At 73.3% G+C, this 56,159-nt stretch carries 51 protein-coding genes, 1 tRNA gene and 1 pseudogene; 39 read left to right on the plus strand and 14 right to left on the minus strand.

The features are described from left to right. Window positions 1-209: 209 nt before the first annotated feature. Window positions 210-1,397: an amino acid deaminase/aldolase gene (locus tag RM609_RS11780; protein WP_438828421.1), complete on the minus strand. Its 1,188-nt coding sequence runs from the start codon at window positions 1,395-1,397 to the stop codon at window positions 210-212. 179 nt (window positions 1,398-1,576) lie between these two features. On the opposite strand from RM609_RS11780, the gene RM609_RS11785 reads away from it, so the two are divergent. The 4 genes from RM609_RS11785 (at window position 1,577) to RM609_RS11800 (ending at window position 5,420) form a co-directional block, all read left to right on the plus strand. Further along, on the plus strand, window positions 1,577-2,440 hold the full coding sequence (locus tag RM609_RS11785; RefSeq protein ID WP_311610263.1) for a hypothetical protein: 864 nt from the start codon (window positions 1,577-1,579) through the stop codon (window positions 2,438-2,440). Next, complete coding sequence (gene mycP / locus RM609_RS11790) at window positions 2,437-3,612, plus strand: type VII secretion-associated serine protease mycosin (RefSeq protein WP_311610264.1); 1,176 nt, start codon at window positions 2,437-2,439, stop codon at window positions 3,610-3,612. The genes RM609_RS11785 and mycP overlap by 4 nt, the downstream gene beginning before the upstream one ends. Window positions 3,613-3,731: 119 nt before the next feature. Next, window positions 3,732-4,472 (plus strand): SseB family protein, encoded by a 741-nt coding sequence (locus tag RM609_RS11795; protein WP_311610266.1) that lies wholly within the window; start codon window positions 3,732-3,734, stop codon window positions 4,470-4,472. 123 nt (window positions 4,473-4,595) lie between these two features. Next, window positions 4,596-5,420 carry an MIP family channel protein gene (locus tag RM609_RS11800; RefSeq protein ID WP_438828422.1) on the plus strand — a complete coding sequence of 275 codons (825 nt, stop codon included), beginning with the start codon at window positions 4,596-4,598 and terminating at the stop codon, window positions 5,418-5,420. Window positions 5,421-5,447: 27 nt separating this feature from the next. On the opposite strand, the gene RM609_RS11805 is transcribed toward RM609_RS11800, so the two are convergent. Beyond that, window positions 5,448-5,819 (minus strand): DUF1844 domain-containing protein, encoded by a 372-nt coding sequence (locus tag RM609_RS11805; protein WP_126913404.1) that lies wholly within the window; start codon window positions 5,817-5,819, stop codon window positions 5,448-5,450. A 327-nt stretch (window positions 5,820-6,146) separates the two neighbouring features. Between RM609_RS11805 and infC the strand changes: the two genes are divergently transcribed. The 10 genes from infC to RM609_RS11855 all read left to right on the plus strand — a co-directional run bounded on the left by infC (window position 6,147) and on the right by RM609_RS11855 (window position 17,361). Continuing rightward, on the plus strand, window positions 6,147-6,815 hold the full coding sequence (infC, locus tag RM609_RS11810; protein WP_311610269.1) for a translation initiation factor IF-3: 669 nt from the start codon (window positions 6,147-6,149) through the stop codon (window positions 6,813-6,815). Window positions 6,816-6,942: 127 nt separating this feature from the next. Next, window positions 6,943-7,137 carry a 50S ribosomal protein L35 gene (gene rpmI / locus RM609_RS11815; protein WP_126913401.1) on the plus strand — a complete coding sequence of 65 codons (195 nt, stop codon included), beginning with the start codon at window positions 6,943-6,945 and terminating at the stop codon, window positions 7,135-7,137. Window positions 7,138-7,229: 92 nt separating this feature from the next. Beyond that, a complete protein-coding gene (gene rplT / locus RM609_RS11820) occupies window positions 7,230-7,616 on the plus strand; it encodes a 50S ribosomal protein L20 (protein ID WP_126913400.1) in 387 nt (128 codons plus the stop codon). A 134-nt stretch (window positions 7,617-7,750) separates the two neighbouring features. Then, window positions 7,751-8,584: a TrmH family RNA methyltransferase gene (locus tag RM609_RS11825; protein ID WP_311610271.1), complete on the plus strand. Its 834-nt coding sequence runs from the start codon at window positions 7,751-7,753 to the stop codon at window positions 8,582-8,584. Window positions 8,585-8,678: 94 nt separating this feature from the next. Next, window positions 8,679-9,755, plus strand: a complete 1,077-nt coding sequence (locus RM609_RS11830; RefSeq protein ID WP_311610676.1) for a sensor histidine kinase — start codon at window positions 8,679-8,681, stop codon at window positions 9,753-9,755. A gap of 138 nt (window positions 9,756-9,893) precedes the next feature. Further along, the gene (gene pheS / locus RM609_RS11835; RefSeq protein WP_311610272.1) at window positions 9,894-11,015 is read left to right on the plus strand and encodes a phenylalanine--tRNA ligase subunit alpha; all 1,122 of its coding nucleotides are present in this window, start codon (window positions 9,894-9,896) and stop codon (window positions 11,013-11,015) included. Next, on the plus strand, window positions 11,015-13,528 hold the full coding sequence (pheT, locus tag RM609_RS11840; RefSeq protein ID WP_311610273.1) for a phenylalanine--tRNA ligase subunit beta: 2,514 nt from the start codon (window positions 11,015-11,017) through the stop codon (window positions 13,526-13,528). Before pheS ends, pheT begins: the two co-directional genes overlap by 1 nt. A 645-nt stretch (window positions 13,529-14,173) precedes the next feature. Further along, entirely contained in the window at window positions 14,174-15,349 is a 1,176-nt protein-coding gene (locus tag RM609_RS11845; protein WP_311610275.1) for a PP2C family protein-serine/threonine phosphatase, read from the plus strand. 85 nt (window positions 15,350-15,434) lie between these two features. Next, on the plus strand, window positions 15,435-16,772 hold the full coding sequence (locus RM609_RS11850) for a tetratricopeptide repeat protein (RefSeq protein ID WP_311610276.1): 1,338 nt from the start codon (window positions 15,435-15,437) through the stop codon (window positions 16,770-16,772). A 58-nt stretch (window positions 16,773-16,830) separates the two neighbouring features. After that, window positions 16,831-17,361 (plus strand): NUDIX domain-containing protein, encoded by a 531-nt coding sequence (locus tag RM609_RS11855; RefSeq protein WP_311610278.1) that lies wholly within the window; start codon window positions 16,831-16,833, stop codon window positions 17,359-17,361. A 125-nt stretch (window positions 17,362-17,486) separates the two neighbouring features. Here the strand turns inward: RM609_RS11855 and RM609_RS11860 are convergent, their stop codons facing one another. Together RM609_RS11860 and RM609_RS11865 are read right to left on the minus strand one after the other, a co-directional pair. Further along, the gene (locus RM609_RS11860; protein WP_311610280.1) at window positions 17,487-17,750 is read right to left on the minus strand and encodes a hypothetical protein; all 264 of its coding nucleotides are present in this window, start codon (window positions 17,748-17,750) and stop codon (window positions 17,487-17,489) included. A gap of 148 nt (window positions 17,751-17,898) precedes the next feature. Beyond that, window positions 17,899-18,756 carry a 3-hydroxybutyryl-CoA dehydrogenase gene (locus RM609_RS11865; RefSeq protein ID WP_311610282.1) on the minus strand — a complete coding sequence of 286 codons (858 nt, stop codon included), beginning with the start codon at window positions 18,754-18,756 and terminating at the stop codon, window positions 17,899-17,901. 175 nt (window positions 18,757-18,931) lie between these two features. Here RM609_RS11865 and RM609_RS11870 point away from each other — a divergent pair, with 175 nt between their 5' ends. Next, complete coding sequence (locus tag RM609_RS11870) at window positions 18,932-20,188, plus strand: glycoside hydrolase family 10-like protein (protein ID WP_311610284.1); 1,257 nt, start codon at window positions 18,932-18,934, stop codon at window positions 20,186-20,188. Here the strand turns inward: RM609_RS11870 and RM609_RS11875 are convergent. The 4 genes from RM609_RS11875 to RM609_RS11890 form a co-directional block, all read right to left on the minus strand. Then, complete coding sequence (locus tag RM609_RS11875; RefSeq protein ID WP_311610285.1) at window positions 20,185-20,385, minus strand: DUF1918 domain-containing protein; 201 nt, start codon at window positions 20,383-20,385, stop codon at window positions 20,185-20,187. The two genes, RM609_RS11870 and RM609_RS11875, sit on opposite strands and share 4 nt — an antisense overlap. Before the next feature lie 81 nt (window positions 20,386-20,466). Continuing rightward, on the minus strand, window positions 20,467-21,390 hold the full coding sequence (locus RM609_RS11880) for a LysR family transcriptional regulator (RefSeq protein WP_311610287.1): 924 nt from the start codon (window positions 21,388-21,390) through the stop codon (window positions 20,467-20,469). A gap of 55 nt (window positions 21,391-21,445) precedes the next feature. After that, window positions 21,446-22,669: a beta-ketoacyl-[acyl-carrier-protein] synthase family protein gene (locus tag RM609_RS11885; RefSeq protein WP_311610288.1), complete on the minus strand. Its 1,224-nt coding sequence runs from the start codon at window positions 22,667-22,669 to the stop codon at window positions 21,446-21,448. A 152-nt stretch (window positions 22,670-22,821) separates the two neighbouring features. Further along, window positions 22,822-23,400 (minus strand): GNAT family N-acetyltransferase, encoded by a 579-nt coding sequence (locus RM609_RS11890; protein WP_311610677.1) that lies wholly within the window; start codon window positions 23,398-23,400, stop codon window positions 22,822-22,824. A 48-nt stretch (window positions 23,401-23,448) separates the two neighbouring features. On the opposite strand from RM609_RS11890, the gene RM609_RS11895 reads away from it, so the two are divergent. The 8 genes and pseudogenes from RM609_RS11895 (at window position 23,449) to RM609_RS11930 (ending at window position 31,427) form a co-directional block, all read left to right on the plus strand. Further along, window positions 23,449-24,030, plus strand: coding sequence for a TetR/AcrR family transcriptional regulator (locus tag RM609_RS11895; protein WP_311610290.1), 582 nt, complete (start codon window positions 23,449-23,451; stop codon window positions 24,028-24,030). A gap of 109 nt (window positions 24,031-24,139) precedes the next feature. Continuing rightward, window positions 24,140-25,171, plus strand: coding sequence for an N-acetyl-gamma-glutamyl-phosphate reductase (gene argC, locus RM609_RS11900; RefSeq protein ID WP_311610292.1), 1,032 nt, complete (start codon window positions 24,140-24,142; stop codon window positions 25,169-25,171). Next, window positions 25,168-25,353: a hypothetical protein gene (locus RM609_RS11905; protein ID WP_311610294.1), complete on the plus strand. Its 186-nt coding sequence runs from the start codon at window positions 25,168-25,170 to the stop codon at window positions 25,351-25,353. Before argC ends, RM609_RS11905 begins: the two co-directional genes overlap by 4 nt. Further along, on the plus strand, window positions 25,350-26,522 hold the full coding sequence (argJ, locus tag RM609_RS11910; protein ID WP_311610295.1) for a bifunctional glutamate N-acetyltransferase/amino-acid acetyltransferase ArgJ: 1,173 nt from the start codon (window positions 25,350-25,352) through the stop codon (window positions 26,520-26,522). Before RM609_RS11905 ends, argJ begins: the two co-directional genes overlap by 4 nt. Beyond that, window positions 26,519-27,508 carry an acetylglutamate kinase gene (argB, locus tag RM609_RS11915; protein ID WP_311610296.1) on the plus strand — a complete coding sequence of 330 codons (990 nt, stop codon included), beginning with the start codon at window positions 26,519-26,521 and terminating at the stop codon, window positions 27,506-27,508. The genes argJ and argB overlap by 4 nt, the downstream gene beginning before the upstream one ends. Next, complete coding sequence (locus tag RM609_RS11920; protein ID WP_311610298.1) at window positions 27,505-28,713, plus strand: acetylornithine transaminase; 1,209 nt, start codon at window positions 27,505-27,507, stop codon at window positions 28,711-28,713. Before argB ends, RM609_RS11920 begins: the two co-directional genes overlap by 4 nt. Window positions 28,714-28,721: 8 nt before the next feature. Continuing rightward, on the plus strand, window positions 28,722-29,264 hold the full coding sequence (locus RM609_RS11925) for an arginine repressor (RefSeq protein ID WP_311610300.1): 543 nt from the start codon (window positions 28,722-28,724) through the stop codon (window positions 29,262-29,264). A gap of 192 nt (window positions 29,265-29,456) precedes the next feature. Beyond that, window positions 29,457-31,427, plus strand: a pseudogene (locus tag RM609_RS11930) (FAD/NAD(P)-binding protein). On the opposite strand, the gene RM609_RS11935 reads toward RM609_RS11930, so the two are convergent. Continuing rightward, window positions 31,393-31,466: transfer RNA gene (locus tag RM609_RS11935), tRNA-Pro, on the minus strand. The pseudogene RM609_RS11930 and the gene RM609_RS11935 overlap by 35 nt on opposite strands. 86 nt (window positions 31,467-31,552) lie before the next feature. Beyond that, a complete protein-coding gene (locus RM609_RS11940; RefSeq protein ID WP_311610302.1) occupies window positions 31,553-32,098 on the minus strand; it encodes a Uma2 family endonuclease in 546 nt (181 codons plus the stop codon). A 155-nt stretch (window positions 32,099-32,253) separates the two neighbouring features. On the opposite strand from RM609_RS11940, the gene RM609_RS11945 reads away from it, so the two are divergent. The 5 genes from RM609_RS11945 (at window position 32,254) to RM609_RS11965 (ending at window position 38,235) form a co-directional block, all read left to right on the plus strand. Beyond that, window positions 32,254-33,450 (plus strand): argininosuccinate synthase, encoded by a 1,197-nt coding sequence (locus tag RM609_RS11945; protein WP_311610304.1) that lies wholly within the window; start codon window positions 32,254-32,256, stop codon window positions 33,448-33,450. Between the two features lie 119 nt (window positions 33,451-33,569). Continuing rightward, window positions 33,570-35,036 (plus strand): argininosuccinate lyase, encoded by a 1,467-nt coding sequence (gene argH, locus RM609_RS11950; protein ID WP_311610305.1) that lies wholly within the window; start codon window positions 33,570-33,572, stop codon window positions 35,034-35,036. A gap of 63 nt (window positions 35,037-35,099) precedes the next feature. Then, the gene (locus RM609_RS11955) at window positions 35,100-35,651 is read left to right on the plus strand and encodes a TetR/AcrR family transcriptional regulator (RefSeq protein ID WP_311610307.1); all 552 of its coding nucleotides are present in this window, start codon (window positions 35,100-35,102) and stop codon (window positions 35,649-35,651) included. After that, the gene (locus tag RM609_RS11960) at window positions 35,648-37,201 is read left to right on the plus strand and encodes an MFS transporter (RefSeq protein ID WP_311610308.1); all 1,554 of its coding nucleotides are present in this window, start codon (window positions 35,648-35,650) and stop codon (window positions 37,199-37,201) included. The genes RM609_RS11955 and RM609_RS11960 overlap by 4 nt, the downstream gene beginning before the upstream one ends. A 209-nt stretch (window positions 37,202-37,410) precedes the next feature. Further along, complete coding sequence (locus RM609_RS11965; RefSeq protein WP_311610310.1) at window positions 37,411-38,235, plus strand: alpha/beta fold hydrolase; 825 nt, start codon at window positions 37,411-37,413, stop codon at window positions 38,233-38,235. 31 nt (window positions 38,236-38,266) lie between these two features. On the opposite strand, the gene RM609_RS11970 is transcribed toward RM609_RS11965, so the two are convergent. Next, window positions 38,267-38,935 (minus strand): lysophospholipid acyltransferase family protein, encoded by a 669-nt coding sequence (locus RM609_RS11970; RefSeq protein ID WP_311610311.1) that lies wholly within the window; start codon window positions 38,933-38,935, stop codon window positions 38,267-38,269. Between the two features lie 244 nt (window positions 38,936-39,179). On the opposite strand from RM609_RS11970, the gene RM609_RS11975 reads away from it, so the two are divergent. From RM609_RS11975 to RM609_RS11985, 3 genes are all read left to right on the plus strand, one after another. Further along, window positions 39,180-40,355, plus strand: coding sequence for a glycerophosphodiester phosphodiesterase (locus tag RM609_RS11975; protein WP_311610313.1), 1,176 nt, complete (start codon window positions 39,180-39,182; stop codon window positions 40,353-40,355). Window positions 40,356-40,431: 76 nt separating this feature from the next. Further along, window positions 40,432-40,938 carry a sigma-70 family RNA polymerase sigma factor gene (locus RM609_RS11980; protein ID WP_311610316.1) on the plus strand — a complete coding sequence of 169 codons (507 nt, stop codon included), beginning with the start codon at window positions 40,432-40,434 and terminating at the stop codon, window positions 40,936-40,938. Window positions 40,939-40,986: 48 nt separating this feature from the next. Continuing rightward, entirely contained in the window at window positions 40,987-41,499 is a 513-nt protein-coding gene (locus RM609_RS11985) for a GNAT family N-acetyltransferase (protein WP_311610317.1), read from the plus strand. Window positions 41,500-41,518: 19 nt separating this feature from the next. On the opposite strand, the gene RM609_RS11990 is transcribed toward RM609_RS11985, so the two are convergent. Together RM609_RS11990 and RM609_RS11995 are read right to left on the minus strand one after the other, a co-directional pair. Further along, complete coding sequence (locus tag RM609_RS11990) at window positions 41,519-41,938, minus strand: hypothetical protein (protein WP_311610318.1); 420 nt, start codon at window positions 41,936-41,938, stop codon at window positions 41,519-41,521. A gap of 1 nt (window position 41,939) precedes the next feature. Then, complete coding sequence (locus RM609_RS11995; protein ID WP_311610319.1) at window positions 41,940-42,299, minus strand: hypothetical protein; 360 nt, start codon at window positions 42,297-42,299, stop codon at window positions 41,940-41,942. A gap of 483 nt (window positions 42,300-42,782) precedes the next feature. On the opposite strand from RM609_RS11995, the gene RM609_RS12000 reads away from it, so the two are divergent. The 8 genes from RM609_RS12000 to RM609_RS12035 all read left to right on the plus strand — a co-directional run bounded on the left by RM609_RS12000 (window position 42,783) and on the right by RM609_RS12035 (window position 54,510). Then, complete coding sequence (locus RM609_RS12000; protein WP_311610321.1) at window positions 42,783-43,832, plus strand: methionine ABC transporter ATP-binding protein; 1,050 nt, start codon at window positions 42,783-42,785, stop codon at window positions 43,830-43,832. After that, the gene (locus RM609_RS12005) at window positions 43,829-44,614 is read left to right on the plus strand and encodes a methionine ABC transporter permease (RefSeq protein WP_311610323.1); all 786 of its coding nucleotides are present in this window, start codon (window positions 43,829-43,831) and stop codon (window positions 44,612-44,614) included. The genes RM609_RS12000 and RM609_RS12005 overlap by 4 nt, the downstream gene beginning before the upstream one ends. Window positions 44,615-44,710: 96 nt before the next feature. Next, on the plus strand, window positions 44,711-45,583 hold the full coding sequence (locus tag RM609_RS12010) for a MetQ/NlpA family ABC transporter substrate-binding protein (protein WP_311610325.1): 873 nt from the start codon (window positions 44,711-44,713) through the stop codon (window positions 45,581-45,583). 164 nt (window positions 45,584-45,747) lie between these two features. Continuing rightward, entirely contained in the window at window positions 45,748-46,413 is a 666-nt protein-coding gene (locus RM609_RS12015; RefSeq protein WP_311610326.1) for a GNAT family N-acetyltransferase, read from the plus strand. Window positions 46,414-46,530: 117 nt separating this feature from the next. Next, window positions 46,531-47,802, plus strand: coding sequence for a precorrin-6y C5,15-methyltransferase (decarboxylating) subunit CbiE (cbiE, locus tag RM609_RS12020; protein WP_311610327.1), 1,272 nt, complete (start codon window positions 46,531-46,533; stop codon window positions 47,800-47,802). Between the two features lie 237 nt (window positions 47,803-48,039). Beyond that, window positions 48,040-52,239, plus strand: coding sequence for a nicotinate-nucleotide--dimethylbenzimidazole phosphoribosyltransferase (gene cobT / locus RM609_RS12025; RefSeq protein WP_311610329.1), 4,200 nt, complete (start codon window positions 48,040-48,042; stop codon window positions 52,237-52,239). A 157-nt stretch (window positions 52,240-52,396) separates the two neighbouring features. Then, a complete protein-coding gene (gene cobA / locus RM609_RS12030) occupies window positions 52,397-53,632 on the plus strand; it encodes a uroporphyrinogen-III C-methyltransferase (protein ID WP_311610330.1) in 1,236 nt (411 codons plus the stop codon). A gap of 59 nt (window positions 53,633-53,691) precedes the next feature. Beyond that, window positions 53,692-54,510: a TrmH family RNA methyltransferase gene (locus RM609_RS12035; protein WP_311610331.1), complete on the plus strand. Its 819-nt coding sequence runs from the start codon at window positions 53,692-53,694 to the stop codon at window positions 54,508-54,510. On the opposite strand, the gene RM609_RS12040 is transcribed toward RM609_RS12035, so the two are convergent. Continuing rightward, complete coding sequence (locus tag RM609_RS12040) at window positions 54,485-55,759, minus strand: serine/threonine-protein kinase (protein ID WP_311610332.1); 1,275 nt, start codon at window positions 55,757-55,759, stop codon at window positions 54,485-54,487. The two genes, RM609_RS12035 and RM609_RS12040, sit on opposite strands and share 26 nt — an antisense overlap. Between the last annotated feature and the right edge of the window lie 400 nt (window positions 55,760-56,159).

Below are 56,159 nucleotides of genomic sequence, written 5' to 3' on the forward strand. Positions count from 1 at the left end.
GCTCTTTACGCCCCTACCAGGGCCCATCCACCCCACCCCGCCCCCTCGCGTCACTACCCGGGGGGCCGGGGCCGCCCCTCAACGCCCGCCCCCTACCCGGGCAATCCGTGCCGGGCGGGCGGGTGGGCGAAACCCGCGCCGAAGGCGCGGGAAACCCCCCACCGGCGGGCGCCGGAAAGTCGGCGGAACCCCGCGCCGGAGGCGCCCCGTCACAGGAACGTCCGGCCCTCCCCCCGGTACGTAGGGACCGTGTCCACCACCCTGTCGCCCTCCACAAGGTGAAGCTCCGCGAAGCGCTCGCACAGTTCGCCCGCCTTGGCGTGCCGGAACCACACCCGGTCGCCGATCAGCAGGTCGTCCGCCGGGTGTCCCAGGAGGGGGGTCTGCACCTCGCCGACGCCCTCCTGGGCCGCCAGCCGTAGCCCCGCCGGGAGATACGGGACGGGCAGCCGGTCCCGTCCGGCCGCGCCCGACGCGGGGTAGCCCCCGCCCAGGACCGTCACCACGCCCACCCCGGGCCGGCGCACCACGGGCAGTGCGAACAGCGCGGCGGGACGGGCGGTGAAGGACGAGTAGCCGTCGAACAGGCGAGGCGCGTACAGCCCCGACCCGGCGGCGATCTCCGTCACCGCGTCCTCGGCCGCCGTGTGCTGCACACTGCCCGTCCCGCCGCCGTTGACGAACTCCAGCTCCACCACGTCCCGTACCGCCCGCACGGCCTCCGCACGCAGGGCCGCCAGCCGTTCCCGGGCGACGGACTGCATCAGCCGGATCGCCCGGGACCGCAGCGGTCGTCCGGCCACCGTGTCACCCACGCCCGCCACATGCGCCTCATAGGCCATCAGGCCCACCAGCCGGAACCCCGCACGGCGGTCGACGGCCCGGGCCAGCTCCGCCAGTTCGCCCGGATCGCTCACCGGCGACCGCAATGCCCCGATCCGTAAGCGGTCATTCAGTAGCCTCAGCGAGACGTCCAACTCCAGGCAGACCCGCACCTCCTCACGGCCCGTCCGCGCCGCGTCCACGACCGTCAGCTGCGCCGGGTCGTCCACCATCACCGTCACGGCAGCGGCCAGCTTGGGGTCCGAGGTCAGTTCCGCCAAGCCCGCACGGTCCGCTGACGGATAGGCGACCAGGACGTCGACCACCCCCGAACGCGCCAGCCACAGCGCCTCCGGGAGGGTGTAGGCCAGGACGCCCTCGAAGCCCTCTCGCGCCAGCACCCGTTCCAGCAGCGCCCGGCAGCGTACGGACTTGCTCGCCACCCGTACCGGTTTGCCCCGTGCCCGCCGCACCAGATCGGCGGCATTGGCATCGAACGCCCCGGTATCGACCACCGCGAGGGGAGCGTCCAGATGGGCGGTGGCCCGGTCGTAACGCGCTCTTTCGGACGACATGGCGGGCAGCCTGCCAGAGCCGGAATCCGCTGACCAGGGTTCGTGCCCGGGCGAATGGCACCCGTCGCGTCGCGCACCGTAAAGTGGCGCGCACACCACGGCCTTCGGGCCGGCGGCGGATGTGGCGGAAGTCCGACATACGGCGGTACGACCGGCCGGCTCGCGAGGGGGAGCGCAGGTTGAGCACCGAAGCGGAACCCATGCCGCCGCCTCCCGCCCCCCACTGGGCACCCCCGCCACCCCCGCTCCCGCCCTCCGTTCCCGTACCGGGCCCGCCCGCGCGCGGCGCCGGACGCGCCGCCGCGGCCGCCGTCAGCCTGGTCCTCGGGCTCGGTCTCATAGCCGGGGCCGTTACCGGGAGTTGCCTGGCCGCTGGCCCGGGCGACGGCTCGGCCGCCGAGGCCGCCTACACGCGCGGCGCCACGCTCTGGCGCGGCCTCCCCGTCGACCGGATCTTCCCGGACGCCGTCCACCGGGACGCCGCCGGACCCGGCGGCGCCCCGCGCGACTGGATCCGGCTGGGCGTCGCCCCCGACAGCGGCTGCGCCGACGCCTTCGACCCCCTCCTCGCCACCGCCCTGGCCCCCGTCGGCTGCGCCCGGCTGCTGCGCGCCACCTACGCGGACGTCACGTCCTCGCACGTGACGACCGTCGGACTGCTCGTCACGGACGCGGACGCCGCCGGCATGCGCGCCCTGCGCCGCCGGTTCGCCGACGAACACCTCGACGAGCGCGCCGACCTGATGCCCCGCCCCCTCGCGCTCCGGGACACACCCGCCGCGCGCTTCGGCGACGCGCAGCGCGCCAGCTGGCACATCACCGTCATGACGGACGTGCCCGTCGTCGTCTACGCCGTCACCGGCTTCGCCGACGGCCGTACGGGCACCCCGCCGCTGCCCGCCGCCCGGGCGGTCGTCCCTGGCGCCACCGAGGCACCGGCGGAGGCGGGCCTCGGCCATGACGCGACGACCCTCGCGGAGGAAGTGGAACGCGCCTACCGCGACGCCGCGCACCGGCCGGCGGGCCGGGAGGCCGGCCGATGAGCCGTCCGCGCCGGGCCCTGGCCGCGCTGGCCGCCGGGACCGCCCTCGCCGTGCTCGTCGCCGCCCCGGCCCGGGCGGACGCCATAAGGGCGCAGGAGTGGGCGCTCGACGCCCTCCACGTCCAGGACGTCTGGCGGACGACCAAGGGCGCCGGGATCACCGTCGCCGTGCTCGACACCGGCGTCGACGACGGCCACCCGGACCTGCGGGGACGGGTGCTGCCGGGCAAGGACCTGATCGGCTTCGGCGCCGGGCCGGGCGACCGCTCCTGGGCCCGGCACGGCACCGCCATGGCCGGGATCATCGCCGGCCGGGGGCACGGCGACGACGACGCCGACGGGATCACCGGCGTCGCCCCCGAGGCGAGGATCCTTCCGGTGCGGGTGATCCTCGAGGACAGCGACCCCGCCCGCGCCAAGGCCCGGGGAGCGCGCGGCAGCGCCCTCGCGGACGGCATCCGCTGGGCCGCCGACCACGGCGCCGACGTGATCAACCTGTCCCTGGGCGACGACAGCGACACCGCCCACCCCGAGTCGCGCGAGGACGCCGCCGTGCAGTACGCGCTCGACAAGGGAGCCGTCGTCGTCGCCTCCGCCGGCAACGGCGGCGAGCACGGCGACCACGTCTCCTACCCGGCTGCCTACCCGGGCGTGATCGCCGTGACGGCCGTCGACCGCTACGGCGGCCGCGCTCCCTTCTCCACCCGCCGCTGGTACGCCACCGTCAGCGCGCCCGGCGTCGACGTGGTCATCGCCGACCCCGACCGGCGCTACTACGAGGGCTGGGGGACGAGCGCGGCCTCCGCCTTCGTCTCCGGCGCCGTGGCGCTCCTGCGCGCCGCCCGGCCGGGCCTGAGCCCGGCGCGGGTCCGTGAGCTGCTGACCGAGACCGCGCGGGACCGGCCGGAGGGCGGGCGCGACGACGAGGTCGGCGCGGGGATGGTGGACCCGGCGGCGGCGATCGAGAAGGCGGGACGGGAGACGCTGGGGCGGCGGGTGGCACCGGCGGTGCCGCGCTATTTCGGCGGCGGGCCGGGGTCCGCGCCGGGGGACGCCCCCGGGAGCGGGCCGGGCCTGTCCGCGCTCGTCGCCGGTGGGGTGGGGGTGCTGTTGCTCGTGGTGTCGGGGGTGCTGCGGCGTCGGCGGGCTGCCAATGGCCCGTCCGGCGTTTGAGGCACCGCGCGTCAGCGCGGGACGGGGGGCGGAGCCCTATCGGGAACGGGGAAAGGGCGGGGCCGGGGAACGGGCCACCGGGCGATCCGCCCGGAAAGGGCACCCGATACGCTCAAGCCGTGGCGCTCAAGAACATCCCGGACTCCCAGTTCTCCGACGACGACGGCTCCGCCGACCCCGCCCTCACCGAGGCGCTCGCCGCCTGGGCGGCGGACCGGTCGGCCGAGGCCGAGAGGCGGGTGCTGGCCGCCCTGCCGGGCACCCGGCTGCTCGTGCCCGTGGTGGCCGTGCTCGGCGAGGTGGAGACCGGGCCCGACGGGCTCAAGCGCGAGAAGACCAGCGACATGGCCGTACCGACGCTCCAGGCGCCGGACGGGCGCCGCGCGCTGCCCGCGTTCACCTCGACCGAGGCCCTCGCCCGCTGGCGCGCGGACGCCCGGCCCGTGGCCGTGCCGCTGCACCAGGCGCTCCAGGCCGCCGCGCACGAGAAGGCGGACACCATCGTGCTGGACCTGGCCGGTCCCGTGGCCTACCCGCTGACCGGCTCCGCCCTGCTGGCGCTGGCCGAGGGCCGCGACAGCGCGGACCCGCTGGCCGACCCCGCCGTCACCGGCGCCCTGCGGGACGTCCTCGCGGCCGAGCCCGGGGTGCTGCGGGCGCACCTCACCCCGTCCGGCGAGGCCGACGGCACGCTGGCGCTGGTCCTCGCCGAGGACGCGGTGGCCGGTGACGTGGTGCGCCGGGTCGCCGAGGGGCTGGCCGCCGCCGACGTGCTGCGGGCCCGGCTGGTGCGGGGCCTGGACCTCGCCCTGCTGCCCGCGGCGGCGCACGTCCCGGGAGAGGCGCTCTTCAGCCGCTAGCCGGGCCACCGGCCGCCGCGGCCCGGTCGTAGGGGCCCGGCCGCCGCGATCCCGACAGGCGCTCCCGGGGATACCGTCCGACAATTTCACGAGGACGGTCCACGAGATCCTCAGGAGGTCGCCATGGACGCCCTGAAGAACGTGAAGCCGGCCCTGGCCAATCTGGACCCGGTGAAGACCAGGACCGCCGCTTCCGAGTTCCTCGGAACCCTGCTGTTGGTGCTGTTCGCCGTGGGGTCCGTCGTCCTCGCGGCCGACTACATCGGCGTGGTCGGCATCGCCCTGACATTCGGCTTCACTCTTCTGGCCCTGGTGTACGCCCTGGGGCCGGTGTCGGGCTGCCACCTCAACCCCGCTGTGACGCTCGGCCTGCTGCTGGAGCGCCGCATCACGATCCACACGGCCATCGAGTACTGGATCGCCCAGCTGGTGGGCGGCATCGTCGGCGCGGCGATCCTCTTCCTGATCGCCAAGCAGGTGCCCGGGATCAAGACCGACGGGACGTTCGGCAGCAACGGCTACGCGGAACGCTCGGCCGTGCACATCAACACTGGCGGCGCGTTCCTCGCGGAGGTCGTCCTGACCTTCCTGCTGGTGTTCGTGGTGCTCGCGGTGACCCACCGGGTCGCCGTCGTGGGCTTCGGCGGGCTGGCCATCGGCCTGGCGCTGGCGGTGGACCACCTGATCGGCGTCCCGCTGACCGGCACCTCGGTCAACCCCGCGCGCAGCATCGGCCCGGCGCTCTTCGCGGGCGGCGCGGCCCTCTCCCAGCTGTGGCTGTTCATCATCGCCCCGCTGGTCGGCGGCGCCCTCGCCTCGTACGCCCACCGGGTCACCCACCCGCCGCACGGCGTCGCCATGCTCGCGGACGAGCTCGCGGCGCCCGAGCCGCTGGCGGGTACGGGCGAGGGCCGGCCCGACCGGCCGCACTACGGCGGCCCGGCCTGACCGGCCCTCGGGAAAATCTGGAAGGCCCTACGCGTACACGGGCCCGGTGAACTTCTCGCCGGGCCCCTGGCCCGGCTCGTCCGGGACGACGGACGCCTCGCGGAAGGCCAGCTGGAGCGACTTCAGGCCGTCGCGCAGCGGGGCCGCGTGGAAGTTGCTGACCTCGGTGGCGCTCGCGGTGACCAGCCCGGCGAGCGCGGTGATCAGCTTGCGGGCCTCGTCGAGGTCCTTGTGCCGCTCGCCGTCCTCGGCGAGGCCGAGGTTGACCGCCGCCGCGCTCATCAGGTGCACCGCGACCGTGGTGATCACCTCGACGGCGGGGACGTCCGCGATGTCGCGGGTCATGGTGTCGAAGTCGGGGGTGGGGTTCTCCCCGCTGGTGGGGGTCGCGTCGCTCATGGCGGACACGATACGTCCCGGTGCCGGATCGGTTCGCCACCGGCCGGTACGCCCGGTTAGCACGTCTGCTCCCCACCTGCTATCGTCGGTAAACGACCGGCTGAGCACATCAGTGTGCCCGGCCCACAAGTGGAGCTCCGTTCTCCCACCTTGTCGACCATGGGTCGGCAGGTCTCCGGTCAGGCGGTAGCCATCGTTCCGTACGGACGATGGAGCTGCCCGATAGCGCCCCGCGGCTTGCCGTGGCGGTGTTCCGGTATGGAGCCCCGCCTGTGCCCGTCGGGGCATTTTTCATGTGCCGGCGCGGTTGGTCTTTACGAAAAGACGTTGCGCGACGGCCCACGAGGGCCCGCGTGGTGCTACCGAGGAGGCCCCATCAGCGCCGAGCCCCGCATCAACGACCGGATCCGTGTCCCCGAGGTGCGACTTGTCGGTCCCAGCGGCGAGCAGGTAGGCATTGTGCCGCTTGCCAAGGCCCTGGAGCTTGCGCAGGAGTACGACCTCGACCTGGTCGAGGTGGCGGCGAACGCACGCCCGCCGGTCTGCAAGCTCATGGACTACGGGAAGTTCAAGTACGAGTCGGCCATGAAGGCCCGTGAGGCGCGCAAGAACCAGGCGCACACGGTCATCAAGGAGATGAAGCTCCGGCCGAAGATCGACCCGCACGACTATGACACCAAGAAGGGTCACGTCGTCCGGTTCCTCAAGCAGGGCGACAAGGTCAAGATCACGATCATGTTCCGTGGCCGTGAGCAGTCCCGCCCCGAGCTGGGCTACCGACTGCTGCAGCGTCTCGCGGAGGACGTCCAGGACCTGGGTTTCGTCGAGTCGAACCCCAAGCAGGACGGCCGCAACATGATCATGGTTCTCGGTCCGCACAAGAAGAAGACCGAGGCGATGGCCGAAGCCCGCGAGGCCCAGGCCGCCCGCAAGGCGGAGCGCCAGGGTGGAACCACCGCGGACGTGGACGCCCCCGAGGAGCCCGCAGAGGCGTGATCCCGGGGCCCGCGGCCCTGGTGCTCACTCCGGAGCGTCCCCCGCTCCGGACAGCAATCAACAGTTGACGCTTCACCGCGCCCCCCACAGGGCCGTGGAGTGCCACCGACGAGGAGAGAACGGCGCTATGCCGAAGAACAAGTCGCACAGCGGTGCCAAGAAGCGCTTCAAGGTCACCGGCTCCGGCAAGGTCCTGCGTGAGCGCGCTGGCAAGCGCCACCTGCTCGAGCACAAGTCGTCCCGCCTGACGCGTCGCCTCACCGGCAACGCCGAGATGGCCCCGGCCGACGCCAAGAAGATCAAGAAGCTTCTCGGCATGTGACATTCGGCCTCGCGCCGAATGTCAACACCGGGACCCAATCGTTTTCGGGTCGTGTGAGAACCCACCACGGCCCCGCTACAAGGAGTTAACAAGTGGCACGCGTCAAGCGCGCAGTCAATGCGCACAAGAAGCGCCGGGCGATCCTCGAGCAGGCCAGCGGCTACCGCGGTCAGCGGTCGCGTCTGTACCGCAAGGCCAAGGAGCAGGTCACCCACTCCCTGGTCTACAACTACAACGACCGCAAGAAGCGCAAGGGCGACTTCCGTCAGCTGTGGATCCAGCGCATCAACGCCGCTGCCCGCCAGAACGGCATGACGTACAACCGCCTCATCCAGGGTCTGAAGGCCGCCAACATCGAGGTGGACCGCAAGATGCTGGCCGAGCTCGCGGTCAACGACATGAACGCGTTCGCCGCGCTCGTCGAGGCCGCGCAGAAGGCCCTGCCGGCCGACGTCAACGCGCCGAAGGCCGCCGCCTGATCCAGGCGCCGCAAGGCACCGTCCGGACCCGCAGGCCCCCGGCCTGCGGGTCCGCTCGCGTCCGGCCCCCGGCACCGACCGTGCCGGGACGCTCACCGAGCACGCACCGCACCTCCGCTACCGAAAGTGAGCCCATGGCGGCCCCCGAGCTGACCTCCCTGCGATCGCCCCGTGTCATCGCGGCCCGCCGTCTGGCCAAGCGCAGCTTCCGCAGCAAGGAACGCCGCTTCATCGCGGAGGGCCCGCAGTCCGTCCGTGAGGCCGTCGACCACCTCATCGAGGTGTATGTGACGCCGGACGCCGCCGAGCGCCACGCCGACATCGTCGCCGCCGCCCTCGCCGCCGGGGTGCCCGTGCTCACCGCGACGGACGAGGTCATCGCGGAGATGTCCGATACCGTCACCCCGCAGGGCATCGTCGGCCTGTGCCGCTTCCTGGACTCGCCCTTCGAGGAGATCCTGGCCGGCCGCCCCCGGCTGGTGGCCGTCCTCGCGCACGTCCGCGACCCCGGCAACGCCGGTACGGTCCTGCGCTGCGCGGACGCCGCGGGCGCCGACGCCGTCGTGCTGACCGACGCCTCGGTGGACCTCTACAACCCCAAGTCGGTACGGGCCTCCGTGGGCTCCCTCTTCCATCTGCCGGTGGCCGTGGGCGTCCCCGTCGAGCAGGCCGTCGCGGGCCTGAAGGCCGCCGGGGCGCGGATCCTGGCCGCCGACGGCGCCGGCGACAAGGACCTGGACGAGGAGCTGGACCAGGGCGCCATGGGCGGGCCCAGCGCCTGGATCTTCGGCAACGAGGCCTGGGGCCTGCCGGAGGAGACCCGGGCGCTCGCCGACGCCGTGGTGCGCGTCCCGATCCACGGAAAGGCCGAGAGCCTCAACCTCGCCACGGCCGCCGCCGTGTGCCTCTACGCCTCCGCCCGTGCGCAGCGCGCGTCCGGAGGGTGCCGCTCCGTGACCTCCAGCTAGTAGGGTGGCGCTCCGGGGGTCGGGAGGGGGTGCGGGTTTGAGGAACGTCAGGACGACCGGGAGCGCGGTGGTCGGCACATGCCCGGCCGCCTCCATGGGCTCCCAGGGACCGGCCACCGGTCTCCACGCCGACGACCTGCCCGACGGGCTGGTCGTCGCCGACGCCACCGGCCGGATCACCTGCTTCAACGCCGCCGCGGCCCGGATCACCGCCGTGCGCCCGGGCGACGCCCTCGGCCGGCAGCTGGACAGCGCCCTGCCGCTGGAGGATCTGGACGGCCGCCGCTGGTGGGCCGTGACCGACCCCTACGGCGGGCTCGCCACCCGCACCGGCCAGCCCGAGCGCAATCTGCTGCTGCCCGGCGGACGCCAGGTGCTGGTCTCCGCCCGCTACGTCCGGGAGCGGACGGGCGGGCCGGTGGTGCGTGTGGTGGTCCAGCTGCGCGGCACCGAGGCGCGCCGGCGCACCGAGCGCAGCCACGCCGAGCTGATCGCCACCGTCGCCCATGAGCTGCGCTCCCCGCTGACCTCCGTCAAGGGCTTCACGGCCACGCTGCTGGCCAAGTGGGAGCGGTTCACCGACGACCAGAAGCGGCTGATGCTGGAGACGGTCGACGCCGACGCCGACCGGGTCACCCGGCTGATCGCCGAGCTGCTGGACATCTCACGGATCGACTCCGGCCGCCTGGAGGTGCGCCGGCAGCCGGTCGACATGGCCGCCGCCGTCCGCCGGCACGTGGCCGGCTACACCCGGGCCGGGATGCGGCCCGAGCGGTTCGAGATCAAGGTCGCCGATTCGTTGCCCGCGCTCTGGGCGGATCCGGACAAGGTCGACCAGGTGCTGGGCAACCTCCTGGAAAACGCCGTGCGCCACGGCGAGGGAGTCGTCACCATAGAAGTGACACCAGCACTGATGAAGGCCCACGCGGAGGGGACGGCGGTCACCGTGAGCGATGAGGGCCCCGGCATCCCGGAGGAGTCGATGGCCCGCGTCTTCACCCGCTTCTGGCGGGGGAGCAAGCGCGGTGGCACCGGCCTGGGGCTGTACATCGTCAAGGGCATCGTCGACGCCCACGGCGGGACGATCACGGTGGGGCGGGCCGCCCACGGCGGCGCCCAGTTCCGATTTACCCTGCCCGTGGGTGCCCCGGCCTTCCTCACCCAGGCCTGAGCGCGGCCCACGGGCTCATCCGACCACACGCGCCCCTTAGACTCGACCTTTGGCACCTTTGGCACCACCTTTGGCCAACGTCGTCGGGCGAAGTCGCGCAGCGAAGCGAAGCCACCCCAATCGGAAGCACGGGAAGAGATGTCGGCACCCAATAAGTCCTACGATCCTGTCGAGGTCGAGGCACTGAAACCGGAAGAGATCGAGCGGATGCGGGACGAGGCGCTCGCCGCCCTCGCCGCGGCCACCGACCTCGAGGCCCTCCGCGAGGCGAAGGCCGCCCACATGGGCGACCGCTCCCCGCTGGCCCTGGCCAACCGCGAGATCGGCGCCCTGCCGCCGCAGGCCAAGGCCGAGGCCGGCAAGCGCGTGGGCATGGCCCGCGGCGCCGTGAACAAGGCCCTCGCCGCCCGTCAGGCGGAGCTGGAGGCCGAGCGCGACGCCCGTGTCCTGGTCGAGGAGGCGGTGGACGTCACCCTGCCGTACGACCGGGTGCCCGCCGGAGCCCGTCACCCGCTGACCACGATCGGCGAGCGCATCGAGGACGTCTTCGTGGCCATGGGCTACGAGGTCGCCGAGGGCCCCGAGGTCGAGGCCGAGTGGTTCAACTTCGACGCCCTGAACCTCGCGCCGGACCACCCCGCCCGCAGCATGCAGGACACCTTCTTCGTGCGGGGGGCCAAGAAGGACGCCGACTCCGGCGTCGTCCTGCGCACCCACACCTCCCCGGTGCAGATCCGCTCGATGCTCGACCGCGAGCCCCCGGTCTACGTCATCTGCCCGGGCCGCGTCTACCGCACCGACGAGCTGGACGCCACCCACACCCCCGTCTTCCACCAGGTCGAGCTCCTCGCCATCGACGAGGGCCTGACCATGGCGGACCTCAAGGGCACCCTCGACCACATGGTGCGGGTGCTGTTCGGCGAGGACATGCGGACGCGGCTGCGCCCGTCGTACTTCCCGTTCACCGAGCCGTCCGCCGAGATGGACATGGTGTGCTTCGCCTGCCGCGGCGAGTCGGTGGGCAACCCCGACAAGGCGTGCCGCACCTGCTCCAGCGAGGGCTGGATCGAGCTGGGCGGCTGCGGCATGGTCAACCCCCGGGTGCTGATCGCCGCGGGCATCGACCCGGAGAAGTACAGCGGCTTCGCCTTCGGGTTCGGCATCGAGCGAATGCTGATGTTCCGCCACAACGTCGAGGACATGCGAGACATGGTCGAGGGTGACGTGCGCTTCACCAGGCCGTTCGGGATGGAGATCTGATGCGCGCCCCGCTTTCCTGGCTGCGGGAATACGTCGACCTGCCGGCCGGCGAGACCGGTCGTGACGTGCAGGCCAAGCTGATCGACGCCGGCCTCGAGGTCGAGCGCGTCGAGCAGCTCGGTGCCGACCTGACCGGCCCCCTCGTCGTCGGCAAGGTCCTCACCATCGAGGAGCTCGAGGGCTTCCGCAAGCCGATCCGTTTCTGCACCGTCGACGTCGGCACGGCCAACGGCACCGGTGAGCCGCAGGAGATCGTCTGCGGCGCCCGTAACTTCACCGTCGGCGACAAGGTCGTCGTCGCGCTGCCCGGCGCCGTGCTCCCCGGCGACTTCGCCATCGCCGAGCGCAAGACCTACGGCAAGGTCTCGCGCGGCATGATCTGCTCCGGCGACGAGCTGGGCATGGGCGACGACGGCACCCACGGCATCATCGTGCTCTCCAACGAGCACGAGGTCGGCACCGACGCCGTCGAGCTGCTCCAGCTCGCCGACGAGGTCCTCGACATCGCCGTCACCCCCGACCGCGGCTACTGCCTGTCGATGCGCGGCATCGCCCGCGAGGCCGCCACCGCCTACGGTCTGCCGCTGCGCGACCCGGCCCTGCTGGACGTGCCCGCGCCCAACAGCTACGGCTACCCGGTCGCCGTCGCCGACCCCGCCGGCTGCGGCCGCTTCACCGCCCGCACGGTCATCGGTATCGACCCCGAGGCCCAGTCGCCGATCTGGCTGCGCCGCCGCCTCCAGAAGGCCGGCATGCGCCCGATCTCGCTGACCGTCGACGTCACCAACTATGTGATGCTCGAGCTGGGCCAGCCGCTGCACGCCTACGACCGCGCCCGCCTGGACGGGACGATCGGCGTGCGCCGCGCCCAGCCCGGCGAGAAGCTCACCACCCTCGACGGCACCAAGCGCGTCCTGGACGCCGAGGACCTGGTCATCGCCGACAAGCGCGGCCCCATCGGGCTCGCCGGTGTGATGGGCGGCGCCGAGACGGAGATCGCCGACCTCGCGGCCGGTGAGGGCTCCACCGACGTCGTCATCGAGGCCGCGCACTTCGACGCGGTCGCCATCGCCCGTGCCGCCCGCCGTCACAAGCTGACCACCGAGGCGTCCAAGCGCTTCGAGCGCGGCGTCGACCCGCAGGCGGCCTCCGCGGCCGCCCAGCGCACGGTCGACCTGCTGGTGCTGCTCGGCGGCGGCACCGCCGAGGCCGGCGTCACCGAGGTCGTCGCCCCCAGCGGGCCGCGCACCATCTCCATCCGCGCGGACCACCCGGACCGCGTCGCGGGCGTCGAGTACGGCCGCGAGACCGTCGTGCGCCGCCTCCAGGAGGTCGGCTGCGACGTCTACGGCCAGGACGAGCTGATCGTCACCGTCCCCAGCTGGCGGCCCGACCTCACCGACCCCAACGACCTCGCCGAGGAGGTCATCCGGCTGGAGGGCTACGCCAACGTGCCCTCGGCGCTGCCCGCGCCGCCCGCCGGCCGCGGCCTGACCCACCGCCAGCGGCTGCACCGCCGCGTCGGCCGGGCGCTGGCCGGGGCCGGGTACGTCGAGGTGCTCAACTACCCCTTCATCGGGGACTGGGCCCTGGACCACCTGGGCCTGGCCGCCGACGACCCGCGCCGCACCACGGTGCGCCTGGCCAACCCCCTCTCCGAGGCGGAGCCGGCGCTGCGCACCACCATGCTGCCGGGGCTCTTCGCCGCCCTGCGCCGCAACGACAGCCGTGGCGAGCACGACCTGGCGCTCTTCGAGACCGGCCTGGTCTTCGAGCCGACGGGTGACGAGGGCGTCCCGGCGCGACTGCCCGTCGACCGCCGTCCCACCGACGAGGAGATCGCCGGCCTGAACGCCGCGCTGCCCCGGCAGCCGCGCCGTGCCGCCGTCGTCCTCGCCGGCGCCCGCGAGCGGGCCGGCTGGTGGGGCCAGCAGGGCCGTCCGGCCGGCTGGGCCGACGCCGTCGAGGCGGGCCGCACCGTGGCCCGTGAGGCCGGTGCCGAGCTGATCATCCGTCAGGACCAGCAGGCGCCCTACCACCCGGGCCGCTGTGCCGCGCTGTCCGTCCTGATCGACGGCCAGGAGGTGGCCGTCGGCAACGCCGGTGAGCTCCACCCGCGCGTCATCAAGGCGTTCGGCCTGCCGGAGCGCGCCTGCGCCATGGAGATCGACCTCGATCTCCTGGAGCGGGCCGGCGACGGCGCCGTCCAGGGGCCGCACGTCTCCACCTTCCCGGTCGCCACCCAGGACGTCGCGCTCGTCGTCGACTCCTCGGTCCCGGCGGCCGACGTCGAGGCCGCCCTGCGGGACGGCGCCGGCGAACTGCTGGAGTCGCTGCGCCTGTTCGACGTCTTCACCGGCGCCCAGCTCGGCGAGGGCAAGAAGTCCCTGGCCTACGCGCTGCGCTTCCGCGCCACCGACCGCACCCTGACCGCCGACGAGGCCTCCGCGGCCCGCGACACGGCCGTCCAGTCCGCGGTCGAGCGCACGGGCGCGGTACTGCGCGGCGCGTAGCGCCTGGCGGCGGGCCTGAGCCACGGGTTTCGCCTCGCGCCGAGCCGCGCAGCGGTTCGGCGGGCGGCGCGAGTGGCACGTGTCCGCCGCGCGGCGGGGCGGGCACGTGCTCGCTGCGCGGCAGGGCGGCGCGTGCTCGCTGTGCCGTGTGGCCTGGCGTGGCCGCCTGGCTGGCGCGGCAACGCTTCCCGCCGTGTGGCGGCCCAGCTGCCGCGGTGGTTCGGCCGGCGTGGTCGCCATGCCCGCCGTAGCCGCCCTGTCGGTGGGGCAGATCTGTCCGCCGTGGCGGCTCCGGCCCGCGTGGCCGCCCCGCTTGCCGTGGCCGTCCGGCCGCCGTGGTGGCCAGGACCGGTCGGGGCAGCTCTGCCCGCCGCGTGGTGGCCCGCCTGGCGGGGCACCCGCCGTGGCCGCCTCGCCCGCCGCGTGGCGGCCCGGCGCAGCCGGTGAAGCACCCGGCGGATACGCCGCACGCACGCCCAGGGGCGCCCCGGAATCTCCGGGGCGCCCCTGGCGCGTACCGGCCCTCGCGACCGGGCCGGAGGCCGCCGGTATCCCCCGATCGGGTGGAAAACGCGGTCCAAGCCTCCGCATCCGCTTGCGCGATCGCGAGAATCAGCGCGTCTTTGCTGCTAGGGGGCCGACGGCATGATCCGTACACGAGCGGCTCGCTTCCGGCGGGGAATCGTGTTCGTGCTGCCCGGGCTGTGGGTCCTCGTGGTCGTCCTCTGGGAACTCCTCAGCCCCCTGGGCACCCAGTTCATCGAACTCCTCGCCGCCACACCCGCGATCGCCTGCGCCGGTACCGGGCGCCGCCAGTGCGTCCTGCTCGGCGGCCTCTGCGCGCTGCTCGCGCTCGTCCCGCCCGTCCCGTCCGGGCGCGTCGGGGCGAGCGGCAGGCTGGGCACGTGCGGCGCGGTTCTCGCCGTCGTCGTGGCGAGCTATCTGATTTCCAGCCGCACCCGCCGGCTCAACGGCGAGCTGGAGCGCGCCCGGGAGGTGGCGGTCACCGCGCAGACCGTACTGCTGCGCCCCCTGCCGCCCCGGCTCGACGGGATCGCCCTGGCGAGCCGCCATGTGTCCGCCGGCGAGGGGGCGCTCGTCGGCGGCGATCTCTACGAGGCGCTCTCCACCCGGTACGGCGTGCGTGTCCTCATGGGCGACGTACGCGGCCACGGGCTGCCCGCCCTCGGCACCGCCGCCGCCCTCCTCGGCAGCTTCCGCGACGCGGCGCACGACGAGGCGGAACTGCCGGACGTGCTGCGCCGCCTGGAGCGGGCCCTGCACCGGCACGTGTGGGACCGGCGGGAGCGGGGCACCGGCGGCGCGGCCCGGGACCGCTGGGACGCCGAGGAGTTCGTGACCGTGCTCCTGCTGGAGGTCCGGGCGGACGGCGAGGTCATGGCGCTCAACTGCGGCCACCCCTGGCCGCACCTGCTGCCCGGCGACGGCCCCCGGCCGATCGTCCTCGCGCCCGGCGACCCGCTGCCCCCGCTCGGGGTGTTCCCCCTGCCCGCCGAGCTGTCGCCCCTCCCGCTCATCCGGCTGCTCCCCGGCGACGTCCTGGTGCTCCACACCGACGGCGTCGAGGACGCCCGTGACGCCGCGGGCGCGTTCTTCCCGCTCGCCCGCGCCCTCGCCGAGGCCGCCCGGGACGCCCCGCCCGCCCTCCTGACCCTCATCGCCCGGGTGCAGGCCGCGCTGCTGCGTCACACCGGCGGGCCGGTCGCCGACGACTTCGCCCTCCTCGCCCTGCGGAACGAGCGCGGCCCCGGTCCGCAGGCCGCCGCCCGGCCTCCGCGGGCGCTCGTCGCGGGCCCCTGACGTGCGCCTGCGCCCGTGGCCCGTTCACACCCCGTGCGAACGGATCTCCACTACGCTGATCCCACCGAGCGCACCGGAGGGCGGGATGGAGCCCAACACTCTGCTCGACGCCATCCTCGACGAGGCGGGAATCTCCCACGCGAGCCTGGCCGCGCACATCAACGCGGCGGGCCGGGGCCGGGGACTGGCGTTGCGTTACGAACACACCGCAGTCGCCCGCTGGCTGAAGGGCCAGCGGCCCCGGGGCCAGGTCCCGGACCTGATCTGCGAGGTCCTCGGCGAGCGGCTGCACCGCGGGCTGACCCTCGACGACATCGGCCTGGGCACCCCCGGCACCCCCCGGGCGCCCGGCACGCCGCTGTCCGGGTTCGTCGATCGGGCCACCGCCCTGTGGCGTTCCGACGAGCAGCAGCGCGAGCACGTCGTCCGGGCCCCCGCCGTCACCGGTACCCCCGCCGTCATCCCCGTCTGGGAGTGGGAGAACCCGCCCGAGGACGCCGATGTCTCCCGGCGCGGGCTGACCCGGGTCTCGATGGCCGACATCGAGATGCTCCGCGCGGCCCGTGCGCACTACGAGCAGATGTACCGCAAGGCGGGCGGCGTGGCGACCCGCGCCCGGGTCGTGGGCTTCCTCAACGCCGAGACCGCGCCCCTGCTGCGCGGCGGCTACTCGGACTCGATGGGCCGCCAGTTGCACCGGGCCACCGGGGGGCTGGTGGCGGTCGCCGGGATCTGCGCCTACGACTCCGACGCCCACGGCCTGGCCCAGCGCTATTTCCACCAGGCCCTGCGGCTCGCCAAGGCCAGCAACGACCGGGGCCTGGGCGCCTATGTGATCGCCCTCCTCGTCAACCAGTCGCTCTTCATGGGGGAGTACCGGCAGGCCGTCGCCTTCGCCGAGTCCGCGTTGCGGGCCGCCGGCCGGGACCTCACCCCGGCGCTCGCCGCCGATCTCTACGCGATGCAGGCCAAGGCCTACGCCCGGCTCGGCGACGGCCAGGGGGCGCTGGGCTGCATCCGGCGCGCCGAGGCGGCCGCCGAGCGCATCCACCGGGGTCTGGAGCCCGCCGAGACCGGCTATGTCCAGCCCGGACTGGTGAACGTACAGGTCGCGGAGGCCCTGCTGAGCCTCGGCGATCTCGGGCCCGCCCGTGAGCACGCGGACCGGGCCGTCGACACCCCCGCCCACGACCGGGGCCGTGTCCACCGGCTCGCCATGCTCACGCACATCGAGCTGCGTCAGGGAGACGCGGACAAGGCGGTGGCCACCGCGCGGGAGATGACCGAGCAGGCGAGAGGCATGGAATCGCAGCGCTTACGGGACCGGCTCCGTGCGGTGCGCGAGCACCTGATCGAAAGTGGGTGCGCGGCCACGGCCGAGGCCGCCGAGATGATCGACGGGGCGCTGCGCGTGCCGTTGTGAGAGAGGTCGCCAGGACGGCGCCCGGGAGGTGGCCACCTCGGCGGAAGGTGGCAGAACGTTGCGTTGGAAGAATCTCAGGGAGCTGACCGTCTACGAGAACCGCTGGTTCCAGGTCAATCTCGCGGACGTCGAACTGCCCGACGGCCGTCATCTCGACCACTTCCTCATCCGGCTGCGGCCCGTCGCCGTGGCCACCGTGGTCAACGCGGCCAACGAGGTCCTGCTGCTGTGGCGGCACCGTTTCATCACCGACAACTGGGGCTGGGAGCTGGCGGCCGGGGTCGTCGAGGACGGCGAGGACATCGCCGCCGCCGCGGCCCGGGAGATGGAGGAGGAGACCGGCTGGCGGCCGGGCCCGCTCAGGCATCTGATGTCCGTCGAGCCGTCCAATGGGCTCACCGACGCCCGGCATCACATCTACTGGGGGGACGAGGCCGAGTACATCGGCGACCCCGAGGACGGCTTCGAGTCGGACCGCCGCGAATGGGTGCCGCTCAAGCTGGTGCCGGACCTGATCGCGCGCGGCGAGGTGCCGGCCGCCAACATGGCCGCCGCGCTGCTTTTGCTGCACCACATGCGGCTCGGCTGAGTTCCTTTCCCGCGCCCCGTAAGGGGCGCGGGGCTGTTCTCGATATGCGGCTCCGCCGCGTGAGCGCGACCAGCCCAGGACGGCCCGCGGTCGCCACACTGCGGTGCCGCCCCGGCGCTGGCGCGTCACCGCCCGACCACGGCCTGCCACACGGCCAGAGCCAGCGCGGCGACCCCGGTGAGCGCGGCGAGTGAGGGCAGCGGCCACCGGCCGTGCTCCAGGGCCCGTAGCCGCTCGGCGACTTCGGCGAGGTCTCGTTCCGCCTGCTCGCTCCGCTGGCCGAGCAGGGCGAGACGGCCGTCGATGCGGACGACGCCGACGTCCAGGCTGCGGCGGAGCTCCGCGAGCTCCGCCGGAGTGGTGGCGGTGCGCTCGGGATGGATGGTCACGGTCCGTACCCCTTTTCGAGAAGACGCTGTCGGTGCGACGATCCGAGTCAATCGCGCGGACAGGCGGGGCGGGAGCGTGTGCGGAGGGTATTCGCGGGTCACCGGCGCACACCCCGTGTGAAGGTGGGGCGGGCGCCGGTGGTCACGGTCAGTAGGTGTAGAAGCCGGAGCCCGTCTTGCGGCCCAGCCGGCCCGCGTCGACCATCCGCTGGAGCAGCGGGGGAGCGGCGTACAGGGGCTCCTTGTACTCCTCGTACATGCTGTCGGCCACGGAGGCGACGGTGTCCAGGCCGATGAGGTCGGAGAGCCTGAGGGGGCCCATGGGGTGGGCGCAGCCCAGCTCCATGCCGTTGTCGATGTCCTCGCGGCTGGCCATGCCGGACTCGAACATCCGGATGGCGGAGAGGAGATACGGGATGAGGAGGGCGTTGACCACGAAGCCGGAGCGGTCCTGGGCGCGGATGGCGTGCTTGCCGAGCACCTTGCCCACGAGCGCCTCGGCGCGGTGGATGGTGTCGTCGCTCGTGGTGAGCGCCGGGATGAGCTCGACGAGCTTCTGCACCGGGGCCGGGTTGAAGAAGTGGATGCCGATGACCCGGTCCGGGCGGGAGGTGGCGACGGCCAGCTTCACCAGCGGGATGGAGGAGGTGTTGGAGGCCAGGATGGCGTCCGGGCGGGTCACCACCTGGTCGAGGACCTGGAAGATCTCGGTCTTGACCTGCTCCTTCTCCACCACGGCCTCGATCACCAGATCGCGGTCGGCGAACTCGCCGAGGTCGGTGGTGAAGCTCAGCCGGCCCAGGGTGGCGTCACGCTCCGCTTCGGTGATCTTGCCGCGTTCGGCGGCCTTGCCGAGGGAGTTGGTCAGCCGGGTGCGGCCCAGCTCCAGTGCCTCGCCGGTGGTCTCCGCGACCTTGACGTCCAGTCCGGCCCTGGCGCACACCTCCGCGATGCCCGCGCCCATCTGGCCGCAGCCCACCACTCCGACGCGTTCGATGTCGGTCACCACATCGTGCCTTTCGCTGATCTTCGGTCGACGGGCGGTGGGCCGAAGGTCATCCGGCTGCCGCCTTGGAAAAGACGTTACTCCGCGCGAGGCGGTGGCGAGGGGGCCGGGGCGGGCATGCTCTGCGTGAAGGGTGTGACTCACGCGACAGCACCGGAAGAAGGAGCATCCGCATATGGGGCGTTTGACGCGAAGAGGGTTCACCGTGACCGCCGCGAGCACCATGGCGGCGCTGCTCACCACGACGGGTGAGGCGGGGGCGGTGGAGGCCGCGGGTGCGGGCGAGCGGACGGGCCGGACCCAGGGGCGGGAGTTCCGGGGCATGTGGATCGCGACCGTCGTCAATGTCGACTGGCCCTCGCGTCCCGGGCTGCCCCCGGAGCGGCAACGGGCCGAGCTGCTGGACCTGTTCGACGCGGCGGTGGCCCGGCGGCTGAACACCGTGATCCTTCAGATCCGGCCGACGGCCGACGCCTTCTGGCCCTCCCGCTTTGAGCCGTGGTCGGAATATCTGACCGGTACTCAGGGCCGGTCGCCCGGCTGGGATCCGCTGGCCTTCGCCGTGCGCGAGGCCCACAAGCGCCGTCTGGAGCTGCACGGTTGGTTCAATCCCTATCGCATCGCCAACCACACCGACCCCGGACGGCTCGTGCCCACCCATCCCGCGCGGATCCACCCCGAGTGGGTGGTGCCCTACGGTGGGAAGCTCTACTACAACCCCGGGCTGCCCGAGGTCCGCCGGTTCGTCCAGGACGCCCTGCTCGACGCGGTCTGGCGCTACGACCTCGACGGCGTCCACTTCGACGACTACTTCTACCCGTATCCCGTGGCCGGGCAGGCCTTCGACGACACGGCCGCCTATGAGCGCTACGGCGCCGGCTTCCCCGACCGGGCGGCCTGGCGGCGTGACAACATCGACCGGCTGGTGCGGGAGACGGGCGAGCGCGTCAAGCGCCGCAAGCCGCACGTGCGCTTCGGGATCAGCCCGTTCGCCGTCTGGCGCAACCGCGCCACGGACCCCCGGGGCTCCGACACCAAGGCCGGGGTGCAGACCTACGACGACCTCCACGCCGACACCCTCGGCTGGGTCCGCCGGCAGTGGATCGACTACATCGTCCCGCAGTGCTACTGGCACATCGGCTTCGCGCCCGCCGACTACGCCACGCTGGTGCCCTGGTGGGCGGAGGCCGTCCGCGGCACGAACGTCCAGCTCTACATCGGCGAGGCCCTCTACCGGGCGGGCGACCCCACGCAGCCCGCGCCCTGGCAGGACCCGGCCGAGCTCTCCCGGCACGTCGCCCTCGGCCGCCGCCATCCGGAGGTGCGCGGCAACGTCTACTTCTCGGCGCGGAACGTCGTGGCCGACCGCATCGGGGCGATGGCGCGCGTGGTGAAGGACCACTACCCCCACCGCGCGCGCCCGCCGCGCTAGAACTGCTCGCCGGCCTTGCGGTGGTCCACGATGGCGTCGGGGCCGGGGGACATGATCGTCTCGTGCCCCTTGTCGTCCCTCACCCGGTAGGGCGGGTTGCCCTTGGGCCCCAGGACTTCCACGATCTCCACGGTGTGATCGTGCTGCCCGACGACCCTGCCGTGTACGACCAGCCGGTCGCCCTTGCTCGCATGCATCGACGTGACCCTTTCGCCGGGGACGGACAGGTGCGCTCTCGGATAATCCCAGCCTAAGGTGACCGGCGGTATAGGGCGCGCTCAGGAATGGCCGGTGCCGCCCGCCTCCGCGCCCCCGGCACCGGCCGCGTCGGCCACGGCCTCCCGCAGCCACCGGTGGGCCGGATCGGTGTCCACGCGCACGTGCCAGGCCATGCCCAGGGCGACCGGCGGCAGGGACAGCGGGATCTCCCGGACCGCCAGCGGCGCGACCTCGGCGACATGGGCGGCGACCGATGCGGCCACCAGCGCCAGCGCGTCGGAGCGCAGCGCCAGGAAGCAGGCCGTGACGGGCGACGGCACCGTCGCGAGGATCCGGCGGGCCAGCCCGAGCTCGGCGAGCCGCTCGTCGACGACGCTGTGGAAGAGCCCCCGCCGGGTGACCGTGATGTGGGGGAGCGCGGCGAACCGCTCGACGGTCAGCGGCCCGGCCGCGTGGGGCGCGTCGGCGCGGCAGACCGCGACGTGGCCCTGCGGGGGCAGCGGACGGCTGCGCACGTCGTGCGGGAGCTCGGGCAGCTGACCGATGTCCAGGTCGACGCGGTCGCGCAGATCGGCGGGGTCCTCGTCGCCCTCGGGCAGGATCCGCAGTTGGATGCCCGGCGCCTCCCGGGCGACACGGGCGGTGAGCGGCGGGCCGAGGACGACGGTCGTCGCCTCGTTGGTCCGCAGGGTGAACCGCCGCTCCACGGTCGCGATGTCGACCTCCGGCGCGGGTCGCAGCGCGGCCAGCGCCCCGGCGAGCGCCGCCTCCACCTGTGGCCCCAGCTCCCGCGCCCGGGGGGTCAGGGCCAGGCCGCGCCCGGCCGGGACCAGCAGCGGATCGTCCAGCACCCGCCGCAGCCGGCCCAGGGTGCGGCTCATCGCCGAGGCCGAGACGTTCATCCGGGCGGCGGCGCCCGTCACGCTCCCCTCCCTCAGCAGGGCGTCCAGTGCGGGGAGGAGATTCATGTCGGGCAACTGCATGAGGGCCATCGTTGCACGCCGGTCAAAGGCCGCCGGGGCGCGGGGTGTACGGCGTCTAGGACGCCCGGGTGAAGACGAGCGAGGCGTTGTGGCCGCCGAAGCCGAAGGAGTTCGTGAGCGCGGCCGTCAGCGCGCCCCGGCGGGGGCCGCCCGCGACGACGTCGAGTTTCACCTCGGGGTCGAGGGTGTCGAGGTTCGCGGTGGCGGGGACGACGCCGTCGCGGACCGAGAGGATCGCGGCGAGCGCCCCGACCGCCCCGGCCGCGCCGAAGAGGTGCCCCGTCATCGACTTGGTGGCCGTGACGGACGGGTGGAGACCGATGGCCTCGGTGACCGATCGCGCCTCGACCAGGTCGCCCATGGGCGTGGAGGTCGCGTGGGCGTGGACGTGCCCGATGTCGCGCGGGGAGAGCCCCGCCGAGGCCAGCGCCAGGCGCATCGCGCGGATCTGGCCCTCGGGGTGCGCGGCGGTGATGTGGAACGCGTCCGAGGTGACCCCGGCCCCGGCGAGCCGCGCGTGGGCGCGGGCCGCGCGGGCGGCGGCGAACTCCGCGCGCTCCAGGACGACCACGGCGGCGCCCTCGCCGATGACGAAGCCGTCGCGGTCGGCGTCGAAGGGACGGGACGCCAGGGCGGGCGCGTCATTGCGGGTCGAGTGGGCCTTGGCCTGGGCGAAACCGGCGATGGGCAGCGGGGCGATGCAGGCCTCCGTGCCACCGGCGACCACCACGTCGGCCCGGCCGAGCCGGATCAGGTCCAGGCCCATGGCGATGGCCTCGGCGCCGGACGCGCAGGCGCTGACCGGGGTGTGGGCCCCGCCCCGGGCGCCCAGCTCGATGCTGACCCAGGCGGCGGGCCCGTTGGCCATCAGCATGGGGACGGTGTGCGGGGAGACCCGCCGCACGCCCGACGCCTCCAGGACGTCGTCCTGCCCGAGCAGCGTCAGCGCGCCGCCCGTGCCCGTACCGATCACCACGGCCAGCCGCTCCGGCTCGACCTCGGGCCGGCCCGCGTCGGCCCACGCCTCCCGGGCGGCGACGAGCGCGATCTGCTCGCAGCGGTCCATCCGGCGGGCCTGTACCCGGTCCAGGACCTCGGCCGGCTCGGACTTGAGCCGCCCGGCGATCCGCACGGGCAGCTCCGCCGCCCACTCCTCCTCGATCGGGCCGATCCCCGACTCCCCGGCCAGCATCGCGGCCCAGGTCGAGGCCACGTCCCCGCCGAGCGGCGTCGTGGCACCCAGACCCGTGACCACCACATCCTTGACATCGCTGCTCATGGACAACCCCCTTTGTAGTGGAGACACAACTCCCCGCGCCGAAAGCGAGCGGGGAATGATCAACTCACTGGTCACTCTTCCAGGGGTTTTCCGGCGGTGAGGGTGCCGTGATCCACGGAGTGGGGTTCCGGGGATTTGTAGGGTCCGGTGATTTACTCCATGGACGCGAGGTCGCGCCCCTCCGGGTGGAGGGCCTGCCACTCGGGGGCGAGGACCGCCCAGATCTGCTTGTCGTGGCGGGTGCCCGCGTAGGGCCAGGACTGGCGCCGCACGCCTTCGAGCGTCATGCCGAGCCGCTTGGCCACCGCGGAGCTGCGATCGTTGTCGGCCCGGCAGTGCCACTCGGCGCGGTGCGCTCCCCGGTCGGCGAAGGCCCAGTCCAGCAGGGCGTGGCACGCCTTGGTGATCAGGCCCAGCCCCTCGGCGGCCGGCTCCAGCCAGCAGCCGATCTCGCAGGAGCCCATGGCGGCGTCGAAGACCGTGAACATCACACCGCCGACGAGCGTGCCGTCGAGCCAGATGCCGTAGAGGCGGGCGCCGTCCGCGGCCTGACGCTCGGCGTACCGGCGCAGTGTGCCCCGCGCCCCGTCGAGGTCGTCGGTGACGAACGCCGGCCCGACCCACGGCCGGATGTGCTCGCGGGCCCGGTCCAGATGGGCCGCGAACTCCTCGGCGTGCCATATCTCCAGCGGACGGAGGAGGGCGTCGTCCCGCAGCGGCAGGGAGAACATGGTGACCCCATTCACACAACAAGCGTTACGGATATGTACGGTGGCAGCATGCCACGTACCAAGGGAGATCACGAAGCCCGGCGCCGCGAAGTCTCGGAGGCGGTCTGGCGGGTGCTGGCCGCGCACGGCTTCGGCGGGCTGACCCTGCGCGCCGTCGCCACCGAGCTCGGCGCCACCACCGGTCTGCTCACCCACTACTTCCCCGCCAAGCGCGACCTGGTCGCGTACGCCCTCGACCTGCTCGCCGAGCGAACCGCCTCCCGTCCCCGCCGCGAGGCCGGGGAGGGGCTGTCCGCGGTGCGGGCCGCCCTGCTCGACATCCTTCCGCTGACCGCCGAGGCCACCGCCAGCAACCGGATCTGGGTCTCCTCCTGGGACACCGCGCTCGCCGACCCCGCCCTGAGCGACGACTACGGCCGGAAGTACGCCCTGAGCCGCGACAAGCTGCGCGACCTGGTCGCCGCGGCCCAGCGGCTCGGCGAACTGCCCCCCGGGGACCCGGAGCGCATCGCGGCCGGCGCCCAGTCCTTCGTCCTCGGCCTGGTGGTGCAGGCCCTGTTCAGCCCCACGGCGTTCCCGCCCCAGCGCCAGGCCGAGCTCCTCGACGACTACCTGGCGGCGCTGAGCTGATTCCATCCGGGCCGCGTTCCATCCGGGCCGCGATCCGGGCGGCCGCATACGCCCCATTGCATAAAACTGCCGCTGTTCGTATAGTCATGCCATCACCAAGGAGGCGTCGATGGCGGCGATACACGCGGCAGTGGCCGGAGCGAGCGGATACGCGGGCGGGGAAGTGCTGCGCCTGCTGCTGGGGCACCCCGAGGTCCGTATCGGCGCGCTGACCGGGAACTCCAACGCCGGCGCCCTTCTCGGCGGCCTCCAGCCGCATCTGCCGCAGCTCGCGGACCGGGTGCTGCTGCCGACGGGGACCGAGGCCCTCGCCGGGCACGACGTCGTCTTCCTGGCCCTGCCGCACGGGCAGTCCGCCGCCGTCGCCGCCGAGCTCGGCGAGGACGTCCTGGTCGTCGACTGCGGAGCCGACTTCCGGCTGAAGGACGCGGCCGCGTGGCAGCGCTTCTACGGCTCCCCGCACGCGGGCACCTGGCCCTACGGGCTGCCGGAGCTGCCCGGCGCCCGGGACGCGCTGCGCGGCGCCAAGCGGATCGCGGTGCCGGGCTGCTACCCCACCGCCGTCTCCCTCGCGCTCTTCCCCGCGTACGCCGCCGGGCTGGCCGGGCCCGAGGCCGTGATCGTCGCCGCGTCCGGCACCTCCGGCGCCGGCAAGGCCGCCAAACCGCATCTGCTCGGCAGCGAGGTCATGGGCGCCATGAGCCCGTACGGCGTCGGCGGCGGCCACCGGCACACCCCGGAAATGATCCAGAACCTCTCCGCCGCCGCGGGCGAGCCCGTCACGGTGTCCTTCACCCCGACCCTCGCCCCCATGCCCCGCGGCATCCTCGCCACGTGCAGCGCCAAGGCCCGGCCGGGCGTCACGGCGGACACCGTGCGCGCCGCGTACGAGAAGGCCTTCGCCGGCGAGCCGTTCGTCCGGCTCCTGCCCGAGGGGCAGTGGCCCTCGACCGCGTCCGTCCTCGGCTCCAACACCGCCCTCGTCCAGGTCGCCCTCGACGAGGCGGCGGGCCGGATCGTCGCCATCAGCGCCATCGACAACCTCGCCAAGGGCACGGCCGGCGGCGCCGTACAGAGCATGAACATCGCCCTCGGGCTGCCCGAGGAGCTGGGACTGCCCGCCACCGGGGTGGCGCCATGACCATCCGCCGCGCGGTCGCCACCGCGCTCGCCCGGCTCACACCGTGCGCCTCGGGTGCCCCGGGCAAAACCCGTCGCGCCCCGTACACCCCGTGCGTCCCGTGCGACAGAGCACCGTCCGGCCGTCGGGCCGGAAACCAGGACCCGAAGAAGACGACGGCAGTCGGCAAGGAGAAGCAGTGAGCGTCACAGCGGCGAAGGGCTTCACGGCGGCGGGCATCGCCGCCGGGATCAAGGAGAGCGGACAGCCCGACCTGGCCCTCGTGGTCAACCAGGGCCCCCGCCTGGCCGCGGCGGGCGTCTTCACCGCCAACCGCGTCAAGGCCGCCCCCGTCCTCTGGTCCCAGCAGGTCCTCAAGGGCGGTCAGGTCTCCGCCGTCGTCCTCAACTCCGGGGGCGCCAACGCCTGCACCGGGCCGGAGGGCTTCCAGGACACCCACGCCACCGCCGAGAAGGCGGCCGCCATCTTGAACGAAAAAGAAGGCAGCCTGGGGCACAGCGCCGCCGAGATCGCCATCGCCTCCACCGGCCTGATCGGCGTCCGGCTCCCGATGGACAAGCTGCTGCCCGGCATCGAGAAGGCCGCCACCGAACTCTCCGCGCACGGCGGCGAGAAGGCCGCCATCGCCATCAAGACCACGGACACCGTGCACAAGACGGCCGTGGTCCAGGGCGACGGCTGGACCGTCGGCGGCATGGCCAAGGGCGCGGGCATGCTCGCCCCCGGCCTCGCCACCATGCTCGTCGTCCTCACCACCGACGCCGACGTCGACGCCACCGGCCTCGACACCGCGCTGCGCGCCGCCACCCGGACCACCTTCGACCGGGTCGACTCCGACGGCTGCATGTCCACCAACGACACCGTGCTGCTGCTCGCCTCGGGCGCCGCCGGCGTCACGCCCGGCCAGGACGCCTTCACCGAGGCCGTACGGACCGTCTGCGACGACCTCGCCCGCCAGCTCATCGGCGACGCCGAGGGCGCCAGCAAGGACATCCGCATCGAGGTGATCAACGCCGCCACCGAGGACGACGCCGTCGAGGTCGGCCGCTCCATCGCCCGCAACAACCTCCTCAAGTGCGCCCTCCACGGCGAGGACCCCAACTGGGGCCGCGTCCTCTCCGCCATCGGCACCACCTCCGCCGCCTTCGACCCCGACCGGCTCAACGTGGCCATCAACGACGTCTGGGTATGCCGCAACGGCTCGGTAGGCGACGACCGCGACCTCGTCGACATGCGGTACCGGGAGGTCCGCATCACCGCCGACCTGTCCGCGGGCTCCGAGACCGCGACCATCTGGGCCAACGACCTCACCGCCGACTACGTCCACGAGAACAGCGCGTACTCCTCATGACCACGGACAGCGGCGACACGACCGCCACCACGACGACCGCCACCACGACCGTCGGCGACGCGCCCACGACGGACGCCTCGGGCACGGGCGGCACCCGCAGGCACACCGCCCTGCCCAAGGCCCGCACCCTCGTCGAGGCCCTGCCCTGGCTGACGCGCCATCACGGCAAGACCGTCGTCGTGAAGTTCGGCGGCAACGCCATGGTCGACGAGGAGCTCAAGGCCGCCTTCGCCCAGGACGTCGTCTTCCTGCGGCACGCCGGCCTCAAGCCCGTCGTCGTCCACGGCGGGGGACCGCAGATCAGCCGCCAGCTCGACCGGATGGGCATCACCTCGGAGTTCAAAGCCGGGCTGCGGGTGACCACGCCCGAGGCCATGGACGTCGTCCGGATGGTCCTCGCCGGGCAGGTGCAGCGCGAGCTCGTGGGCCTCCTCAACCAGCACGGCCCGCTGGCCGTCGGCCTCACCGGCGAGGACGCCCACCTGATGACCGCCACCAAGCACTACGCCGACATGGACGGCGAGCGCGTGGACCTCGGGCGGGTCGGCGAGATCACCGCGATCGACCCGGGCGCCGTCCAGGCCCTGCTCGACGACGGCCGCATCCCCGTCATCTCCTCCATCGCCCGCAGCGCCGACGACGGCCACGTCTACAACGTCAACGCCGACACCGCCGCCGCCGCGCTCGCCGTGGCGCTCGGCGCCGAGACACTGATGGTCCTCACCGACGTCGAGGGCCTCTACGAGGACTGGCCGCACAGCGACGAGGTCATCAGCCGGCTCACCGCGAGCGAACTGGAACGGCTGCTGCCCGAGCTGGCCAGCGGCATGGTGCCCAAGATGGAGGGCTGCCTGTACGCCGTGCGCAACGGCGTCACCACGGCGCGGGTGATAGACGGCCGCGTCCAGCACTCGATCCTGCTGGAGATCTTCACGGATGAAGGCATCGGCACCATGGTCGTGCCGGACCCGGAGGGGCAGTCATGACGACCAACGCGGAGCTCACCCGGCGCTGGCAGGGCGCCCTGATGGACAATTACGGCACGCCCGCGATCCCGCTGGTGCGCGGTGAGGGCCCGTTCGTCTGGGACGCCGACGGCAAGCGCTATCTGGACTTCGTCGGCGGCATCGCCGTCAACGCCCTCGGCCACGCCCACCCGGCCGTCGTCCGGGCCGTCTCGGACCAGATCGCCACCCTCGGCCACGTCTCCAACCTCTTCACCGCCGAGCCGACCGTCCAGCTCGCCGAGCGGCTGCTGGCTCTCGCCGGCCGCCCAGGGCGGGTCTACTTCGCCAACTCCGGCGCGGAGGCCGTCGAGGCCGCCTTCAAGATCGGGCGGCGGACGGGCCGGACGCACATGGTGGCCGCCCGGGGCGGCTTCCACGGCCGCACCATGGGCGCCCTCGCCCTCACCGGCCAGCCCGCCAAGCAGGAGCCCTTCCTTCCGCTGCCGGGCGACGTCACCCACGTGCCGTACGGGGACACGGAGGCGCTCCGCGCGGCCGTCACCGGCGACACCGCGATGGTCGTCCTGGAGCCCGTCCAGGGCGAGAACGGCGTCGTCGTGCCCCCGGCGGGCTATCTGGCCGCCGCCCGCGAGATCACCCGCGCGGCCGGGGCCCTGCTGGTGCTGGACGAGATCCAGACAGGTATCGGCCGCACCGGACACTGGTTCGAGCACCTGGCGCAGGGCGTCGAGCCGGACGTCGTCACCCTCGCCAAGGGCCTCGGCGGCGGGCTGCCCATCGGCGCGACCCTGGCCTTCGGGCCCGCCGCCGACCTGCTGACACCTGGTCAGCACGGCTCGACCTTCGGCGGCAACCCCGTCGCCTGCGCCGCCGCGCTCGCCGTCCTGGACACCCTGGAGACCGACGGGATCCTCGGCCGGGTCAAGCGCGTGGGGGCCCTGCTGAGTGACGGGATCGCCGCGCTCGGCCACCCGCTCGTCGACCACGTCCGTGGTACCGGCCTGCTGCTGGGTATTGTCCTTGGCGAGCCCCTCGCACCGAAGGTGCAGCAGGCGGCCCAGGAAGCCGGCCTGCTGGTGAACGCGGTCGCGCCCGATGTGGTGCGGCTGGCCCCTCCGCTGATCATCACCGAGGATGACGTGGAGACGTTCCTCCGGACGCTGCCCGGCGTCCTGGACGCCGTCGCCGACGGGGCCCACGGGGAACGACGATCCGGAGACTGACGAAGAAGATGACCGAGGCGCAGGAGACCGAGCCGGTTCACGGCGGGCAGGCCGTGCCGCAGACCCGCACCGCACGCCACCGCCGCATCGTGGACATCCTCAGCCGGCAGGCCGTCCGCTCCCAGAGCCAGCTCGCCAAGCTGCTCGCCGACGACGGACTCTCCGTCACCCAGGCGACGCTCTCCCGCGACCTCGACGAGCTCGGCGCCGTCAAGATCCGCAACACCGGCGGCGAGCTGATCTACGCGGTGCCCTCCGAGGGCGGCGACCGCACCCCGCGCGCCCCCCTCGGGGAATCCGCGTCGGAGGCCCGGATGGGCCGGCTCGCCGGCGAGCTGCTGATCTCGGCGGAGGCCTCCGCCAACCTGGTCGTCCTGCGGACACCGCCGGGCGCCGCCCAGTTCTTCGCCTCGGCGATCGACCAAGGGGGCGTCCACGAGATCATCGGCACGATCGCGGGTGACGACACGGTGCTGCTGATCAGCCGCGACCCGAGCGGGGGACAGGCGCTGGCGGACCACTTGCTGAGGCTGGCGCAGAAGGAGCGGTAAGGGGCCCGTGAGGGCCCGTAAGGGGCGCGGGGAACTGCGCGACCAGCCCCCACCGGCGGGAGCTCTACCACGGTCAATTCCCGCTGTCGAGCGACACGTTCGAACTCCATCGAAAGCGCACGGCGAGCGAGACGCCGACGGCATCCTTCGTCGACGGGACGACCCCGTCCCGTCGACGAAGGGGAGTGCCGAGTGACCGGCGACAACCTCACGCTGTGCATCATCGGTGCCGGACCGCGCGGCCTGTCCGTGCTGGAGCGGCTGTGCGCCAACGCCCGGGCGGCCGCGGCCTCCGGCTGACCCCGGGCCGTGGCCGTCCACCTCGTCGACCCCGGACGCCCCGGCTCCGGCGGCGTCTGGCGCACTGGCCAGTCGCCCCATCTGCTGATGAACACCGTGGCATCGCAGATCACCATGTTCACCGACGCCGGCGTGCGTATAGCGGGGCCGCTCGAACCCGGCCCCAGCCTCCACGCGTGGGCCCGCTCCCGCCCTCACGCCGACGCGGCGGTCCGCGCCGAGGCCCGGCGGCTGGGCCCGGACTCGTACCCCACCCGGGCCTTCTACGGGCACTACCTGGAGTGGGTCTTCCGGCGGGTGGTGCGCCGCGCCCCTGCGGGCGTCTCCGTCCACGTCCACCGCGCCCGCGCCGTCGCGCTGGACGACGCGGGAGGCCCCGCCCGGCAGACCGTCCGCCTGGACGACGGCACCCTTCTCGACGGTCTCGACGCCGTCGTCCTCTGCCAGGGCCATCTGCCCGCGCGCCCGACGGACGCCGAAGCGGCCCTGGCCTCCTTCGCGGACGGCCACGGCCTGCTCCACGTCCCGCCCGCCAACCCCGCCGACGCCGACCTCTCCGCCGTCCGGCCGGGGGAGAACGTGCTGTTACGGGGCCTGGGCCTGACCTTCTTCGACCATGTGGCCCTGCTCACCGAGGGCCGGGGCGGCACCTTCGAGAGAACCGGCGGCTCCCTCGTCTACCGCCCCTCGGGCCGGGAACCCCTCCTCCACGCGGGCTCCCGGCGCGGCGTCCCGTACCACGCGCGGGGCGAGAACGAGAAGGGCGCGCACGGCCGCTACCGCCCCCGCCTGCTCACCCCGCTCACCCTCGCCCGGCTGCGCGGCCGCGCCGACGCCGGCCGGCGCCTCGACTTCCGCGCCGACCTGTGGCCGCTGATCGCCAAGGAGACCGAGTGCGTCTACTACGAGGCACTGCTGCGCCGCCGGGGGACCGGTGCGGGCGAGCTCGCCGAGTTCGCGGACCGCTATCTCGCCGCCCCGCGCGGGGCGGCGGAACGGGACCTCCTCGCCCGGTACGGCATCGGGTGCGCCGACCGCTGGGACTGGGACCGCGTCGCCCGGCCCTGCGCGGGCCTGCGCTTCGCGGGCCCCGGCGAGCTGCGGTCCTGGCTGCTGGACCGGCTGGCCCGTGACGTGACCGAGGCCCGCGCGGGCAATGTCAGCGGCCCCCTCAAGGCGGCCCTCGACGTCCTGCGCGACCTGCGCAACGAGATCCGGCACTTGGTCGACCACGGCGGGCTGCTCGGCGACTCCCACCGCGACGACCTCGACGGCTGGTACACCCCGCTCAACGCCTTCCTGTCCATCGGCCCGCCCGCCCACCGGATCGAGCGGATGGCGGCACTGATCGAGGCGGGGATCCTGAGCGTCGTCGGGCCGGGGGCGCGGGTCCGTACGGAGGCCGGGGCCTTCGTACTGGAATCGGACGTACCGGGCGCGGAGGCGCGCGGCCGCGTCCTGATCGAGGCCCGGCTGCCCGAGCCCGACCTGGCCCGCACGGCCGACCCCCTGCTGCGGCACCTGCTCGCCACGGGCCAGTGCCGCGCCCACCGCATTCCGTGCGGCGACGGCACCGACTACGTCACGGGCGGGCTCGCCGTCACCGGCCGCCCGTGCCACCTGCTCGACGCGACGGGCCGCCCCCACCCGCGCCGTTTCGCCCTCGGGGTGCCCACGGAGTCCGTCCACTGGGTCACGGCGGCGGGCATCCGCCCGGGCGTGGACTCGGTGACCCTGGGGGACTCGGACGCGCTGGCCCGTGCGCTGCTGGGCATGGAAAAAGCCCCTGATCTGCGGTTTCCCGCTGATCAGAGGCTTCTTCACACCGTCGGGACGGCGGGATTTGAACCCACGACCCCTTGACCCCCAGTCAAGTGCGCTACCAAGCTGCGCCACGTCCCGGTGCCGCGTCCCTCCGGGGTTTCTTCCCGGTGGGGCGTGCAGAAAGAAAATATCCTGTTCCGCGCCGTGATCCAAATCCGGGGGTATTAGCGCCTGCGGTCGAAGGTGTCCGTGGGGATGTCGACCTCGCCGCCGTCGGCCAGCTTGAGGTGGATGACGTCCCCGTACGTGTACAGATCGTGGCCGGCGTACCTGCCGTCGACGGGGCGGGTGAACAGGTCGCACTCGCCACGGAACGGGTCGATGACCAGGAATGCCGGGACGGCGGAGCGTGCGTACTGCTCCCGCTTGAGCGTGAAGTCGTACCCGTCGTGTTTCGTGGAGACGATCTCGACTGCGGCCAGCAGGTCCTTGTACGAGTAGGGCTCCTCGGGCCGCCCGTCCCGGAGGATCGACACGTCCGGTACGCGGGGGGCCTCCCCGGGGAACTCGATCAGCACATTGGACAGCACCCGTTCATGGGCCAGGCCTGCCGCGATTGCGGCTTTCTGGACGTCGAAGTCTGTCTGGCACTGGACTCCGTCCCGCATCGAGATGGCGATCCGGTCGCCCACCACATCGATCTTGATGCCTCCCTGGTGCTTGCAGATGTTGTGGAACGTGCTGACGAGGGTTTCGAGCGGCCATGACATGCGCCCAGCGTCCTGTGCTCACGGGCCGCGCGGGCGCCGGAGGGTGACATTCACTCTCGCGAGCTATTGACGAAACATGCGCCGCACTGCATAGTTATACCCACCAGCGCATGAATGCGCAGCGCACAGCGCACCGCACCGTAAGGAGAACCCCCGTGACCGAGCGCGTCGTACTCGCCTATTCCGGCGGCCTTGACACCTCCGTCGCCATCGGCTGGATCGCCGAGGAGACGGGCGCCGAGGTCATCGCCGTCGCCGTGGATGTCGGCCAGGGCGGCGAGGACCTGGACGTCATCCGCAAGCGCGCGCTCGCCTGCGGTGCGGTCGAGGCCGAGGTGGCGGACGCCAGGGACGAGTTCGCCGAGGAGTACTGCCTCCCCGCGATCAAGGCCAACGCCCTGTACATGGACCGGTACCCGCTGGTCTCCGCCCTCTCCCGGCCCACGATCGTCAAGCACCTCGTCGCCGCCGCGAAGAAGCACGGCGCGACCACCGTCGCCCACGGCTGCACCGGCAAGGGCAACGACCAGGTGCGGTTCGAGGCCGGCATCTCCTCCCTCGCCCCCGAGCTGAAGTGCATCGCCCCCGTCCGGGACTACGCGATGACCCGGGACAAGGCCATCGCCTTCTGCGAGGCCAAGGGCCTGCCGATCGCGACGACCAAGAAGTCGCCGTACTCCATCGACCAGAACGTCTTCGGCCGCGCCGTCGAGACCGGCTTCCTCGAGGACATCTGGAACGCCCCGATCGAGGACGTCTACGACTACACCGCCAACCCGGCCACCCCCCGGGAGGCCGACGAGGTGGTCATCACCTTCGACAAGGGTGTCCCCGTCGCCATCGACGGCAAGCCCGTCACCGTGCTCCAGGCCATCCAGCAGATGAACGAGCGGGCCGGCGCCCAGGGCGTCGGGCGGCTGGACATGGTCGAGGACCGGCTGGTCGGCATCAAGTCCCGGGAGATCTACGAGGCGCCCGGCGCCATCGCGCTGATCACCGCGCACAAGGAGCTGGAGGCCGTGACCGTCGAGCGCGAGCTCGCCCGGTACAAGCGGCAGATCGAGCAGCGGTGGGCCGAGCTGGTCTACGACGGCCTGTGGTTCTCGCCGCTCAAGCGGGCCCTGGACGGCTTCGTCGCCGAGGCCAACGAGCACGTCTCCGGTGACATCCGGATGACCCTCCACGGCGGCCGGGCCGTCGTCACGGGCCGGCGGTCCGAGCAGTCGCTCTACGACTTCAACCTCGCCACCTACGACACGGGCGACACCTTCGACCAGTCGATGTCGAAGGGCTTCATCGAGATCTTCGGCCTGTCCTCGAAGATCGCGGCCAAGCGGGACCTGGTCCACTAGTCCGTTCGCCACCCCCCACCCGCGCCTCCCCGGCCCCCTGGGCCGGGGAGGCCGAATCACCGCACCACCGCACCACGCACCACCGCATCGCACCGCATCGCGCAGAGGAGCAATCGACGATGACCACCGGATCGCAGCCCCCCGCCGGCGGCGGTGACGTGCGGCTGTGGGGCGGCCGGTTCGCGGACGGGCCGGCCGAGGCCCTGGCGAAGCTGTCCGCCTCCGTCCACTTCGACTGGCGGCTCGCCCCCTACGACATCGCCGGCTCCCGCGCCCACGCCCGGGTGCTGCGCAAGGCCGGGCTGCTCACGGACGACGAGCTCACCCGCATGATCGAGGGCCTCGGGCTGCTGGAGGCCGACGTCGCCGCCGGCACCTTCACCGGCACCGTCGCCGACGAGGACGTCCACACCGCCCTGGAGCGCGGTCTGCTGGAGCGGCTCGGCCCGGACCTCGGCGGCAAGCTGCGCGCCGGCCGGTCGCGCAACGACCAGGTCGCCACGCTCTTCCGGATGTATCTGCGCGACCACGCGCGGATCATCGGCGGGCTGATCGCCGACCTCCAGGAGGCGCTCGTCGGCCTCGCCGAGGCCCACCCGGACGTCGCCATGCCGGGCCGCACCCACCTTCAGCACGCCCAGCCGGTGCTCTTCGCCCACCATGTACTCGCCCACGTCCAGGCGCTGTCCCGGGACGCGGAGCGGCTGCGGCAGTGGGACGAGCGCACGGCGGTCTCGCCGTACGGCTCGGGGGCGCTCGCCGGGTCCTCCCTCGGGCTGGACCCGGAGGCGGTCGCCGCCGACCTGGGCTTCGAGCGGGGCTCGTCCGGGAACTCCATCGACGGCACGGCCTCCCGGGACTTCGTCGCCGAGTTCGCCTTCATCACGGCGATGATCGGCGTCGACCTGTCGCGGATCGCCGAGGAGATCATCATCTGGAACACGAAGGAGTTCTCCTTCGTCACCCTCCACGACGCCTTCTCCACCGGCTCCTCGATCATGCCGCAGAAGAAGAACCCCGACATCGCCGAGCTCGCGCGCGGCAAGTCCGGGCGGCTGATCGGCAACCTCACCGGGCTGATGGCCACCCTCAAGGCCCTGCCGCTCGCCTACAACCGCGATCTCCAGGAGGACAAGGAGCCGGTCTTCGACTCCTGCGACCAGCTGGAGGTCCTGCTCCCGGCCTTCACCGGGATGATGGCGACCCTCACCGTCCACCGCGACCGGATGGAGGAGCTGGCCCCGGCCGGCTTCTCGCTGGCCACCGACATCGCCGAATGGCTGGTCCGGCAGGGCGTGCCGTTCCGGGTGGCGCACGAGGTCGCGGGGGAGTGCGTCAAGGAGTGCGAGGCACTCGGCATCGAGCTCGACGAGCTCACCGACGAGCAGTTCGCCGCGATCTCCCCGCATCTGACCCCCGAGGTCCGTACGGTCCTGAGCGTCCCCGGCGCGCTCGCCTCCCGCAGCGGGCGGGGCGGCACGGCCCCCTCGGCCGTGGCGGTCCAGCTCCAGGAGGTCAAGGCCGATCTGGCGGTCCAGCGCAGCTGGGCGGACGCGGCGGGCACGTCGAATACGCGACACGGGTGATCGTTTTGAGACGACCGTAATTCGTGTGAGACATCAGCGTCTCATTCGGGTTATGGTCGTCTCATGAGCCTTGACCGCCGCGAGCAGGTACTGAGAGCAGCCGCAGCCCTGCTCACCCGTAAGGCGACCGCCTCCATGGACGAGATCGCCAAGGCCGCCGGCATCAGCCGCGCCACCCTCCACCGCCACTTCGCCGGTCGCGACGCGCTCGTCAGGGCCCTGGAAAAGCTCGGCATCGAGCAGTTCGAGCGGGCCCTGGACGAGGCCCGGCTGGACGAGGGCGACGCGGCACAGGCCGTGCGCCGCCTGATCGAGAAGGCCGAGCAGGCCGCCGGTCTGATGTCCTTCCTCTACTCCGAGAACCAGCTCTTCGAGGGCGAGATCGACGAGGGCTGGAACCGCCTCGACGCCCGTGTCCACGCGCTCTTCCTGCGCGGCCAGGAGGAGGGCGCCTTCCGGGTCGACCTCTCACCCGCCTGGCTCACCGACGCGCTGTACGGGCTGATCGCCTCCGGGGTGTGGGCCGTGCAGGATGGGCGGGTGGCCGCCAAGGACCTCGCCCGCATGGTCTCCGAGCTCCTGCTCGGCGGGGCGCAGCGCAGGGCCGAGCGGTGAGCGCCCGGACCGCCGGCCCGGCGCCCGACGCGCCCGCGCCGGTGGAGACGCCGCGCCCGGGGCGCTGGCTGGCGCTGGCCGTGCTCGCCCTCGCCGTTCTGCTCGTCGCCGTCGACGCGACGGTTCTGGGGCTCGCCACGCCGTTCCTCAGTGAGGACCTGCGGCCGTCGGGCACCCAGCTGCTGTGGATCGGTGACGTCTACTCCTTCGTCATCGCCGGACTGCTCGTCTCCATGGGCAGCCTGGGCGACCGGGTGGGCCGCAAGAAGCTGCTGCTGACGGGCGCCGTGGCGTTCGGCGCGGTGTCGGTGCTCAACGCCTACGCGTCCAGCCCGGAGATGATGATCGCGGCGCGGGCGCTGCTGGGCGTGGCGGGCGCGACGCTGATGCCCTCGACGCTCGCGCTGATCCGCAATATCTTCCACGATCCCAAGGAGCGCAGCCTCGCCATCGGCATCTGGGGTGCCATGGCCTCCGCCGGCGCGGCCGTCGGCCCGGTGGTGGGCGGCTTCCTGCTGGAGAACTACTGGTGGGGCTCGGTCTTCCTGATCAACCTGCCGGTGATGGCCGTGCTCGTCCTCGTCGGGGCGAAGCTGCTGCCGGAGTCCAAGGACCCCGCCCCGGGGCCGTGGGACCTGCCGAGCGTGCTGCTGTCGATGGTCGGCATCATCACCCTGGTCTACGCGATCAAGGAGGGCGCCACCAACGGCTTCGCCTGGCCGGTCGCCCTGACGGCCGTGGTCGGCGCGGGGTCGCTGGTGTGGTTCGTACGGCGGCAGCTCACGCTGCCCTCGCCGCTGCTGGACATGCGGCTCTTCCACCACCGGGGCTTCTCGGCGGCGGTCCTGGCCGACCTGCTGACGGTGCTGGGGCTGTCCGGGATGGTCTTCTTCCTCTCCCAGTTCCTCCAGCTGGTGCAGGACCGCAGCCCGCTGGAGGCGGGGCTGGCCGAGCTGCCCGCCGCCGTCGGCGCGGTGACGGCCGGTCTGCTGGCCGGTCAGGCCGCCCGGCGCTGGTCGGTGCGCTCGGTGGTCGCCGGCGGGCTCGCGGCGATAGGGCTCGCACTGGCGGCGCTGGTCGCGCTGGGCGCGGACACCGCCTACCCGGTGCTGGGCGCGGCGCTGCTCGTCGTCGGCATCGGGGCGGGCTTTTCCTTCACCGTCACCGCGGATGTGATCCTCTCCAGCGTGCCCAAGGAGCACGCGGGCGCGGCCTCGGCGGTCTCGGAGACGGCCTACGAGCTGGGTGCCGCGCTGGGCATCGCCCTGCTCGGCACGATCGTCACCGGGGTCTACCGTGGGTTCACCGTGCCGGCCGGGGTCCCGGCGGGCGCGGCGGGCGACGCGCGGGAGTCCCTGGGCGGCGCGGTCGAGTCGGCCGCCACCCTGCCCGCGGACACGGGCGCGGCGCTGCTCGGCTCGGCGCAGGACGCCTTCGTCGAGGGGCTGCGGATCGCCTCCGGCGTCGGTGCGCTGGTGCTGCTGGTGACGGCGGTCGCCGCCTGGTTCCTGCTGCGCGGACAGCGGCTGGAGGAAGGGTACGGCGGCTGAGCCCATACGGGCTCGCGTGGGCTCGGATGAGCAAACACCACAGGGGCCGGGGTGGCAACCCCCGGCCCCTGTGACGTTTACCGGCGAGTAACTCTCTTGACGCAGTCCTGACACACCCGAGAACATCTCGTCCACCGGTCGACATTGTCGAACGTGGTTCGGACGAAGGCGTCCGCAGCAGCGACGCCATGTTCAAAGGAATCCCCCACATGCGTCTGCGTACCACCGCACGGTTCCTGGTCGCCGCCGCGGCCACCGCGGCCCTGAGCCTCATGGGGCTCACCGCGTCCCCGGCCTCCGCCTCGGTCCTGGACGTCCCGCCCAAGGGCGCCAACGACTGGTCCTGCAAGCCCGACTCGGCGCATCCGCAGCCTGTCGTGCTGGTCAACGGCACGTTCAAGCTGATGGCGGAGAACTGGGCCAAGCTCTCCCCGAAGCTCAAGGAGGCCGGCTACTGCGTCTTCGCCTTCAACTACGGGCACATGGAGACCGACCCCATCCCGCAGGCCGCCGCCGAGCTGCGCGACTTCGTCGAGGCCGTGCGGGGCGCGACGGGCGCTGCCAAGGTCGACATCGTCGGGCACAGCCAGGGCGGCATGATGCCGCGCTACTACGTGAAGTTCCTCGGCGGCGCGGACAAGGTCGACGACCTCGTGGGCATCGTCCCGTCCAACCACGGCACGCTGAACCCGCTCGCCATCCCGTTCGGCTACACCTTCTGCCCGTCCTGCCTGGACCAGCGCGTCGGCTCGGACCTGCTCAAGAAGCTCAACGAGGGCGACGAGACCCCCGCCGGGCCGGACTACACCGTCATCACCACCCGGCACGACGAGGTGGTCATCCCCTACACCAGCGCCCTGCTGACCGGCCCCGCCGAGCACCTCAGCAATGTCGTGCTCCAGGACAAGTGCCCGCTGGACCCCTTTATGCACGACCAGGCCACCAAGGACCCGGTCGTCGCCCAGTGGGTGCTGAACGCCCTCGGGCGCAAGGGCCCGGCCGACCCGGCGTTCCAGCCGCGCTGCCTGGGCTAGCGGCCGGACACCAAGCGGCGTCCGGCAGGGGTCAGGCCGCCTTGGCCTTGGTGGCGTACATGTCCACGTACTCCTGACCGGACAGCCGCATGACCTCGCTCATCACCTCGTCGGTGACGGCGCGCAGCACATAGCGGTCGCGGTCCATCCCCTCGTAGCGGGAGAAGTCCAGCGGCTCGCCGAAGCGCACCGTCACCGGCGCGATGCGCGGCAGGCCCCTTCCGGAGGGCTGGACCTTCTCCGTGCCGATCATCGCGAACGGCACCACCGGAGCGCCCGTCATCAGCGTCAGCCGGGCGATGCCGGTGCGGCCGCGGTAGAGGCGGCCGTCGGGGGAGCGGGTGCCCTCGGGGTAGATGCCGAAGACCTTGCCCTCGTCCAGCACCCGACGGCCCGTCATCAGCGCGGCCACCCCGCCGTTGCCGCCGTCGCGGTCGACCGGGATCATCCCGGAGGCGCCGAAGAACCACGCCATCAGCCGGCCCTTGAGCCCCTTGCCCGTGACGTACTCGTCCTTGCCGATGAAGAACACCTGGCGCTTGACGACCAGGGCGAGGAACAGCGAGTCCACGAACGTGGTGTGGTTCCCCGCGAGGATCACCGGCCCGCTCTCCGCGATGTGCCCGGCCCCCTCGATCTTCGGGCGGTACAGGACGCGCATGAGCAATCCGAGGAACGCCTTGAGCAGGATGCGGGACAACGGACCCTCCGGTCGTGATGTGCGGGACGGGCGCGCGGGGCGCGGTCGACGACGATACTCGCGGGTATGCCCCTTGTGCACGCGGGGTTGACCGAGTCGAAACAGAGTGTTGACGTGACTTTCCACTCCGTTCCCCATTCGTTCTTCAACCCGGAAGTCGGACGTGCATACGATCGGCCGACCGGGTAGCAGCCCACGGCACAGCCGTGGCACCACACGGCATCAGCACCACAGAAGGAGAAACATGCAGCAGGAGCAGCGGCCGGGCAGGCGCACGGTGCTGGGGGCCGCGGCGGCCCTCGGCGCGGGGGCGGTCGCCCTCGGCGGCGGAGCGGTTCCGGCGATGGCGGCCGGGCGGGAGACGGACCTCACGGCCGGGCGCGGCCACGGGGGTTCGCGGGGGGACCTGCCCGTGCCCACCGTCATCGGCCACCGCGGCGCCTGCGGCTACCGGCCCGAGCACACCTTCGGCTCCTACGAGTACGCCCTCGCCAACGGCGCGGACGTCATCGAGCAGGACGTCGTGCCGACCAAGGACGGCCACCTCGTCTGCCGGCACGAGAACGACATCACCGCCACCACCGATGTCGCCGACCACCCGGAGTTCGCCTCCCGCAAGACCACCAAGACCGTGGACGGCGAGAAGCACACCGGCTGGTTCACCGAGGACTTCACCCTCGCGGAGCTGAAGACGCTGCGCGCCAAGGAGCGCATCCCCGGCAACCGCCAGCACAACACCCTCTACGACGGCCGCTGGGACGTGCCGACGTTCGAGGAGGTCCTCAAGTGGGCCGACGAGCAGGGCCGCAAGCGCGGCCGCCGCATCTGGCTGCACGTGGAGACCAAGCACCCCACGTACTTCCGCAAGATCGGCCTGGGCCTGGAGGAGCGCCTCGCCAAGCTGCTGCGCCGCTACGGCCGCTCGGGGCGCAACGGCTACACGTTCCTCCAGTCGTTCGAGCCGAGCAGCCTCCAGCGTCTCGGCCGGCTCGGCCTCGACTGCCCCAAGATCCTGCTGCTGGACGACCTGCCCACCCGCCCCTGGGACTTCGTCGAGGCGAACGACCCGCGCACGGTCGCCGACCTCATCACCCCCAAGGGCCTGACGTGGGTCTCCGGCTTCGCGCAGGGCATCGGCCCCTGGGTGAACCAGATCATCCCCCGGGACAAGAACGACCGGCTCACCAAGCCCACCACGCTGGTGCGCGACGCCCATGCCGCCGGGCTGATCCTCCACCCGTACACCATGCGCAACGAGAACAGCTTCCTGCCCGCCGACTTCCGCCGGGGCACGGACCCGAACGCCTACGGAGACGCGTTCGGCGCGTTCAAGGCGTACTTCGCGACGGGCATCGACGGCATATTCTCCGACAACTGCGACACGGCGGCCATGGCGCGGGCGGATTTCCTCAAGCACTGACCCTCGCGCCTCACCCGGACGGGTGAATTCCGGGTAGCCCGGAACCGGTGGGCGGGGGCGCCACGTCCCCGCCCGCATGACCACTCAGAGTGATCTCCTGACCCGGCTGAGCCCCCTGCTCAAGGCGGAGTGCGCCGCCGAGGCGCACTCCGCCGGCCTGGACGCCGCCGACCTCGAACAGTCCGTCTGGCTACGGCTGCTGAGCGAGCGCCGCGCCGGGGAGCCCGTCGCGCGCTTAACCGCGGCCGTCCGGGCCGAGGTCCGGGCCGCCCTGAGCCGGGCCCGGCGGGAAGTGCTCTACGACCCCACCGCCGAGGCCGCCTCCACGCCCGGCGAACGGGTGGACTCCGGGGTGGAACAGGCCGTACTGGCCGCCGAGTCCCGCCGCGAGCTCCGGGCCGCGATCCGCCGGCTGCCAGGCCGCTGTCCCCGGCTGATTTCCGCGCTTCTTTCGGGCCACGACCCGACCTACCGTGAAATCGCAGGGAAGTTGGGAATGTCACAAGGATCTTTGGGGCCCGTACGTTCCCGTTGCCTGGGATGCCTGCGCAGAATGCTCATGGCAGAGATTGCCGCTCCTTGACCCGGGGAAAGGAGCGTTAAGCGACCCAGCAAGGGGAGGCGTGCGCACATGGGCATGAGCGTGACCATCTCGGCCGCGGCCGAGCACGATGCCGAGCAGATCCTCAAGCTCCAGTACCTCTGCTATCAGAGCGAGGCGGAGCTCTACGGCGACTACACCATCGAACCCCTGACGCAGACGCTCGACGACCTGCGCGCCGAACTGGGCCGCGGCTGTGTGCTCGTGGCCCGGCTCGGCGAGGAGGTCGTCGGCTCCGTCCGCGCCGCCGTCGACACCGAGGGGACGGCCGTCATCACCGGGCTGATCGTCCACCCCCGGCTGCGGCGGCACGGCCTCGGCGGGCGGCTGCTCGCCGCGATCGAGGAGCGGCTGGCGGGGGAGTGGGGCGCCAAGCGGTTCCGGCTGGCCACCGGCCGGCGCGGCGAGGGGAGCCTGCGGCTGTACCTCAAGTGGGGCTACACCCGTACCGATGCCGAGCCGGCCGGGCGGAACCTCACCGCGGTCACCCTGGAGAAGGAGGCCGGTCCCGCCGGGGCGCACGCCCTGGTGACGAGCGCCTGACGCGGGGCCGTGCCGGGCCTCAGCGCGGGGCCCGGCGCAGCCAGACCATCGCGGTCACCGGCAGGACGACCGGGATGAAGAGATAGCCCATGCCGTAGTCCGACCAGACCGTGGCGTCGGGGAAGGCGGACGGCTCCAGCAGCGTCCAGGTGCCCACGGTCACCACACCCACCAGCTCGGCGGCGCAGCACACCAGCGCCGCCCTGCGGGCCCGCCCGCCGCCGCGCACCAGCGAGTACGTGATGAAGGCGTAGACCACGGCGGCGGCCGCCGACAGGACGTACGCGAGCGGCGCCCGGCCGAAGTCCATGATCATCTGGACGATCGAGCGGGAGGCCGCCGCGACGGTGAAGACGCCGTAGAGCCAGACCAGCAGCCGGCCCGGCCCCTGGCCGAGGTCGAAGCCGGCCCGCTCGCCCGTGTCCGTGTGCTCGGACATGTCAGCCACCCCAGATGTCGTAGAGCCGCACTTCCAGCACGGCCAGGATCACGGCGCCCGCCGCCACGGTGGCCGAGCCCCAGCGGGTCCGCTCGGCCAGGGACATAAAGCCCGCCGCGGGTACGGCGGCCGCCGCGCCCAGCAGATAGGCCACGAAGATCGCTGTGCCCTGCGCCGGCTTGTCACCGCCGGACAGCCGCACCACACCGATGACGAGCTGCACCAGCGCCAGGGCCGCGACCACGGCCATGCCGATGAAGTGCCAGTCCTTGGTGGGCTCGTCCCGGGCGAAGGCGAAACCGCACCAGGCGGCCAGCGCGAGAGCGGCCAGACCGGCCGCGAGCGTCAGCGCGTCGAGCACCGGGACCCCCGGGTGACGCGGGTGTGCGAAGGGGACGAGACAGGCATGGGACGACTTTAAACGCCCGGCACGGGCCCCTCGCGCGCACCCCCGCCGCACCCCCGCGCGTCCAGAGGGCGAGAGATCGCGTCCGCTATTCGGACAGGCTTGGCCGATTCGCACGCCCGTCTGTTTTACTTGCCCGCATGACCACGACGAGCACCCGCATCTTTGCGACCGAGGCGATGACGACGCCCGGTGCTGCTCGTCGCATGTGTCGAATGTGTGACTGCTGAGGGCCCCTGTGCCTCGCGCCCCGAAGCGAGACCCCGTAGCGCACCCCGTCCGGCCACCTGCCGGAGGGAGCCGCGCCGCCCCCGCGTCACCAGATGCCCTTGAGATACGAGCCCCACGCGCTCGCCAGGGCACTCCGATGCCGCGTTCCGCAATGAATTCCCGTGCCGGCGCCATCGCGTCGCGCACTCGACAGTGACGGAAACCCCTGTGATCACCACTAAGGGCCTGACAAAGGTCTACCGCTCACGCGGCCGCGAGGTCACCGCCCTCGACGGCGTCGACCTCCACGTCCGTGAGGGCGAGGTGTACGGCGTCATCGGCCAGAGCGGCGCCGGCAAGTCGACCCTCATCCGCTGCGTCAACCTCCTGGAGCGCCCCACCTCCGGCACGGTCACCGTCGCCGGCCAGGACCTCACCGCCCTCGCCGGGCGGGGCCAGCGGGCCGGCGCCGAGCTGCGCAAGGCACGCAGCCGCATCGGCATGGTCTTCCAGCACTTCAACCTGCTCTCCTCGCGGACCGTGCAGGCCAACATCGAGCTGCCGCTCGAGATCCTCGGTGTCTCCGGCAAGGAGCGCGAGCGCAAGGCCCTGGAGCTGCTGGACCTCGTCGGCCTCGCCGACAAGGCCAAGGCCTACCCCGGCCAGCTCTCCGGCGGCCAGAAGCAGCGCGTGGGCATCGCCCGCGCCCTGGCCGGCGACCCCAAGGTGCTGCTCTCCGACGAGTCGACCTCCGCGCTCGACCCGGAGACCACCCGCTCCATCCTCCAGCTGCTGCGCGACCTCAACCAGCAGCTCGGCCTGACGGTCCTGCTGATCACTCACGAGATGGACGTCGTCAAGACCATCTGCGACTCCGCGGCCCTGATGAAGGGCGGCCGCGTCGTGGAGTCCGGCACCGTCTCCGAACTGCTCGCCACCCCCGGCTCCGAGCTGGCCGCCGAGCTGTTCCCGGTCGGCGGCGAGCCCTCCGGCCCGGACCGCACCGTCGTGGACGTCACCTTCCACGGCGACGCCGCGACCCAGCCCGTGATCTCCCAGCTGTCCCGTACGTACAACATCGACATCTCGATCCTGGGCGCCGCGATGGACACCGTCTGCGGCAAGCAGGTCGGCCGGATGCGCATCGAGCTGCCCGGCCGGTTCGAGGAGAACGTCGTCCCGATCGGCTTCCTGCGCGAGCAGGGCCTCCAGGTCGAGGTGGCCGACGCGAAGAACCCGGCGCCTGCCGACTCGCTCCTTAAGGAAGGTGCCAAGTGACCTGGGCCGAGATGCAGCCACTGCTGCGCGACGCGTGTCTCGACACGCTCTTCATGGTGTGGTGGTCCACCGTCTACGCCGTCATCGGCGGCCTGCCGCTGGGCCTGCTGATCGTCCTGACCGACCGCGGGGGCCTCCTCCAGAACGTCGCGGTCAACAAGGTCCTCGGGGCGATCCTCAACCTGGGCCGCTCGCTGCCGTTCATCATCCTCATCGTCTGGCTGATCCCCTTCAGCCGGATGGTGGTCGGCACCTCCATCGGTCCCAGCGCGGCCGTGGTGGCGCTCGCCATCGGGGCGATCCCCTTCTTCGCCCGGCTGGTGGAGACCGCCGTCCGCGAGGTCGACCACGGACTGGTCGAAGCCGTGCAGTCGATGGGCGGCGGCACCGGGACGATCGTCTTCAAGGTGCTCCTCCCGCAGGCCCTGCCCTCCCTCCTCGCGGGCCTGACCACCACCGTCATCACCCTCATCGGCTACTCCGCCATGGCGGGCGCGGTCGGCGGCGGCGGCCTCGGAAACCTCGCCATCACCTATGGCTACCAGCGGCGCGAGGACGCGCTGATGAACATCACCATCCTGCTGCTGATCGCCATCGTGACCGTCGTCCAGCTCACCGGCGACCTCGCCGTACGCCGCCTCGCCTCGCGCGGCGGCCGCCAGGCGGCCCCCGTCGGCCTCCGCCGCCTCCTGCCCGCCCGGCGCGAGCCCGCCGCCGCGGCCGCCACGACCCCGGCCACGGGCGTCGCGGAGCCCGAGGCCGTCCTGGACAAGGCGGTCTGACCCGCACCACCCCCCAAGACTCCCCGGAGCCCGGACCCTTTGCCGGGCGTCAGTACCGGGGCACCCGAGAAACACCAAGCAAGGAAGGCACTCTTCGTGCGTACCACCGTCAAGCTCACCGCCGCCCTCGCGGCCGCCGCCGCCCTGACCCTCGGCCTGAGTGCCTGCAGCGCGCCGTCCGACACCTCCTCCTCCGGCAGCTCCAAGAAGGGGAAGGACGCCGACCCGGCCGCCAAGCTCGTCGTCGCCGCCAGCCCCACCCCGCACGGCGACATCCTCAACTTCGTCCGCGACAACCTCGCGGCCAAGGCCGGCCTGAAGCTGGAGGTGAAGGAGTTCAACGACTACGTCCTCCCCAACACCGCCACCCAGAACGGCGAGGTCGACGCGAACTTCTTCCAGCACAAGCCCTACCTCGACGACTTCAACAAGAAGAACAAGACGGACATCGTGCCCGTCGTCAACGTCGAGATCGAGCCGCTCGGCCTCTACTCCAAGAAGGGCAAGAAGGTCGCCGACCTCGGCTCCGGCTCCACCATCGCCGTCCCCAACGACGCCACCAACGAGGGACGAGCCCTGAAGCTGCTCGCCGACAACGGCGTCATCAAGCTGAAGGACGGCGTCGGCGCCGCCGCCAAGCTCTCCGACGTCGCGGACGACAAGGGCGTGAAGTTCACCGAGCTCGAGGCCGCCCAGATCCCCTCCCGCCTCGACGACGTCGACGCCGCGGTGATCAACGGCAACTTCGCCATCAGCGCCAAGCTCAGCCCCGCCAAGGACTCCATCGCCCTGGAGAAGGCGGAGGGCAACCCCTACGCCAACTTCCTGGCGGTCAAGAAGGGCAACGAGAAGGACCCCCGGATCGAGAAGCTCGCCAAGCTCCTCAACTCCGACGAGGTCAAGAAGTTCATCGAGCAGAAGTTCAGCAACGGCGCCGTGATCCCCGCCTTCGGCCCCGTCGCGAGCTGACACCTTGTAACCTCGGCCATCCGTACGGACACAGGCCCCGCGCACACGATCCCCCGTGCGCGGGGCCTGGCGCTTGGCGCACCCGCCATCACATGCTGCATGCTGGTGCACCCGGGCCCGTCCCGTACCACCCGAGCCCACCCGCCGCGGCGTTGGAGCAGCGCATGACTTCCACCTTTCCGGACATCTCCATCAGTACGGACCGGCTGGTGCTGCGCCCGTTCGAGGCCGGGGACATCCCCCCGCTCGCCGAGATGATGAACGACGAACTCGTCACCGCCTGGACCTCGGCTCCCTACCCCTACACCACCGCCGACGCCCGCGACTGGGCGCTGCGCCGGGCCCCCTCGGAACGCCTCTCCGGGCGCGGAATCGTCTTTGCGGTCGCCGAGTTCCTCACCCAGCGCCTCGTGGGCACCCTCCACCTCCGCAACACCGACTGGCGCACCCTCACCGCCGAGGTCGCCTATGTCACCGCGCCCTGGGCCCGGGGCGAGGGCTACGCCTGCGAAGCCGTGCTCGCCGCCGCCGAATGGATCTTCCGCGACCAGAAATTCGAACGCCTGGAGATGCGCACCGCCGCCGACAACACCGCCGCCCAGCAGGTCGCCCAGAAGGCCGGCTGTGTCAGCGAGGGCGTCCTGCGCAGCGCCTGGATAGCGCGCAGCCGCAACGAGGGCGGCGTCGGCTGGACCGAGTCCCGGACGGACCTCCTCATCTGGAGCCTCCTCCCCGAGGACCTCGACGAGCTCCAGGAACCCCGGACGGGCGGCGGATACGACTACACCTCCGCCGGGGGCTACGCCTCCGCGCTCCATAACTGGCGCTGAGCACCCCCGCCACCGCGCCCGGACGGGTACCCGGCCGGGGTACGCTCACCCTGCCCGTTCACGGGCACCCCCACCCCGCGACCGCCCGACCCGACAAGCCCCAGGAGACTGACGACGATGGCCGACCGGGTCACGGTGATCGGGTGGGACGGCTCACCGCTGACGGCCGCGGCCCGCTCCGCCCTCGGGGCCGCCACCCTGGTCGCCGGAGCCGCGCATCACCTGGCCCTGCCCGAGGTGCCCGCCGACGCCGAGCGCGTCCGCCTCGGCAGCGTCGACCTCGCCGCCCGTCGCATCGCCCGGCACCGCGGCTCCGCCGTCGTCCTCGCCGACGGCGACCCCGGCTTCTTCGGCGTCGTCCGCACCCTGCGCGCCCCCGAGCACGGCCTGGAGGTCGAGGTGGTGCCCGCCGTCTCCTCCGTCGCCACCGCCTTCGCCCGGGCCGGCATGCCCTGGGACGACGCCCAGGTCGTCGTCGCCCACAGCCGCGACCTGCGGCGCGCCGTCAACGTCTGCCGCGCCCACCCCAAGGTCGCCGTCCTCACCTCGCCCGGCGCCGGCCCCGCCGAGCTCGCCCTCCTCCTCGGCCCCGTCCACCGCACCTTCGTCATCTGCGAGGAGTTGGGCACCGAGCGCGAACAGGTCACCGTCGTCACCTCCGACCGGGCCGCGGACCACAGCTGGCGCGACCCGAACGTCGTCATCGTCATCGGCGGCCTCGGCGCCCCCACCGGCCGCGGCGGCTGGATCGCCGGCCGCGACGCCGGCTATCCGCCCGCCCTGCGGGGCTGGGCGCTGCCGGCGGACGCCTACGCGACGGGCGCCGACGCCGCCGGCGGTGGCACGGACGCCTCCGGTGACGGGCTCGGGCTCGGTCTCGGGCTCGGCGAGGGGGAGTCCACCGAACTGCGCGCCGCCCAACTGGCCCGGCTCGGCCCGCGCGTGGGCGACCTCGTCTGGGACATCGGCTCCGGCAGCGGCGCGGCGGCCGTCGAGGCCGCCCGCTTCGGCGCCGCCGTCATCGCCGTCGACCGCGACCCCGCGGCCTGCCGCCGCACCACCACCGTCGCCCGGCGCTACGGCGTCCAGCTCCAGGTCGTCCAGGGCCTCGCCCCACAGGTCCTGGAGGACCTGCCGGAGCCCGACGTCGTCCGGGTCGGCGGCGGGGGAGCCCCCGTCGTGGCCGCCTGCGCGGACCGCCGCCCCGAGCGCATCGTCGCCCACGCCGCCACCCGCGACGACGCCGAGGCCATCGGGAGGGCGCTCGCGGAGGGCGGATACGCCGTGGAGTGCACGCTGCTCCAAGCAGTGGAGTTGGACACAAGCGCCTGGACGGAGCGGGAGCGCGCCGTAGCCTTCCTTCTGAGTGGCCGTCGTACGCACCCTTGAGAACGGGCGACCGTGCGGAGGGTAGGCTGGCGGATCGTTGTGCAGCCGCCTCGGTCGCCTCGATCGCCTCGGTGTCCGACACCACAGCCGTCAATGCTCCGAACGCACCCCCCGCTTGGCGCGTGCAGGGCAGGGTGGCACCGGACGGTACACAACGTGCCGCGACGTACACGCGCTCGTTCTTCTTCGTGGGCGTGAGCGGTTGGAAGGAGCACTACCGATGGGCGAGGGGTACGCATGACCGACACCGGCCGGTTCCCGGACGAGGGACAGCCGGAGAACGCAGGCGCACTGCCCGGCCACCCGCTTCCCGCGGATGGTACGGCCCCTGCCGACCCCGGAGACCCCACCGCCTACGCCTACCTCGACCACGACGCCGCGGACGAGGACGACCTGCTGCTGATGCCGGGTGCCCAGGGCGCCTGGAGCGAGCAGCCCACCGCCCCGGGCGGTACGCATGAGACGGGCGGCCGCGACACCGGCTCCCTCGACTACACGAGCGTGCGCGCCCCGGCGCAGGCCACCGCGCCCGCGCCGCCGCGCCGCCCCCTCCACCTGGGCCCGCCCGTCCCGGAGCCCAACAGCGGAGTCGTCCGCTCCCTCGCCGACCGCGGCCCCGCCGCCCCGCAGCAGCCCGTCGGCTCCCCGGCCCGCCCGCCGGCCCCGCCGGTCGGCGGCGTCGAATACCTGGACGTTCCGCCGACGGACCTGTCACCGGCGGAGGCCGCGTCGGCGGACGTTCCGCCGGTGGCCTTCGTGCCGCCGCAGCACACGGCCGACGCGGTCGCGACCGCCAACGACATAGGCGCCGGCGGCCCGGCGACGGCTCCTGACGGCACCTCGGCCGCCACGCCCCAGCCGCCCACCTCCGCCGTCCCCACCCCGCGCGTCCCCGAGCCCGCCCCCGTCATGACGGTCGCCCCCGGCGCGGCCCAGGCCCTCGTCGACCGAGTGGCGACGACGCCGCCGGGAGGTACGCCGGTGGGTGCGGTGGCCCTGATGGATGCCGCCGCCGAGACGGCTTCGGCCGAGGCCGTGCCGGTTGACGCCGGTGCGGTCGCGGCAGCCGCGGGCGCGCCGGTCGTGCCGAGTGACGCGCCGTCTGCCGAGGGCGTGGCCGACGCGGTTCCGGCTGACGCCGCCGGGACGACGGCCGGGGGCCTCGCGGCGGAGCATGCGCCCGCTGCCGGGGACGCGCCGGTCGCGACTGATGCGGTTGTGGCTGACGCCGTCACGCCCGAACAGACGCCCGCCGATGCGGGCGCGCCTGTCGCGCAGGACGATGCGCCGTCGGCGGAGGGTACGGCCGTGGCTGAGGCCGCCGGGGCGGTAGCCGCGGGCGTCGCGCCCGAGCCCGCTTCCGCTGCCGCGGGCGCGCCGGGTGACGTGCCGTCGGACGACGCCGTCGAGGCGGCTGTGGCCGCGCCCGTTGACGCGCCGTTGGCCGAGGCGACGGTCGGGGCCGCTCCGGCTGCCGAGCCGGCCGTCGAGCCGGTCGCCGGTGGAGTGGACGAGTCAGCCTCGGCCGTGCCGGGTGACGTGCCGTCCGCCGCCGAAGACACCGTGCCGGAACAGATCCCTGCGGCCGCGCAGGTGGGCGAGAGCGTGCCGGGTGACGATGTCGCGCCGCCCGAGCCCCTTCCGGACCCCGTACAGCAGGCCCCGGCCGCCGTTCCGGCGGCCGCCGAGGCCCAGCGGACCGCACCCGCCCCGGGCGTACCCGCCGGGGTGCGGGGCATGGGCGTCATGGCGTTCCTCGACGCCCCCATCCCGCAGGCCGTGATCGACGCCGTCTTCGCCCCGGAGGCGGCTGTGCAGTCCGTCCCGGCGCATGCCGTTGCCGTCGTCGACGGCAGCGCGCCCGAGGGCGCGGCATCGCAGGCCGGCTCCGCCGCCGACGGCAGTGCGGCTGTGACTGAGAGCGCGGCGTCGCAGACTGCCGCCGCCACCGATGGTGGACAGTTCGTCCCGGCACAGCCTGTTGCCGTCGCTGACGGGCAGTCCGTTCCGGCGCAGTCCGACGCTGTCGCCAGTGGCAGCGCGCCTGCGGCCGGGCAGCCCGCCGACGTTGACAGCGACGCATCCGCGCAGGCGGCTGACGCCTCTGCACCGCAGGCCGCGCCCGCTGTGGCGACGGAGGGGGCCGCTGCCGACGGCGGTGCGCCTGAGGAGGTCGCGACCTCGCAGGTCGCGGCTTCCGTGGCGGCGGACGGGACCACCGCCGAGGTCGGGCAGTCCGACGCCGCCGACGGTGCTCCCACGACCGGGGACGCCGTATCACCGGCCGCCCCCGCTGTCGTCGCCGACAGCACCACGCCCGCGCAGGCCGATGCCGTCGCGCCGCTGATGGCCGCCCCTGCCACCGGCGGCGAGCAGCCCGACGCTGCCGCCGTCGTCGACGGTGCCGTGCCCGCGCAGGCCGATGCCGCCGCTCCGCAGGCAGCCGCCCCCGCCACCGGCGGCGAGCAGCCCGACGCCGCCGCCGTCGCCGATGGCACCGCCCCCGCGCCGGCCGAGGCCGCCCCGGCCGACACCGCAGCCGACATCGCCGCTCCGCAGGCACCCGCGCCCGCAGCCGCTGTCGTCACCGACGGCACCGCGCCCGCCCCCGCCACGGCGGGCGAGCAGCCCGCCGCAGGCGACCCCGCGCAGCCGGATGCCGCCACCGTCACCCCCGAGCCCGCCGCAGGCGAGCCCGCAGGCGACCCCGCCGACGGCTACGCCGACGCCGAGCGCGCCGCCGTGCATCGCGTGATGCGCGAGCGCCGCGACATCCGCAAGGGCTTCCGGACCGACCCCGTCCCGCACGAGGTGCTGCTGCGCGTCCTCGAGGCCGCGCACACCGCGCCCAGCGTGGGGCACTCGCAGCCCTGGGACTTCGTCGTCATCCGCTCCGCGGAGACCCGTAAGACGATGCACGAGCTGGTCTCCCGGCAGCGCGAGGCGTACGCGAAGTCGCTGCCGAAGGCGCGGGCCAAGCAGTTCAAGGAACTGAAGATCGAGGCGATCCTCGACACGCCCGTCAATATCGTCGTCACCGCCGACCCCACCCGGGGCGGCCGCCACACCCTGGGCCGGCACACCCAGCCGCAGATGGCGCCGTACTCCTCCGCGCTCGCCGTGGAGAACCTGTGGCTCGCCGCCCGCGCCGAGGGCCTCGGCGTCGGCTGGGTCAGCTTCTTCGACGAGCGCGAGATGGTCCGCGCCCTCGGACTGCCCGAACACCTTGAGGTCGTCGCCTACCTGTGCGTCGGCTACGTCGACGAGTTCCCGGAGGAGCCCGAGCTGATGCAGGCGGGCTGGTCCAAGCGGCGGCCGCTGTCGTGGGTGGTCCACGAGGAGGAGTACGGGAACCGGGCGCTGCCCGGCGAGGATCCGCACGACCTGCTCGCCGAGACCCTGCGCGGCATCCGCCCGCTGGACGCCAAGGCACTCGGCGAGGCGTGGGAGCGCCAGAAGCGGATGACCAAGCCGTCCGGCGCGCTCGGCATGCTGGAGATCATCTCCGCCCAGCTGTGCGGGCTGTCCCGCAAGTGCCCGCCGCCGATCCCGGAGCCCGCGGCCGTCGCGATCTTCGCGGGTGACCACGGGGTGCACAACCAGGGCGTCACGGCCTGGCCCCAGGAGGTCACCTCGCAGATGGTGGCCAACTTCCTGGGCGGCGGCGCCGTGTGCAACGCCTTCGCCAACCAGGTCGGTGCCGAGGTCTGCGTCGTGGACGTGGGCGTCGCGGGCGAGCTGCCCAGCACCCCCGGCCTGCTGCCGCGCAAGATCCGGCCCGGTACGAGCGACTTCACCACCGGTCCCGCGATGACCCGCGACGAGGCGATGCGCGCCCTCGAAGTGGGCATCGAGACCGCCCGCGACCTGGTCACCGCCGGGAACAAGGCGCTGCTCACCGGTGAGATGGGCATCGCCAACACCACGGTGTCGGCCGCCCTGATCTCCGTCTACACCGGCGCGGACCCGGCCGAGATCACCGGGCGGGGCACGGGCATCAACGACGAGATGCACGCCCGCAAGATCGACGTGGTGCGCCGGGCCCTGGAGCTCCACCAGCCGGACCCCAAGGACCCGATCGGCGTCCTCGCCGCCGTCGGCGGCCTGGAGCACGCCGCGATGGTCGGCCTGATCCTGGGCGGCGCCTCGCTGCGGACGCCCGTGATCCTGGACGGCGTGAGCGCGGGGGCCGCGGCCCTCGTCGCGCGGGCCGTCGCCCCGGAGGCGCTCGCCGCCTGCATCGCCGGTCACCGCAGCGCGGAGCCCGGCCATGTCGCCGCGCTCACCAAGCTCGGCCTACGGCCGCTCGTCGACCTCGACCTGCGGCTCGGCGAGGGCACGGGTGCGTTGCTGGCGCTGCCGATCGTGCAGAGTGCGGCGCGGGCGATGCATGAGGTGGCCACGTTCGATACGGCCGGGGTCAGCGAGAAGGGCTGACCGGTACTGGTCGCGTTGCCCCCTACCGGGGTTGCCGGTGGGGGCGCGCGCCGTCGTCCTGGTTGTGGGCAATCGTTCCCGCCAAGCGGAACGATTGCCCACAACCACGCACCCCGTAAGGTGTCCCCACCAGCGCTTTCGTACGAGGAGACCTGCCATGGCCCGGACCGAACAAGCCGCTTACCCCGTCGGACTGCGTCTTGCCGGTCGCCGTGTGGTCGTCCTCGGCGGCGGTCAGGTCGCCCAGCGCCGGCTCCCCGCCCTGATAGCCGCGGGGGCGGACGTCCTGCTCGTCTCCCCGTCGGCCACCGCCTCCGTCGAGGCCATGGTCGACGCCGGTGAACTGTGCTGGGAGCGCCGCCGCTACCGGGACGGCGACCTGGACGGCGCCTGGTACGCCCTGATCTCCACCGACGACCCCGCCGCCAACGAGGCGGCCTCCGCCGAGGCCGAGGCCCGCCGCGTCTGGGCCGTGCGCAGCGACGACGCGGACGCCGCCACCGCCTGGACGCCCGCCACGGGCCGCAGCGAGGGCGTCACCGTCGCCGTGCTCACCGGGCAGGACCCGCGCCGTTCCGCCGCAGTACGGGACGCCATCGTGGAGGGCCTGCGCGACGGTTCGCTGGCCGCGCCGCACTACCGGGCCCGTGCCGCGGGCGGCGGCAGCGTCGCCCTCGTCGGCGGCGGCCCCGGCGACCCCGACCTGATCACCGTGCGCGGCCGCCGGCTGCTCGCCGAGGCCGACGTCGTCATCGCCGACCGCCTCGGCCCCCGTGACCTCCTCGCCGAGCTGCCCCCGCACGTCGAGGTCATCGACGCGGCCAAGATCCCCTATGGGCGGGCCATGGCCCAGGAGGCCATCAACGCCGCCCTCGTCGAGCACGCCAAGGCCGGCAAGGCGGTCGTCCGGCTCAAGGGCGGCGACCCCTTCGTCTTCGGCCGCGGCATGGAGGAGGTCCAGGCCCTGGCGGAGCACGGCATACCCTGCACCGTCGTCCCCGGCATCTCCAGCTCCATCAGCGTGCCCGGCGTCGCCGGAATCCCCGTCACCCACCGTGCGGTCGCCCATGAGTTCACCGTGGCCAGCGGTCATGTCGCCCCCGACGACCCCCGCTCGCTGGCCGACTGGGCGGCGCTGGCGCGGCTGCGCGGCACCCTCGTCCTGCTGATGGCCGTCGAGAACATCGGCGCGATCTCCGAGACGCTCGTCCGTCACGGGCGACCGGCCGGCACGCCCGTCGCGGTCATCCAGGAAGGCACCACGGCCGCCCAGCGCCGCCTGGACGCCACCCTGGCGACCGTGTGCGAGCGGGTCCGGGCCGAGGGCATACGTCCCCCGGCCGTCATCGTGATCGGCGACGTCGTCACGGTCGGCCCGCGCACCGGCGACTGACCGGCCCCCTCCGCGAGCACACCACCACCGGCACCACGAGCACGACAAGGCGGCGCCCCATGGCCGACATCATCACCATCGAAGACCCCGACGACCCGCGCCTCACCGACTACACCGGCCTGACCGACGTCGAGCTGCGCCGCCGCCGCGAGCCCGCCGAGGGGCTCTTCATCGCCGAGGGCGAGAAGGTCATCCGGCGCGCGGGCCAGGCCGGCTACGCGATGCGGTCGATGCTGCTGACGGCCAAGTGGGTCGAGGTGATGCGCGACGTCATCGACGAGAGCCCCGCCCCCGTCTACGTCGTCACCCCCGAGCTGGCCGAACGGGTGACGGGCTATCACGTGCACCGCGGCGCGCTCGCCTCGATGGAGCGCAAGGCGCTGCCGGAGGCGGGGGAGCTGCTGCGCACCGCGCGGCGCGTCGTGGTGATGGAGCGGATCAACGACCACACCAACATCGGCGCGATCTTCCGCAGCGCGGCCGCCCTCGGCATGGACGCGGTGCTGCTCTCCCCGGACTGCGCCGACCCGCTCTACCGGCGCTCGGTGAAGGTGTCCATGGGCGCCGTCTTCTCCGTGCCCTACGCGCGCCTCGAGTCCTGGCCCCGCGATCTGGAGACCGTCCGCGAGGCGGGCTTCCGGATCCTGGCCCTCACCCCGGCCGAGCGGGCCACCTCGATGGACGACGCGGCCCCGCACCGCCTGGAGCGGGTCGCGCTGATGCTCGGCGCGGAGGGTGACGGCCTGTCCGACCGCGCCCTGCGGGCCTCGGACGAGTGGGTGCGCATCCCCATGGCCCACGGCGTGGACTCGCTCAACGTCGGAGCGGCCGCCGCCGTGGCCTTCTACGCGGTCACGAGCGGGCGTCCCCAGGACTGACCGCCCCGGTGGCGCCGGTGCCGACGCCGGTGGAGGCGACCGGCGCCGAGGGCACCCCGCCCAGCGAGCGGGCCGGGCCCTGACAGCCCTGGGCCGCCGCGATCCCCAGGGCGACCAGCAGCGTCACCACCACGAACACGATCAGCCGCTGCCGCAGCAGCTTGCGGTCCGGGCCCGGCCGCCGGGCGCCCGCGCCCGTACGGGCCCCGGGCCGGGGCTGCCGGCCGGGCCGCTGCGGCGCGGGCCGCCGCTCCGGCGCCCGTACCCCCTCGGCCGGACGCTCGGGGGCGTGCGGCCGCTGTGGGCGCGGCGTGGGCGCGCCGCCCGGACGGCGCTCGGTGCGCTGCCGTTCGTACTGCGCGGCGCTGCGCACCGACGGCCGGTCGGGCTCACGGCGGGGGGCCGGCGGGCGGCCCTCGGCGATGCCGTGCGCCTCGCGGGCCGCGATCTCCTTGAGCCGCAGCGACAGCTGAAGGGTGCTGGGCCGCTCCTCCGGGTCCTTGGCCAGGCATGCGTGAATCAGCGGCGCCAGCGCGTCGGGGACGCCCATGAGCTGCGGTTCCTCGTGGACCACGCGATAGAGCATCACCTCCGAACTGCCCTGCCCGAACGGAGAGTCCGCCGTGCAGGCGTAGGCGAGCGTGGCGCCCAGCGCGAAGACGTCCGTCGCGGGGGTCACGGCCGCACCGCGAACCTGCTCCGGCGCCAGGAAGCCCGGCGAGCCCACCGCCGTGCCCACATGGGTGAGGGTGGAGGCCCCGGTCGCCCAGGCGATGCCGAAGTCGATGATGCGGGGGCCCTTGGGGGAGAGCAGGATGTTGGAGGGCTTGAGGTCGCGGTGGACCACCCCCGCGTCGTGCACCGCGAGCAGGCCCTCGGCCAACGCGGCCCCGATGGACGCGGTCTGAGCCGCCGACAGGGGCCCTTCCTCGTTCACCTTGTCGTGCAGCGAGGGTCCGGGCACGTACTGCGTGGCGAACCACGGGCGGTCCGCATCCAGGTCGGCGGCCACCAGCCGCGCCGTGCAGCCGCCGCGGATCCGCCGCGCGGCGGAGACCTCCCGGGCGAAGCGGGAGCGGAACTCCTGGTCCTCCGCCAGATCCGGCCGGATCACCTTCAGCGCCACCCGCTGGCCGCGCCGGTCCGAGCCCAGGTAGACCACGCCCATGCCGCCCGCGCCGAGCCGCCGGTGCAGCCGGAACGAGCCGACGACTCGCGGGTCCTCGCGCCGGAGCCGCATCATCGTCATCTTCGTCCCCTACCTCCGGTGGGGCTGCCCCACTTAGCTGCCCGGCCTCTGACGAGCCACAGCTTACGGATTGACGGACGGTCGCGCTCAGAGGCCGCGCATGCGTCGGCGAGTGGATTACCGGTGCCGGGGGAGGGGAGCGCGGGCCGCTCTGGGGGCCCGGGGCGCCCGGCCACGGCCCCGGGACGGCCTCCCAAGATCCCGTACGGAGAAGGGGATTGACGCGGTCCGCGGCGGCCCGGCGGGCCGGAGGCCGCCCGCCCGGGGCATGACCCGAACGTATGACGTGGCGGGGGAAGGGGCCGGGCGGAGGGCCGTACGGGCGCCCCACCGGGGCGGGCGGGAAGTGAGGGAAGTCACCCGGGGGCGCCCCCTGGGGGAAGACCCGGGGTCCGGGGCC

Origin of the sequence: Streptomyces hesseae (genome assembly GCF_031845785.1) — a bacterium.
GTDB lineage: Bacteria > Actinomycetota > Actinomycetes > Streptomycetales > Streptomycetaceae > Streptomyces > Streptomyces hesseae.

What these genes read in the sequence shown, in the direction of transcription:
- RM609_RS11780 (WP_438828421.1), bottom strand. Translation starts at nt 1,397, where the DNA reads ATGTCGTCCGAAAGAGCGCGTTACGACCGGGCCACCGCCCATCTGGAC.
- mycP (WP_311610264.1), top strand. Translation starts at nt 2,437, where the DNA reads ATGAGCCGTCCGCGCCGGGCCCTGGCCGCGCTGGCCGCCGGGACCGCC.
- RM609_RS11800 (WP_438828422.1), top strand. Translation starts at nt 4,596, where the DNA reads ATGGACGCCCTGAAGAACGTGAAGCCGGCCCTGGCCAATCTGGACCCG.
- RM609_RS11805 (WP_126913404.1), bottom strand. Translation starts at nt 5,819, where the DNA reads ATGAGCGACGCGACCCCCACCAGCGGGGAGAACCCCACCCCCGACTTC.
- rpmI (WP_126913401.1), top strand. Translation starts at nt 6,943, where the DNA reads ATGCCGAAGAACAAGTCGCACAGCGGTGCCAAGAAGCGCTTCAAGGTC.
- RM609_RS11825 (WP_311610271.1), top strand. Translation starts at nt 7,751, where the DNA reads ATGGCGGCCCCCGAGCTGACCTCCCTGCGATCGCCCCGTGTCATCGCG.
- RM609_RS11830 (WP_311610676.1), top strand. Translation starts at nt 8,679, where the DNA reads ATGGGCTCCCAGGGACCGGCCACCGGTCTCCACGCCGACGACCTGCCC.
- pheS (WP_311610272.1), top strand. Translation starts at nt 9,894, where the DNA reads ATGTCGGCACCCAATAAGTCCTACGATCCTGTCGAGGTCGAGGCACTG.
- pheT (WP_311610273.1), top strand. Translation starts at nt 11,015, where the DNA reads ATGCGCGCCCCGCTTTCCTGGCTGCGGGAATACGTCGACCTGCCGGCC.
- RM609_RS11845 (WP_311610275.1), top strand. Translation starts at nt 14,174, where the DNA reads ATGATCCGTACACGAGCGGCTCGCTTCCGGCGGGGAATCGTGTTCGTG.
- RM609_RS11850 (WP_311610276.1), top strand. Translation starts at nt 15,435, where the DNA reads ATGGAGCCCAACACTCTGCTCGACGCCATCCTCGACGAGGCGGGAATC.
- RM609_RS11870 (WP_311610284.1), top strand. Translation starts at nt 18,932, where the DNA reads ATGGGGCGTTTGACGCGAAGAGGGTTCACCGTGACCGCCGCGAGCACC.
- RM609_RS11875 (WP_311610285.1), bottom strand. Translation starts at nt 20,385, where the DNA reads ATGCATGCGAGCAAGGGCGACCGGCTGGTCGTACACGGCAGGGTCGTC.
- RM609_RS11880 (WP_311610287.1), bottom strand. Translation starts at nt 21,390, where the DNA reads ATGCAGTTGCCCGACATGAATCTCCTCCCCGCACTGGACGCCCTGCTG.
- RM609_RS11885 (WP_311610288.1), bottom strand. Translation starts at nt 22,669, where the DNA reads ATGAGCAGCGATGTCAAGGATGTGGTGGTCACGGGTCTGGGTGCCACG.
- RM609_RS11890 (WP_311610677.1), bottom strand. Translation starts at nt 23,400, where the DNA reads ATGTTCTCCCTGCCGCTGCGGGACGACGCCCTCCTCCGTCCGCTGGAG.
- RM609_RS11895 (WP_311610290.1), top strand. Translation starts at nt 23,449, where the DNA reads ATGCCACGTACCAAGGGAGATCACGAAGCCCGGCGCCGCGAAGTCTCG.
- argC (WP_311610292.1), top strand. Translation starts at nt 24,140, where the DNA reads ATGGCGGCGATACACGCGGCAGTGGCCGGAGCGAGCGGATACGCGGGC.
- RM609_RS11905 (WP_311610294.1), top strand. Translation starts at nt 25,168, where the DNA reads ATGACCATCCGCCGCGCGGTCGCCACCGCGCTCGCCCGGCTCACACCG.
- argB (WP_311610296.1), top strand. Translation starts at nt 26,519, where the DNA reads ATGACCACGGACAGCGGCGACACGACCGCCACCACGACGACCGCCACC.
- RM609_RS11920 (WP_311610298.1), top strand. Translation starts at nt 27,505, where the DNA reads ATGACGACCAACGCGGAGCTCACCCGGCGCTGGCAGGGCGCCCTGATG.
- RM609_RS11925 (WP_311610300.1), top strand. Translation starts at nt 28,722, where the DNA reads ATGACCGAGGCGCAGGAGACCGAGCCGGTTCACGGCGGGCAGGCCGTG.
- RM609_RS11940 (WP_311610302.1), bottom strand. Translation starts at nt 32,098, where the DNA reads ATGTCATGGCCGCTCGAAACCCTCGTCAGCACGTTCCACAACATCTGC.
- argH (WP_311610305.1), top strand. Translation starts at nt 33,570, where the DNA reads ATGACCACCGGATCGCAGCCCCCCGCCGGCGGCGGTGACGTGCGGCTG.
- RM609_RS11955 (WP_311610307.1), top strand. Translation starts at nt 35,100, where the DNA reads ATGAGCCTTGACCGCCGCGAGCAGGTACTGAGAGCAGCCGCAGCCCTG.
- RM609_RS11965 (WP_311610310.1), top strand. Translation starts at nt 37,411, where the DNA reads ATGCGTCTGCGTACCACCGCACGGTTCCTGGTCGCCGCCGCGGCCACC.
- RM609_RS11975 (WP_311610313.1), top strand. Translation starts at nt 39,180, where the DNA reads ATGCAGCAGGAGCAGCGGCCGGGCAGGCGCACGGTGCTGGGGGCCGCG.
- RM609_RS11980 (WP_311610316.1), top strand. Translation starts at nt 40,432, where the DNA reads ATGACCACTCAGAGTGATCTCCTGACCCGGCTGAGCCCCCTGCTCAAG.
- RM609_RS11985 (WP_311610317.1), top strand. Translation starts at nt 40,987, where the DNA reads ATGGGCATGAGCGTGACCATCTCGGCCGCGGCCGAGCACGATGCCGAG.
- RM609_RS11990 (WP_311610318.1), bottom strand. Translation starts at nt 41,938, where the DNA reads ATGTCCGAGCACACGGACACGGGCGAGCGGGCCGGCTTCGACCTCGGC.
- RM609_RS12015 (WP_311610326.1), top strand. Translation starts at nt 45,748, where the DNA reads ATGACTTCCACCTTTCCGGACATCTCCATCAGTACGGACCGGCTGGTG.
- cbiE (WP_311610327.1), top strand. Translation starts at nt 46,531, where the DNA reads ATGGCCGACCGGGTCACGGTGATCGGGTGGGACGGCTCACCGCTGACG.
- cobT (WP_311610329.1), top strand. Translation starts at nt 48,040, where the DNA reads ATGACCGACACCGGCCGGTTCCCGGACGAGGGACAGCCGGAGAACGCA.
- cobA (WP_311610330.1), top strand. Translation starts at nt 52,397, where the DNA reads ATGGCCCGGACCGAACAAGCCGCTTACCCCGTCGGACTGCGTCTTGCC.
- RM609_RS12035 (WP_311610331.1), top strand. Translation starts at nt 53,692, where the DNA reads ATGGCCGACATCATCACCATCGAAGACCCCGACGACCCGCGCCTCACC.
- RM609_RS12040 (WP_311610332.1), bottom strand. Translation starts at nt 55,759, where the DNA reads ATGACGATGATGCGGCTCCGGCGCGAGGACCCGCGAGTCGTCGGCTCG.